This is a genomic window from Photobacterium rosenbergii, from assembly GCF_033022775.1.
GTDB classification, from domain to species: Bacteria; Pseudomonadota; Gammaproteobacteria; order Enterobacterales; family Vibrionaceae; genus Photobacterium; species Photobacterium rosenbergii_A.
Genome location: NZ_JAWJZI010000002.1, coordinates 425,104 through 482,774 on the forward strand (window position 1 = coordinate 425,104; position 57,671 = coordinate 482,774).

Here is a 57,671-nt window from a genome sequence, read left to right on the forward strand (position 1 = left end):
CTGTCATCACCCGGGGCGGTCAGGGTGACAACCGGCGGCAGCGAAATGTCACTGTCGACAATGATCACAGAGACCTGGCTCGACTCCGTCATGTTATCAATATTGGTTGCTTTTACAGTGACCACGGATTGTCCGAGTTGGCCTGGGGTCCATTCTGTCGAAAACGGTGCTTGCGGGATAATTGCTACGGAATCGCCATTAACCAAAAACTCGACTTCTTTAATCTCCGAATTTTGGCTGCTTGCTTGGGCTGCCAACAAAATGGGTTTATCGAGAACAAACTGGCCGCCGTCTTGAGGGGAGGTGATGGTGATCTTAGGCGGCTGTGGCTCGCCTGTTTCGCACTGGCCAAGAAGTGTCCATTCTTGCCATTGGCCAGAAAATTGGTCGGGTGCACTGCCTTTTGACCACCAGTTTGCTTCATAGGCGTGGTCAAGGTGCTGAACAGTATCATTCTCATTATAAACTGCTCCGCTATTCCATATTGCTAGCCCGGAACAGTCAATGCCGCCGGCAAAAGCATGAGGTGATAACAAGGTAGTGATTATGCCCACTAAGGGTATTTTTTTCATAAGTATTCCTTTATTAAGGTAGGGGTGCTGTTTTCTTTTTAAATTGTTAGTTCATAGATAATATTAATATGCATTTTTACATATTTTATGATGTAAATTATCTAATGAAAGTATTTTTTATATTTAATTTAATGTATTTTTATAGTTGTGATCTGCTCCCAAAAATTTCAAGCTGTTATTCGAGTGAATTTTTATAAAAATTGAAATGGAATAGTAACCATTTTTAGTGTAAATGAATTTATGGCTTTCGATAATATATTATTATTTTTACTAATTTACCGATAGGGAGGCGAAAGCCCCCCAAGTATAATAGCGTATGATAAATACGCTGCATTTTAATTGAATGTGAGTTGCATGCTGTCAGTATAAATCAGAAATACATTTTCGATATTTCTATGAGTGAGTTGACCCCTAATTTGTCAAAAATTCGAGATTTATATGTGCTGACCGTTTTTTCACTGAGTGAAAGGGTATTCGCGATACTTTTATTGGAGTGACCCGACATCAGGCTATCCAACACCTCATGTTCTCTTTTTGATAGTGACTGCATGGAACTTCTCTTCTTTTGTGATGGTGCCACGGTGGGATCCACAGATTGAGTGTGACTTGTCGCTAACTGAATGACTTGTTGTACCAGACAATTCACATCAACGCCTTTATCTATGAAACCAATACCGCCCTTTTCTAGCGATAAAAATGGATAGTTTGGTTTATCACCCGAAGACATAAATATCACTTTACCCTGGAAGCCTTTCTCTCTTGCTTGACTAATCAATTCGAAGCCGCTTTCTCCCCGAAGGTTAATATCAATTAGCAATAAGTTACACTGGTTATCACGAATATAATTTAATGCTTGCAGGATGTTCTTAGCGCTGGCAACGCTTTGCACCTGGTTATGTAATTTAAATGATTGACATAAAGCTGCACCAATAATTGGATGATCATCAACGATCAGGCAGTGTATAGGAGCAGGGGCATCCGTAACAAATTGCCTGGAAATCATAGCAGTAATATCGTTTATCGGTAATGGTTTACCGATCAAGTATCCCTGGAAAATTGAAATTCCCAGTGATTTCAAGTAGTGCAAGGTTTCGGATTTTTCAATACCCTCAGCAACACAGGTTAATTGCATTTTCTGCGCAAGGTTAAAAATCAACTGTACGATTGTTGATTTTTGAAAATCGGTTTCAACATTTTGTATCAGGTTCCTGTTGATCTTGATTTCATCGATTGGGATCTGGGTCAATTTAATCAGCGATGAGTAGCCTAAACCCAGATCGTCAATGGAGAGTTTCACTCCGATAAGTTTGAGCCTCGATAGAGTCAGCAATGAAAAAACATCGGCTTGATACAGATGATTCTCAGAAAGTTCAAGTTTGAGCCGGTTAGGGGCAAAGTTGTGCAGCGCGCAAGTCTGGTATATTGAGTCGTACAGACCGCTCCATTGTATATCCCTATCAGTGATATTAATGGATAGCTGCATGGATTCAGGTAAAGCCTGTAGCGCTACCAGTGACTTTTCAAGGATGGTCTGAAACAAGCGAACATGAGTCTGGCCCTCGCACAGAGCATTGACAAACTGGTTGGCGGTTACAACGCCATAATCCGGATGATCCCATCTTGCAAGAGCTTCTAACCCCACGATAGACCCCGTATTGATGTCAATCTGGGGCTGGTAGTGTACAAAGATATGTTTGTTTTCTATGGCTTCCAGGATTTCGCGTTCGGTAAATTCAAGTTGCTGATTGTAAGAACACTTATCCTTCTTGCGCTTTGCTTTACAGGTGGTGTTTTTGATGAGTGAATTCAGTGCATTAATATCATAAGGTTTATCAATACGAGTGACTTGCTTGAAGGCAAGCAGGCTGCCAATTCTCTCAATGTGCGACAGTAGGCGGGAATTGCCAGCGCTGATAATGACAACATGGGATTTATAGCATTTATCTGCAATTTTGCTGAGCAGATAAATACCATCATGATCAGGAAGCTGAATGTCACAAAAAATTAAATTGAAATTGTATTGGTCGCACAATTTCATCGCTGACAAACAGTTGGCAGCGATAAGTACTTCTTCGGCGCCTAAGCTCATCAGGTCTAGCTTTAATTTTGAAGCTTGAATGCGGTCATCCTCAACAATCAGTACTTTCATTTACTCTACCCCGCAAACTGTTGTGTTATCGCACAGCGTGATCACTTGTTCCAACATGCTGATCACGACCTCCGTATCGTCTACGTCAATTTCTTTTTTCGCCTGTAATGTTGATAGATATGATGCGAACTCATGCATACCAAGCAGGCTAGCAGAGCCTTTTATACGATGAATGATATCGCCAGTATCCTGAACATCTCGTCTAAGGCTATCGATATCTTCTCTGTATGTTTCTATTACAATGGGCAGTATTTCTTTATGTTTTCTTGGTTCGAACCCCTTAATCAGATCGAGCTCTTTAGTGTGGCTGAATTTCTTCCTCGGTTTGAGGTAATTAGCTAAAGCTTCGAAGAGTTCATTCAGCTCATAAGGTTTAAATAGGATTTCGTTCATACCTGATTCGAACGCTAAATTTTTAGCTTCATCCGTGACTTCAGCTGTGCACCCAATGATGGGTAAGTTTTCTCCGGTGTTTAGTTCACGGATTTTTTTTACAAGTTCATATCCTGATAAATTAGGCATACGACAGTCAGTCAGAACCAAATCAAATTTTATTTCTGACTTTTTAATATACCTTAGGGCTTCAGCTCCACTAGAGGCTGTTTGAACGTTGAGGCCAAATAGCTCAACTTGCTTTTCTAATAGCAGTCGGTTAATTGGACTATCATCAACAACAAGTATATGACCGTCCATTACCTGTTGTTCAGTTGACTTTGGCGAATGTTCACAACATGCATTTACCATACAGAATATCTCGCTGGGATAGGTGAGAAGCGATTGTATTTGATCGTCATGTAACACTGTGACAGGAATGCTCTCATCATAGGCATTGAAGCAATTTAACCAATCATTTATGGCATTAAAATTGGTCTTCATTTTTCTGATTTGCGAGCAATTAACGACAGAGGTTTCCATCGGCACTTCAATGTCTATTTGGGTACCACGTTCAACTTCTGATTCTATCGTAATAGTCCCATTTAACATATCGATAATATTTTTAACGATCGTCATGCCAAGCCCGGTTCCGTTATACTTTCTGGAAATAGACGAATCTGCTTGGGTGTATGGCTGATAGATATTCAAAATATCCGCTTGTGACATCCCAATTCCCGAATCAACAATTGAAACTTTTAATTGGTTTTGATTGATGTTAACCCATACATTAATGCCGCCAGTATCTGTAAATTTCACCGCGTTTGACAGGAGATTCGAAATAATTTGAATGACACGTCTACAATCTGTGTAAGCATATATCCATTTTGTTGGGTGCCAGTAGATGTTAAAACATAGATTGTTTTCCTTGCAAACCGTCTCATATTGTTGAAACAACATGTCTATTTCTTTTAATAAATTACAATTCTCAAAATATAGTTTTAATTGTTCTGATTCACTTTTTGATAAATCAAGGATTTCGTTTACATGTTGATTCAAATTGACCGCAGAGTCATGAAGCGAATCCAACAATGTCAGCGATTCTTTGCAGTCTTTATGCTGATTTTTTAGCAGGCCAACAAAACCTAGAATGCCTGATATTGGCGTTCTTAGCTCATGAGTAATCATAGCTGTGAATTGCTTGCGCATTTCAAGTGCACGCTCAGCCATAATTCTGGATTCTGTCAGCTCTTTTTTCTGCTCTTCTAACTCAGTAATTTCATTCCACACCATTAAATAGCCGGGAGCATTGGAGACCGGATGATTAAATGGAATTCGACAATATTGGAATGCTAGCCCTTCTTTTTCGTCTTTGATGACGCCATGTTTATCTTCCAAGTCCGTATGGATAGTATGTAAATTGATGTAACCATCACGGTATAGCCGGTTACTAATGAGTGCTTTACCGTTTTCATCGGTTAATAATAAACCAACAGGAAGATCTTCCAGCAAAGACCTAAACCATTGTAAAGCTTGATCTGTTTTTTCATTCTGCGCGCGCTCAATGACGAGATCGTTTCGCAATCGTGAGCTGTTTTTTTTGTACAACCACCAGATGCAGAGAGATAAAAGTATGCTAGCCAAAATCGATGAGTAAGTTATTTTTTCATCATAGCCGAAGACGAAGTGTGAACCAGCATATCGGTTTTTGAATTCATTGATTTTGAATCGAGTAATAGTCGATAAAAAAGCATCCACTAAGTAAAAATCATCAATTACGTTATTATCAAATACCATACTGATTGGAAATGACTGTACTTCCTCAACACTGTTCATAATTAAGTATTCATTAGCCGTGATAATGAAGTCCTGATTGAACACATCACGACTTAGAAACACTTTATTCACCATACCTGATGTGATTGCGATAGATAGTTCGTCTAAGCTTGAAAATATAATGGCATTTTCATCTGTTGGGAGGAGTTTTGATAAGTGGCGTTCAGCGATCTTTGTACGTGCCAATATGCCAGTTGTATCTGACAGAGAGTGTTTAACATCTATCATTAGAAAGTTTGCATGATAGTACGGTTTTGTCAGGTGACTATTTTTGAAATAGTACTTGGCCTTATCTGCAGATTGATAAGGACTAAAATCTATTAATCCTTCTTCCAATAAATCTGCATCACTTCTTCCATTTGGATTCGGCACATATTCAAAAGATATGGATGTGCGTTCTTCTATGTAGTCTAATAGATCAATGACATAACCTCTAGGTGTGTTTGTCGTCGTATCTAAATAAATAGCGGGGTAGACATCGCTTTCCACAGTATAGCGTAGCGTTTTTTTTAATACAGAGTTGCTTCTAATATTCTCTGAAAACTGAGTGAACAAAAATGCTTTATTGTCTGTCCATCTAATGTTATTTTTCTTGAAATGTGCTATAGCATCATTAATAGCTGCTAGTTCTGATTGTTTTTTTCTTGAGGCTATCAAATAGCCATTTTTATACACTTCATCTTCAATTAAATTAATATTATCATATATATTACTCTCGAAGGTGCGATCCAGCAAAGTTGTGTATGTGCTAACGATGCCAGAAACAAATCCATCATCAACTAATTTAAGACTATTATGGTGATCAATACCTGTTATTACATTTTTGATATTTTTACAGTAGAACTCAGTTGTAATACAGGCATAACGCATATCACCATGTAGGTGATTATTTACCAGAACCGCTATACGGTCTTTATATATTAATTCGGATTTTGGAAAATCGCCGTCAAGATTTCTGGGATCCTGAAGTACGAAATCAACGCGGCCTGTCTCAAGGGCCTTTGAAAGATCCCGGAGACTTTTATAGGGTAAATACTCTATTTTAGAGCCAAGATGATCTGCAATGGCATTAACGATATCAAAATCGACCCCTACCGTTTTACCCGATAGAGAGTTCATATATGGAGGGTTATAGGCATTAATAAAGCCAAACACCCAAGTCGATTGCTGGTGATTAAGCCGAGTTTCTTCTTTTTTGTTGAAGTTATCGTTAGCTTGTAACTTATTGCATATTAAAAAAGAAATAATTATAGTCAGTATAAATGTTATTGTTTTCATTAATGAGCTGAATGATTGCCGAAAATGAGCAAAATCATCATACCAGTAGCGAATAAATACGTATAGTCAGATAATTCTTACATATACACCCAGTGTCCATAAGCAGCGACTTACCTATCCTCTAAGTCATTCTCGTTGAATGAATTAGTCAAAATTTTTCTGGAATATAGTTATCCGGGCCGAAAGAATGTCCTTCTTGAATTAAATTCTTTATGAATTGATATGCGCTTTAGGTAAGTGGTTATCTATTCTTCGTGTTGCTGCTTAATCCCTCTTTCCGCCTGCTTAATAGTTAGTTTTACCAAGCAATAAAGTTTCTAAATAAATAATGGTTTACTAATAAAACGTGCAGATTTGTGATTTTTGTTCCGGATAATCAAGGTTAATCCACTGTTTTGTAGGAATATTCTTAAAGGCAGTCCCGTCTTTTTTAGCGGACAATAATAACATCTCATAGCGCATTGTATTGAACAAATGTCATATAAAATCAATAAATTACATTAGGAGTGTTAGATTATGAGGATAAGGAAAACGCCCTTAGCCCTGCTTGTCGGTGGACTTATTTCGGGTTCTGCGTTGGCCGCTGCACCAGGTGTTCCTGTCATTGGCTGGGGGGATCACAAATACGCAATGGTTGAAGTGTCACAAACGGCAATTGCATACAATGAACTGGTTGGAGAACGAAAAGAGGCGGTGGATGTCACAGTCACTTGGGATGTCTGGTCAGGCGATCCAGCCACCTCTGCACATGTGTATTTAGATGGCGAGGAAGTGTGGAGTGGTGCGGGTACGGCAAAAGAAGCGACCTTCCAGATTAAAAAGGGCGGCATTTACGAGATGTATGTCGAACTCTGCAACGATGATGGTTGCACGCGTAGTACCGAGACCAAAGAAATTGTGGTTGCCGACACTGATGGCTCGCACATGGAGCCGCTTGAAGCGAAATTCTATGAAAAGAACAAGCCGTACGAGAACAAGTCGAACAGTGTCGTATCAACCTACTACGTTGAATGGTCTGATTACGAACGCAGCTACCCAATTGATCGTGTTCCACACACTAACTTGACTCACTTTATTTATGCTTTCATTCCTATTTGTGGTGGGGAAGGTATCAACGACAGTGTGAAGGAAATTCCTGGCAGTTTCGAAGCATTGCAGCGCGCCTGTAAGGGAACACCGGATTTCTCGGTTGCGGTGCATGACGCATGGGCTGCATTGCAAATGCCTAAGGAAGGGGCTTCGGAGTGGAGCGACCCGTACAAAGGTAACTTTGCTCAGATGATGGCCATGAAGCAGGCCAACCCAGATATAAAAATTGTCCCATCCATCGGCGGCTGGACGCTGTCTGATCCGTTTTACTTCATGCACGATGAGGTTAAACGTCATACCTTTGTCGAGTCTGTACGTAAGTTTTTGTTAACTTGGAAGTTCTTCGACGGTGTGGATATTGACTGGGAATACCCTGGTGGTGGTGGTGCCCATCCTACCTTGGGATCGCCGGAAGATGGTGAGCTATACGTCACCTTGATGAGAGAATTGCGCCAGATGATGGATGAGCTGGAAGCAGAAACGGGGAGAGAGTTCGAGCTTTCTTCTGCCGTCCATACCTCGTCGGTCAAACTCAGTGTGGTTGACTTCAAGGAAGCCCAGCAATACATGGACTACATCTATGTGATGAGTTATGACATGTATGGCGCATTTGACTTGGAAAACCTTGGCCACCAGTCGGGTATCTACCAGCCTGAGCACGAAGTGCCGAATGACTTCAACCTGAACGAAGGTGTGCAGCATTTGATCAGCACGGGTGTTGATCGTAACCGCATTATTGCTGGTGTGCCTAAGTACGGTCGTGGTTGGACTGGTGTACATGACTTTACCAACGACAACCCAATGTCCGGGCGGGCAACGGGCGTGATTCAGGGGACTTGGGAATCCGGTGTTGTTGATTACCGTGATATCCGGGCCAACCGCAGCGGCGGAAGCTGGGAAGAACGCTGGGATGACGCGGCCAAAGCCTCCTATATGTGGAACCCTGAGACAAAAGAGCTGATCACCTTTGACAATGAACGCGCGGTGATGGAGAAGGGCAAGTACGTCAAAGAAAATGGCCTAGGCGGTTTGATGTCCTGGGAAATTGATGGTGATGACGGTGATATTCTCAATGCAATGCATGAGTCGTTGGGCCACGGTGACGATAGCCAGCCACCTGCAGACAAACCGCCGGTCGCCAATGCCGGTAAGGATCAGCAAGTCTATGGCCCTGTTGAAGTGATGCTAGACGGTTCTGCCTCTTACGATCCTGAAGGTGAAGCCATCACTTACCGGTGGACACAAGTTGGCGGCGAATCAGTTGAAATCATTGATGCAGATCGCGCGAAAGCGACTATTTTTGTGCCTGCCGTCGAGGAAGACACGAGTTACACCTTCTCGCTGACTGTTACGGATCCTGATGGTTTAACAGGCACTGATAGTACTCAAGTGACTAACCTAGCGGAGGAACCTGAGAACCTGCCGCCTGAAGTCACGTTACCGGAAACGCTGTCGGTTGATTCTGATACAGAATTCTCATTGACGGCACAGGCGATTGATCCGGAAGGTGCGCCTTTGACCTATTCGTGGGATTATCCGGCCAGCTTTACCTTGGTAGGCGGGCAAAATAGCAGCCGCTTGACCCTAAAAACCCCAAAAACTGAAGTGGATCTCACTGAAGTGATCACTGTTTTGGTTTCTGATGGCCAGCTCGATACCAGCGCGTCAACTCAAGTAACGGTAATCGGTAAGGATGAGACCCCAACACCCCCGCCAAGTTGTGAGGATAACTGGTCTTCAACTGCAACCTACGTGAAAGGTGATGAGGTTGTTCACAACGGTAAGGTATGGGAAGCACAGTGGTGGACGGAAGGTGAAGAACCCGGAACAACTGGTGAATGGGGCGTATGGCGTTTGGTCACAGATGGTGAATGTGGTGGCGAAGAGCCAGGTACAGAGCCCGGTCCAAGCCCAGAGCCGGGTGATGTTGTCGAATGGGTGGCGGGTCAGACTGCTGTAGAAAACGGTGATATCGTGAAATATCAAAACCAGTGCTTTGCAGCCCAAAATAATCCAGGCGTGTGGGAGACTCCAACAACATCAAGCTGGTTCTGGGAACCGGTCAATTGTCCTGAATAAAACACACTTGTTGGCTAAATAACTAAATTAGGTCCTGGATATTCTAGGGCCTAATTTAACACGTCATGTATTTGAATATTTAATATGGAAGTAATAAATACAAAGGTAAATTTATGCGTAAGATAAATTTAATAACTGCTGCGATAGTAGGTGCTGCTTTTAGCGGGCAGCTATTTGCGGCGACTGCAATCCCTTTTGTACCGGGTGAAACGCAAGTAAGTAATGGCGACAAGGTTTCTTATAATGGGGAATGCTATATCGCTAAAAATAACCCAGGAGTTTGGGAAACCCCAACGGCATCTTCATGGTTTTGGGATGTGACTGAATGTTCAGATGATGGTGAAAACCCAGGAGAAAATCCTGGTGAGAACCCGGGAGAAAACCCAGGTAACGTTATTCCTTTTGTGCCGGGTCAAACTCAAGTGAATAACGGCGATATGGTTTCCTACAATGGTGAATGCTTTATTGCCAAAAATAGCCCGGGTGTGTGGGAGACGCCGAGCGCAGGTTCATGGTTCTGGGATATTACAGACTGCCCAGATGAGCCAGGAGAGCCCGGCGAACCAGAACTGTCAATTCTATCCCCAACGGATGGACAGCGACTGAATGTCAATGAAGCAACAGTTATCCAAGCCCATGTCGAAGGCGAGCTAGCAACCAAAGTTGAATTTTGGGCTAACGGCAATAAACTGGGCGAACAGCCAATTGATCACAGTGAGACGGTTTACTCACAGGCTTGGACGCCAAATGAGCTGGGTGATGCCAAAGTTAATGTTATTGTCTTTGATCAAGATAATCAGAAGGTAGTACAGCAATCCGTTACGGTTTCCATTGCAGCTGACGAGGACTATGCAGCGCCTGAGGTTAGGTTTATTACCCCGGCAAATGGTTCAGAATTTGAAAAAGATGACACAGTTGCCATTTCAGTTCATGCAACAGATGCAGACGATGATCTATCACGGGTTGTCGTGAAAGCCAACAATAAACAAATCTGCCAGTTCGATGCGACAACAACAGAACAGTTCGACTGTAACTGGAATGCCTCGCAAGTGGGCAGCGTGACACTGGAAACTATCGCGACTGATGCACAGAGCCTTTCCTCGAGAGCGAGTGTACAAATAACGGTTACCGATTCAAGTGAGCCGCCGCCCGTAGAGCCACCTGGTGATCTTTGTGAAGACTTCAATGTTTATCCTGACTGGACGCGTGGTGACCATGCAACCGGCGGTGACATCATGGTTCACAAAAATATCGCATATTCTGCGATTTACTGGACGCAATCGGTTCCCGGCAGTGATGGTTCATGGGAACATCACCTTAACTGTGATGGTACCGATCCCGGTACGGCGCCGCTTCTCTCGCTACCGAACCCAATGGATCCTGTAAGGCTTGAGGTGAAGGGTTGGCCGAATACGTTTGTGGCAGCGAGCCCATCTTCAGCTGCACCGGCGACATTGACTGTCAATACCATCAACAGCGACGATCTGTCTGATTTCGGAAAACTAACCACTGCATTCGTCACTATGATCGGGGCAGCAGAGCATGCAGGTGCTTCATCAATTATTATCAGCAGTGATGTATTGGATAACATCGCCGCGGATAAAAGCGCATTGTTAAATACCATTGCCGTTAAAGCAGCTTTGACCGAAGCTGTTGATATTACAGGTAGCCGAATTGACATTGACGATATCAATGCGCTTAGCAATGATGCGAAAGGCTGGGCACAAGCTCATAACCTAATTGTTTCTACGCTGGCTACGGAAGCGACATTCGGTTGGTCCCTAACAATCGGCGATTTTGCCTATGAAACCCATTCAGGACGCCAGTCGGTATGGGATGCTGCATCGAGTAACACCGCCGAACTTTTGTATAACTTCGAGCTCTATGACGCGCAAGCAGAGACGAAAGCGGATTTTGTTGTTTTCACCAAGCCAAGTACCACGCCTGCTTTAACCAGCGAACAGTGGCACAATGCGCTGGAATATGTAAAACAAGTGACTGACTATGTTCAGACACCGGCGTTATTAGCGTCAATGCCAACCGATCAGACAGCAACGTATTTTATGGGGGATAAAATTGGCGAGAGCCACATCCGTAAAGCGGCATATAGCAACGTATTCGCTATTATGTTTGACACGGATACTGCCGACTTAAGCGCCAAAATTGAGCGTTACCAAGCTGCTAAAGTGCCACTTTACTACAATGGCGATGATGTTCACGAAGGCCCGCTAACACGTATCGAAGCCTTGAATCGTGAGTTGGCAGATGCAGAATACGTGATGGATAATGAAGCTTTCCTTTTCGAAACGCCTCAATCCGAATGGATCCCTTCGACTGTCTACAAGTGGGCTGACTTCCTCGATGGCCTGAATGCCATGCACAACATTGGTGTCGCGGGCAACACGTTCTGGCTGCTTGATGATACTGCCGATGATGAAACAAACATTAAGTATGCCAAAGTCGCGATTGCCGCCTTCCTAGCGCAGAGTATGCAGGAGACCATTCGCTATAATGCTTGTGACGAAAACAACTGGTCTGAAACAAGGTGGGGCGCACCGACCGATTACCCGATGTCAGCCAGTTGTGGTCAGTTAGATCAGAAATACGCCGATTACGGTGTTAATCCAGTTACTGGCCGGGATCATGCTTACTCTTGTCCTCGTGACAGCAAGATGGAAGTCAGTGCACTGACCCATGCCAAATGGTATGGCGCGCCGGCACCGGTGTTTGCCGCTCCGGATGCAGTACTTGAAGATCGTGGGCTACTTGTCAACGGCCATGCGGGCCGCTGGACGAACAATGGCCACTGTAACGAAGAACCTGAATCTATCGATACGTCCAAGCAGGTTTGGGAGCGTGACGAATGTAAGGTCTACGTAGGCCAAAAAGCAGGTAAGTTTATCTGGGATGGTAGCAGCCAGGAAAGTGTTGAAGGCTGTGGCTGGTGGGGGCGTGGCGTTATCCAAACCACTGGCCGCCAAAACTTCGGTACGCTGAACCACTACATGGGGCGCTCGCATGTTGATCCGGATACGATTGGTAAGACAATTGACGGGGTAACCGTTGAAGCGCCACCAGCCAACCCGCTCTACGCAGAGCTTGATTTCTGTTCAAATCCAGGGCTGATTTGTAGCTCTGAGGAAAACAGGGAAATTAAGTGGATTGCAGGCCTGTTCTACTGGGTGACTTCAGTACAGGGTTACCCTGACGAGAGTGGTAACTACCCGGGCTGGAACTACCACACTGAGCTGAAAAAGTACGTAGAAGGTGGCATGACAGGTACCCAGTTTATCGATGACGTGTCTGGTATCGTTAACCGTGGCTGTCCTGATTTGACGTGTGATACCGGCCCTGTTCACAACGTTGAGGAACGACGTGCCAACTTCCAGCTAGTGTTGGAAAAATTAGGTCTAAATCCGCAATAAACAGCGCCACTAACAAACCTTTGGAAAAAGCCAGTCAATAATAAGTTGACTGGCTTTTATTATTTCCTTTATGGAAAGGGTAAACAAGATATAGTGAGTGTTTATCAGCTTGCCACATCGGCAATACCTCAATTAACTCCCCAGATTTCAGCTCACCTTTAACAAATAAATCCGGCAGCAATGCAATCCCATGGCCTGAGCACGGTGACTGTTTAAGCGCCAGTTCCTTAAACTCTTCGGTGTGCTTGATACGTGTTTTAGTGTTTGTCATTGTTTACCTCGTTAAGTGATTTCAATCGCTTAACTCGGTGTCTAAAACGGCTGGTTCAGATCATCATACTAACAATCCAATCATTAAACACAATGCTGGTCTTCTCTATCTCACGGAAGAAATCGGTAATGTATCAAAGGACTGTAAGGTCATTTGTGTCTCAAGAGATACTTTCTATCATTATAGGAGTTGGTTAAAGCTGGTGTTATCGATGAAGATGCAAAAAGACAACTCGAGGTTTCCTTCATTGTTAACTTTTACCGTTCCCTGCTTCAGTGATCTTACGGCAAAATTCAATACCGTCTTTAACTCTTTTAGAATCGCGAGCAACAGTGTTAATGGGAAGGCCATACTCCCTCTCTGCTACCGATGGTCTGACCCCATGTAAAAGAACATCTCGGATCGCCTCAAATTTTGCCTTTGTGCCAACTTTCCAAAGCTTATCAAACATAAGTGATATTTGTTTTTCAGTCATCATTCACCTCTCAATCGCCCAGCGATTATCCACAATGCTAAACCTTTAACAAGGTAGATTTTGATTCATTCACTTATCTAAAGTTCACATTTGAAACTACAATGTCGGGAAATGACACTCTCAAGCTGGATTTGGCTTGATAATATAAGTGCTTCAAAATGGCAATCTTCATAAAATACAATGATTAATAAAAAAATTCCGATATTTATAGTAGCTTCAAGCTTGGTTTCTGTATCTGTTTTTGCAGATACAAATGAACAAGATATCAACCCTGCCGATGTCACCCGCGCTTACACCCAGCTCAATATGGGCGTATCCAATCAAGGTGACGTTCGCTTACTGGGCTCCTTGTCTTACAACCACAAAGGCGGTACGGCCTCAATGGCATCTCTTGAGGGGGTAATGGATGAAGACGGCTCCTACAAGAGCAGCCGATTACAATATTTTCACGTCTGGAACCGTGACAGCGCCTTTATGCCACGAATCGCAGCTTCTCTTGATGTTATTGATAACGAAATGTTCACGACTGCGGCACTTGGTACAGCAGCAATTTTCCCGACTAGTATTGACGGTTTCAATGTATTTGGCCGCGTAGCAGCTCTTGCGGGTAAGTATGATGATGATTTTGCTAGTCACTACGGCGGAACCGGTACTAGTACTGATATTGCTGGTGGCATGGGTGCGATCTACTTTGTTTACACAGCAGATAGCGGATCATTCATTGCGTATTACCCAGAATATAGCAGTCTTTCTGGGGATATTGATGTTGAAACAACACTGCACACAATTACTGCTGGCGTTCCTCTCAGTGAAAGTAAAGATAAATGGATTCAATTTAAGTTCGAAGACAGTACCACAGATATCACAGCTTCTAGAATGAATGAACAACTGGATAACCGCATTCTTTGGACTCAATTTAAACTTTTCTTCTAAGGTATCAATATGAAAAAAATCATCTCAATTGCCGTTGCGTCTGCCCTGTTGTCTAGTACAGCCTTTGCAAATAATATTATCAATGATGTTACCCCAGCTGATGTTTACCGAGTGCATGATTTCTTCCTGCAAGATGGCAACCGTGTGAAGCTTCAGTTCCCAATCGAGGAGTCTGCGTTTGCTTGGCAAAACATGAGTCGTTTTTATCCTACGGCGCAAATCGAGCGTGATGGGGCGGTTTATCAATTCCCTTATGCAATTGACAAGAACATTGGCGAGCTTAAAGCAACTGTTCATGGTGAGGAAAGAAGTCTAAATGAGCATTTGGATAAGTACCCTGTCGATGCTTATCTTGTTGTTAAGAATGGTGAGATCGTCTTTGAGCGTTACAACACAATGCGCAAAACGGATAAACACAATTGGTTCTCTAACTCCAAAATTGTATCTGGTATTGAGCTCGCCAAACTTGTTGAAGAAGGAAAAGTGAAAGAAGACGATCCTGTTTCGAAGTATATTCCAGAACTGAAGGGCTCTGTGTGGGACACTGTTTCGGTGATCAATACTGCAAATATGGCCACAGGCCTAAACAGTAGCGAGCACGATGAACCAAGCGGCGATTCGCGTACAAACCCGGAGCAACCTTTTTTCAAATGGATCGTTTCGCTAGGCGTGTTTGATGGTGAAATTGATCAAACGCCACTTGAAGTTCTCTCTGAAATGGAACGTCGTATCCCAGGCAATCAAAGTTTCGAATACAATTCGATTAATACCTTCATTGTTTCTCGAATCGTTGAGAACGTTCGGGGTTTGCCAATGAATGAAATCGCTAGTCGTGACCTATGGCAAAAAATGGGGGCAAATAACGATGCATTTTCTATCGTATCGCCCAAAGGCGGTTATCCGATGATGTTCTTCTCAATGAACAGTACAATAGAAGATATGGCTAAGTTTGGCATGTTGATGACACCTTCTGCCGCTAAGCTAGGTGAGGGTGCGGTTTCTAAGGAAGTAATCCAACGAATCCAAGCTTCGGGCAACGCTGAAATCTATAACAACGGTTATGTTGGCAAGTTCTTGACACCGCACTTCCCGAATGACGAAGTGATTAAAAACGGCTATCAGTTCGATGCAATTTTTAAAGACGGCGATTTGTACAAAGCAGGCGTTGGCGGTCAAGGGATTTACATTTCACCGAGCAAAGACCTCGTTGTTGCCTTCTTCTCTACAGGTGACGGTAAGAACCAAGAAGAAACTTATGCTCGAGAAATTGCTAAGTATTTTTCTAAATAGTAACTTTTCTGAAGCATTACTATTTGCTTGCCCCGCTGATCATCGCGGGGTTTTTTCGTAAATATTGTCAAATCTATCTTAACTCGACGTTGCCATCTATTTCACTTAACTGGGGATGAGTTCCCCGAATTCGATGCCACTGAGCTAAATACTGGCATCTGTAATTACCGGTGAGCATGTAGATGCTCACCGGCGTGCAAACTACGTTAGCCTAAACACGTCTAGAAATAGAACCGGGTACCAAAGAAAAAGCGAGTAAAGCTGTCTTCCAAGCCATCTCGGGTAACGCTAATATCGTCTGTTGCAATGTTGTAGTTGACTTCTGCACTGATGGCGACGTGTGGGTTGATGAAGTATTTTATCCCGCCCGCGAGCTTGATGTTGAGCGCAGTGATATCTTCTGAATCCAGATCAATACCGTCAAAATCACCACCTTCGAAACTTAATGTCGCAAGCTGTGCTGCAGCACCTAAGTATGGTACCCAGTTTGATTCATTTGTGAAGTTATATTCTGTGAAAACACCAATATTGAAGCTTTTGTTATTCTCACTCATACTTCCGTCAAGGACACCCCCTAACTCCCAGTCATCGTAAATAAAATAACCATAGGAAGTATTGATGACGAAAAGATAATCATCGACATAGTCGAAGTCGAGGCTACCTTGCAGGCCAAATTCCTGAGTCCCTTTTTTAAGTTCAACTGCTTGGGATATAGATGGAAGAAGGCTGGAAGCAATGAGCAATGCCACTATGTTCTTTTTCATATATTACCATCCATGTTATTAACGACATATTAATAGTAGCCAAAACTTATAGGATAGCTAGAAAGCCCCTATTTTTTTTTAGTTTCCATTGAGTTGTTCAGCACCATGTCACATGGCGGGTGTTGTAGAAGAGCGTCGAGTGTACTGCTGAGCCATAAAAGTGAAGGGGCACTGCGTTTGCAGGCACCCAATAGTATTATTGAAGCTTTTGACCGCTCGACGTACATAGGAAGGCCTTTTGGGGTTCCCTCAGGGATTATCAATAGATGTGCAATATTATTGCTTCTCATAAACTGATCAATACCAGCCTTCAGGTTGGGAGAGTAGTATACTCACATAGGAAGATAATGGGTTACGTAGCTTTTCTGCTTAAGACGTGTGAGAAAAAAACAGTAATATTATTAGTATACTATGCTGATGAATGTGGGATAATTTAGCGTGAAATAACTTGGTAGAACCATATTATTTCTTTAATGACAGAAGGTGTTTCACTTTACGCTTTTTTATTAGATGGTTGTGGATATGGTAGATAGTCAGACATTGAGTACGCAAGATAGGGTTCCTGTATTAATCTCGGATTTAATACGCGCCGTAGAATCAACTGAAAGTATCGATTATTTAAGTGAATACCCTGAAAACGAACTGGCAAGCCTTATCGAGTCAGTTAACATCAATTACAGGAAAAAAATCATTGATGTTATACCTCCTGTCAAATACTGGTCGATAATCAATCTATTGCAATACGAAACCGCAAAGCATGTTCACAAAACGCTTACAGGTAGCCAAAGGGAAGAGAGGCTAGAGTGTATTACAGAACCTGATGTGATCATGTTTGCTGAATTTTTGCCTGATGGTTTTGTTGATGATTATCTTTTACGTATCAGTACAGATGATGCTGTATTTATTCAGCAAGCATTGTCGTATGATGAAAACTTGGTAGGCAGATATGCTGAACCAAGCTTTCTTATTGCATCGACAAATAACAGTGTGGGAGGAATAAGAAAAGAAATTGCAAAAAGAAAAGAAGAGACAATCAAGGTGGTTATTATAAGGGATAATTCTGAAATAATGGGCATCGTGAATATAGAGAGTATTCTCAAGTTTGAATCTATTGTGAAGTTGAAAGATATTGTAATTTCGAGTTCTGTTATCGACGCAAATGAAGATATCTATGAAGTAGGAAATCAAATACCTCATGATGGCTCGACAAACTACTTTCCTGTAGTGGCTGGCAAGAAAATTGTTGGTGTTTTACCCATATCGGTTGTACTGATGCATTTGAAAGAAGTGGGCCTCAAGGCTGTAGTCGCAGAAAATGTAAAGAGTGAGGAAGATTTATTCACGCCCCTTTTATTGGCAACCAGATTACGGGCGTTATGGTTATTCATTAATCTGTTTACAGCATTCGCTGCATCAGCAATCATTGGTTTATTTGATAATGTTGTAGAGCAGGTCGTTGCCCTCGCAGTGTTGATGCCTGTGGTGGCGAGTATGGGAGGCATCGCTGGAAGCCAAACCCTAGCAGTTTCAATCAGGGGAATTGCATTAAACCACCTGCATCAGAGCAATATCAAGTTACTGGTCAATAAAGAGCTGAAGATTGCCGCCATTAATGGTTTCGTCATGGGAGCGTTGATATCTTCTATTGTATATTTTATCTTTGATTCTATGGGGTTAGCTTTAATTATTTTTTGTGCAATACTTGTGAACAATTTGGCTGCGGCAGTTTCCGGCACTCTCATCCCTTTTAAGCTCAAACAAAAAAATATCGATCCTGCAGTTGCAGGGTCGGTGATATTGACAACAGTTACAGATGTCATCGGGTTTTTTGTATTCCTGGGGCTTGGTGCGATTTTTCTTATTTAATGATTGATTACAATGGTGCATGTGATTTTCAGAGTAGCAAATTGCATGCTTCGTTTATCCAAACAACTTACCATTTCCGTATTGTTCTATAAGTGTTTATCAAGTTAGATTTAAATTACAAACTAAAGTTACATTATGGGCAGGACAATATCTCCTGTACAACTTTAGCCGCCCCTATGTGGTTAAGTGTCAATAATCATATTAGCGTTTTTTAGCGACCTGCGGGCTATTGATAAAACTTTGAATACCTGTTGTTATTAGCGTTCTATAATTATGAGTTACTAGGTAACAATGAAACGAATTTTAATCTTTCTTAGCTTTAGTGCACTGGCATTTGTTACTTTTGAATCTAGCAGCAGTTCCCTCCTAGAATGCCCTGTGTATGATAGTAAAACAGACAACAATCATCACCGAGATAGTGATTTTTCGGACTTATTAGGGTGGGGGTTGCACTTTGGTTATACTCACTCTGCACAAACTGTGAACGACCCGAAGAACATTTCAAATCATGTGTTACGCGTTGAACTCAGAGAAAACGATCTGTTTCGTACGCGCACTGGTGATTTCTATCGTGCAGAAATTTATGAAAATTACAGAGCGCAGTTTGGGGTAGGAATACAATATAAGTTCAAAGTACTCATTCCTAATGAATGGGAATTTGATGATGTTAGAGCTTTAATTGCGCAATGGCATGCCACTCCAGATCGTCATCTCGGTGAGATCAGTCGAAGCCCGAACTTAGGCATTGAATTACGAAATGACCGTTTTTTGATACGAACCCAAACGAGCCAATTACCGATCAATCTTGATAACAAAAATGGAATGACTAGGCGACAGCTTTACTTAAGTGAGCCAATAAAACAAAACCACTGGTATGAGTTTGATATCAAGGCCAAGTGGGTGCCTTCAGAGTTAGGGTATATTCACATCAAGATTGATGGTGAGACGGTTGTCGATTACCAAGGGCCAACCAGTTACTATGATTGTCGCGGGCCGTATTTTAAAGCGGGAATATATCGTGATTACACTCCTAATACATTTGTGATCTACTTTGATGCGTTTTCTCGACAGCGACTAGATAATTAGCAGTAACTAACTGCTTTACATGCGTATTTTGAATAGTCTGATAACGTATAATGGCAAACTGTGTCTGTAAAACAAAAGGGAGCCAGAGCATATCGACTGAGATCCCACATATTTATGTAGTACATAAGATCTTAAATTATTTACATGGAAAAAAAGCTGCCATCAGTCCAAACAAGGCAACCCTGTTTTAAATATAATTTAAGTAACAAAGTCGCCTAACCCACCCAAACCTATTTGCTTTCAGAGATGTGTTTAATTCGCCTTTCTTCCATCTCTTGAGAGTAGGTATTAGCCTTTACTCCATAAATAATCTGTACGTGATGTTCATCAAGAATCACAACACCATGTGCCCCGTGATTTTTGAGTGCTTTTTGGTCGACAACTGAGGTGTTTTTAAGAGTTAACCGGAGTCTGGTAGCACATGCACCAGTTTCTACTAGGTTGTGTAGTCCACCAATCGCCTCCATGACCGTGTCAACATCCTGTTCAAGATGGGGGTTAACTTGCGTTAGCGCTTTCACTAATCGCTTGATGGCTTTAAGCATCGGTAATAGCTCGAAAAGTAAATGGTCAGAGATTGTACTCCTGTTCGGGTCATGACTCAAACCAGTGGTTTCGTGTTAATATTGTCACCCCCCGAATTTCTGATTACTTTTAACTCATGGCTACTATCCAAGTTCAAGGTCGTTTCTGCAATAAAACTGACCCCCGTTCGTATACATGGAAAAGGGCATTTAGGCTTTCCTCGCTTTAGATGTCTCGAATGTAGAAAAAGCTTCCAACTCGATTACGTCTATGGAGCGCGTAAGCCAGATGTAAAAGAAAAAATTGTAGATATGGCAATGAATAGCTCGGGCGTTAGGGAGATAGCCAGAGTGTTGAATGTGGCGTACAACACAGTATTGAGCACTTTAAAAAACTTTCGCCAAAGCAATTGACCTCAATCCCTTTCAATAGAGCAAACATCACATTAATCTGTGAAGTTGATGAACAATGGTCATTCGTAGGAAGTAAAAAGAATCGCCGCTGGCTTTGGTATGCATGGGAGCCACGTTATAAGCGCAACATTGCTTACGCATTTGGTAAACGTAATACGGATGCATTCCGAGTGCTTCTGGTTTTACTCAAGCCTTTCGACATTAGCTTTTTTGCACAGATGACTTCAGTGTCTACACGAAAGAGTTACCAAGAGAAAAACATATCGTAGGGAAAAGGTTTACTCAACGAATTGAGCGAGAGTTCTATTGGTAATTCAACCGATTTGAGTCATGACCGAAAAAAAGCTGCCATCAGGCAGCTTTTGAAAGTTTCAATACTTCTTGTTATGCGTTAACCGCACTTAGAATCGCCACAGTTCAAGCAGGTCTGGCAGCCGTCTTTGACAATTACCGACTTGTTGTGGCACTTGTAGCAAAGTGTCGCGCTAGGCGGGAAGCTGCTTGATTCTTCCTCGGTTTCTTCTTTCTTGCCTTCAAGCTCAGCTTTTTTGGCATCAAGAAATGCTTGCTGGTGCTCGTCGACGTCTGGTTTGCCCAGCATGCCGATTTCAGTCAGGTGCTGCTCGATCACGTTGCCAATTTCAGCGATCAAAGAAGGTACGTACTTGCCTTTGTTCCAGTAGCCACCACGCGGATCAAACACAGAGCGTAGCTCTTCAACCAAGAAAGTGCAGTCGCCCCCTTTGCGGAATACCGCAGACATGATGCGGGTTAGGGCAACAATCCACTGGAAGTGCTCAAGGCTTTTCGAGTTAATGAACACTTCAAATGGGCGGCGCACCTCGTGCTCGGTACCTTCATTTAGCACAACATCATTAATCGTGATGAATAGCGAGTGCTCCGAGATATGTTCAGGTGTTTTGAGCTTGTAGGTAGTACCAAGTAGCTTTTCTGGGCGCTGCATGTCTTCATGCATATGCTGCACTTCATATTCTGGTACAGCGGGTGCAGGTGCGGCCTGTGGCGCTTCTTGCTCTTGGCTCTTTACTTTGAAGGCAACAATCTTGCCGTCGATTTTCTTTGTCATGTCTTTCTAACCTGTACCTTAAAATTTACCGTAGTAGCCTTCTTTCAAGGCATCATAAAGGTTTGCAGCGGTATGTGTTTCGCCATCGTATTCGATTTCTTCATTACCCTTGGCTTCAAAGGTAGAGCCGTCTTCTAGGGTGAAAACGTAGGTAGTGTTTTCGAGATCTTTCTCTTTCACCAACACGCCCTGGAACACTTCTGGGTTGAAACGGAAAGTTGTACAACCTTTCAAGCCCTTGTCGTAAGCATCCATGTAGATGTCTTTGAAGTCCTCGAATGGGAAGTCGGTCGGTACGTTGGCCGTCTTCGAAATCGATGAGTCAATCCAGCGTTGGGCTGCAGCTTGTACTTCTACGTGCTGGCTCGGCGTGATGTCATCCGCAGTAATGAAGTACTCCGGTAGCTGGCACTCTTCATCAGTGGTGTAAGGCATCGCTTTTTTGTTAATTAGCTTGCGGTAGGCTAGCAATTCGAAGCTGTAAACATCCACGCTTTCTTTGGATTTCTTGCCCGGTACGATAACGTTACGGGTGTAGTGGTGCGCAAAACTAGGTTCGATACCATTACTTGCATTGTTTGCCAGAGACAGTGAAATGGTGCCTGTTGGCGCAATTGAGCTGTGGTGCGTAAAGCGACAGCCGTGTTTCGCAAGCTCGTCAACCAACTTAGGCTCAATTTCGCCAACCTGCTGCATGTAGCGGCTGTACTTGGCGTGAAGGACCTTACCTTTGACTTTGTCACCGACTTTAATGCCGTCTTGGGCCATCTCTGGGCGCAGACGCAGCATCTTGGCTGTGATTTCGAACTCTTCGTCCATCACAGGGGCAACGCCTTTTTCTTTGGCTAGCTTCAGGCCTTCTTTCCAACCAGTGATCGCCATTTCCTGAGCCACTTGCTCGGTAAAGGCTACAGAAGCAGCGCTGCCGTATTTGTGCTTCAACATGGTAGTCGTTGAGCCAAGACCCAAGAAACCCATACCATGACGACGCTTGCTGATGATTTCGTGGCGTTGCTTTTCAAGCGGAAGCTGGTTGATTTCTACCACGTTATCCAGCATGCGGGTAAAGATAGCGACGACCTTGCGGTAGGCATCCCAGTCGAAGTGGGCATTGTCGGTGAAAGGTTCGCGGACAAATTTTGTCAGGTTAACCGAACCCAGCAAACAAGCACCGTAAGGTGGTAGTGGTTGCTCACCACATGGGTTGGTCGCGCGGATCTCTTCACAGAACCAGTTGTTGTTCATCTGGTTCACTTTATCGATCAGGATAAAGCCCGGCTCGGCGTAATCGTAGGTCGATGTCATGATGACATTCCACAGATTGCGAGCAGGAAGGGTACGGTAGATTTTACATGCTACACGGCCTTCAGCATCCTCAACCAGATTTTCTTTGGTTGGCCAGTCAGCCCAAACAATGCTGTCGTCATTGTCCAGATCCAGTTTGTCCTGCTTCGATTCTTTGGCTGTGATCGGGAAAATAAGCTGCCAAGAATTATCGTTCTTAACCGCCTCGATGAAGTCTTCAGTGATCAGCAGTGACAGGTTGAACTGGCGAAGGCGTCCGTCTTCACGCTTGGCACGAATGAAATCGATGATATCCGGATGGCGGATATCCATGGTACCCATCTGCGCACCGCGTCGACCACCGGCAGAAGAGACGGTAAAACACATCTTGTCGTAGATATCCATGAAAGAAAGTGGGCCAGATGTGTATGCGCCTGCGCCGGATACAAAGGCTCCGCGAGGGCGCAGGGTCGAGAAGTCGTAACCGATACCACAACCGGCTTTTAGTGTCAGACCCGCTTCATGAACTTTGCCGAGGATATCGTCCATTGAATCTTCAATGGTGCCAGATACTGTACAGTTAATGGTGGAGGTCGCAGGTTTGTGTTCGAAGGCACCTGCGTTTGAGGTGATGCGGCCAGCTGGAATTGCCCCGTTACGGAGTGCCCATAGGAACTCGTTATACCAATGATCTTTAGTGTCATCGTTCTCTAGATCTGCCAACGCACGGGCAACGCGTTTGAAAGTATCATCAAGCGTGACATCAATAGCTTCTCCGTGCTTTGATTTCAAACGATACTTGCTGTCCCAAATTTCCATTGAAGTGGATTGGTACTCGATATCGACGGCTTGAGAGACTTCCGAAGCGGTTGGGGATTTCGCCATTATGAATGCACCTTACTGTTATCATGTTGTGTTGCTGTTAGCTAGAAACAGGGTTATCCAACTCTAATTTATAGCTTACTCACCCTGTTGAGCATGGAGGGTGAAAACCAGCAAGGCGCAGATCAAACCACTAACCCAGCAGATCTTCAAGTCTTGACAAGACGATAATACGCCTTTGTAACCAATCGGTAATACTAGCGATCTTTATAGATGGATTGGTTGTAAACGAGCTTGGTGAAATGTGATCACATCGCTCGACAATGGCAGAAAAGGTCACGAGCGTAATATTGCTAGTGTGTTGATTTTAAAATAACTTATCACTTCAATTTGCATATTGATCTGACTTTGATTGATCATGCCTGTGGCGAAGAGTCAGATATGGGGCGGGTGGGATTACTTCGGAAAAGCCTCGTGGCCTAGCTCACCGAATAGTACAGCCCAGAAAAGGACAAACAGGATGTTGCTGCAAAGTGCCGTGCTCAAAAATAGGGGCACCGAGAGGCACCCCAAAAGTGTCAATTAGATTCGACAAAATGAACACAATTTAGCGAGTTAATACCTTAGAAGTTGTAACGCACTAGCAAGCCTAGCTCGTTATCTAGCTTGGCATCTGAACCTGTAGCTGTTTTGCTGCTGGTATCGATTTTGTATTCTGCAGCAAGGATGATTGGACCGGTGAAGTATGCCGCACCCACTGTCGCGTAAGCATATTTTGCTTTGGAATTATCATCTTCAAGCTGGTTGTAACCACCTAGGATCTGGAACTGGTTGATATCGTAAGAACCGAATACTTCAACACCCGTTGCAGACTTGATCAAGCCATCATTGGTAACACTGCTGTTGGTGAAGTTAGATTTCTTGAACGCGTCATTTGATGTTTCGCTCTGGTGGTTACGGAACTCACCATAGTTAGCAGCAAGGTTTAGGCCATTGTGCTGGTAAGAAATAACGGCGTTAGCTACTTTTGCATCTTCACGATCATCAAACTTAGTTTCACCGTATACACCGCTTAGGCCGATGATACCCATACCGGTATCGAAGTCATAACCGGCCATTGCTTGGTAGCCATAGTCACGGTCGTAACCGATTTTGTTACCATCATCATCTTCGCCGATGTTTGAGTCCTGGAACTGGTACTGAAGGCCAACCTGAACACCGTAGAAGTTATTGCGGTATTGAATCACGTCATCCGCACGGCCTGTGCCATGTACGCCACCGTCGCCAGAAATACCGTCGTAGTTACCTGCGGTGTCACCACCGTAAATCCAGAACAGGTCAGTTTTGCCTGTTACATCGTAGTGAACAGACCAGGCTTTACCTATGGTGAAGTTACCGAAATCTTCGTTGTCAGCCGTGATGTAGCCCAAACGGTTTGAAAGATGGCTGCCTTCAGAGCTGTTTGAAAGCGCGTTATACGCCCACTCAGCACGAGTACCGATATCCCAGCCACTTTCCAGTGCATGGGTGTAGCCGAAGTTAATACGTGATGATTGGTTATTAAGGCTCGAGTCACCATCAGAGAATTTCGCGCTTACTGCCAAACGGCCACCAACAGAGAAAGTGTTAGTGCCATCGTTATAAACTTCCAATGCATGTACAGACGATGATGCTGCCGCAGCTGCCACTGCTAGGGCAATGAGCTTTTTATTCATTTCTTATATCCTAATATTTAATGCTGTGTCACACCTTGTAAGTGCTTGTTTTACTTTTTATTACTAAGTTCCCTGTAGTAATAGTGAAATGATCTTAACGCGATGGGATTAAAGAAGATTTTATGGTTAAGTTGTTGTATTTACTTGGCTTTATTTTTTCTTTGTTACGTTTGTTACAGTCTTTTTTACGCTCTGATGGCAAGAGAGTATTAATGGTAACGTCATAAAAAAAGTTATTTTTTCATCTGTTGAGCTTTAGAATTTTTTGCTATTGATTACGCTAATAAATAGATCAAGAAATACTTAATCTTGTTATCAGAGCGTAGTTGATTTTAATGATTTGTTGATTTGAGTGAGGGGAGAGAACAGAAACTTCTGCCAAGAAATGAGGCGTTTACTAGAGGTAATGACAAAATAGAGCTAAATGTCCAGTTTTAATGAGCTATAAAGCTATAAAGCTATAAAGCTATAAAGCTATAAAGCTATAAAGCTATAAAGCTATGAGCTAAAGCGGGGATATGCAGGGACGTTAACAGTGTCTGAGCTGACATTTGTCAGCCCAGACAGCATCGTTTATTGCTTCTCAGAAAGGAAGCGAATGGTATTAGCTAAATCTTCCAAACTGTCGTGAGCGCCATTTTGTACAAGGTATTTACCTTTGACCAAGAAAGAAGGTACCGAGGTAATTTGTGCATTTTGCTCTAGCTGATTAGCGCTAGTCATCTGCTGATAGACTTGCTCTTTTTGTTCATCATTTAGCTCGAACGGGCTGACTAGATCATATTGGCTAAAGATCTCGTCTAGCTTATTTTTCCGGCCTTCTTCATCCAGATCGGCTGCTTGCTCTTGAACAAAGCCAAACAAAGACTCTTTCAGCTCTGGCGAAGGTTTACCGTTACTCTGAACTGCTGCAGTGTAGTAAAGGTATGCCGCATACTGTGCGCTTTCATTGAAAGTGACATGCACTTGGTCAATTTCTACTTCAGCCAGCTTTTTGATTTCCGGTAGCATCAGTTCCATATTACGACAGTGGCCACAACCAAGGGAGAACACTTCAACCACATCGGCAACGCCTTCCGTTGGTGTCGCAACGACCGTGTATTTGACCCCTTCCTTAGGCATCTCATTTTCACTACATCCTGTAAGTGCCACTAAAAGGAATAGGGTAGAGGCAAAGATTTTAGTTAGTGTATTCATACTCATATTTGTATTGGGTATTAAAACAGTAAGTATGGATGAAAATGACAGCGAGATCGCTAACAAGAATCAATTTACTTGTATCTCGTGTAAGTAAATCCTTTCATCACAGTAGGTAAGGCTTGATTTGTTATCGTGAACTAGTGTATTGATATGAGGCCTGTTGCTTAGCAGGTTAGTGTTACCAAAGGCAACGAGTCTTCACAGGAGTGGTCATGATCGTCATTTATGGAATAAAAAATAGGCTCAATCCAATAAAGGCAAGGCTATCTGATGTTATACAGCATTGTATGAATCAAGCTCTAGGACTGCCAGAAGATAAGCGTTCACACCGATTTATTCCCATGGATAAAGAAGACTTATATTTTCCAGGAGGTCGGAGTGAGGCGTACACAGTCATTGAAATCAACATGATGAAAGGACGTAAGGAAGAGACAAAAAAGCAGTTAATCAAAGCGCTGTTTAGAGAAATTGAAACAGAAATTGGTATTTCGCCAATTGATATTGAAATAATCATTAAGGAACAACCTGCACATTGTTGGGGTTTTCGAGGTATGACAGGTGATGAGGTGAAAGACCTCAAGTATAAAGTAAGCGTATAACGCGTATTGAGTGGTAAAGGAAAATTTTGACAAGGAGGTAAAATGTTCCCGTTTGATATTTTTGTGGCATACACCTTGGCGTGTGTTTTACTGGTTATCTCTCCTGGCCCTGATAACTTGCTTGCGATTGGTCGTGGATTAAGCCAAGGGAAGCGTGCAGCCGTTGTCTCCGGTTGCTCTTCTGGGGTGGGTATCTTATTTCATGTGCTAGCTGCTACATTTGGTTTAACATTGCTTATTCAAACCTCTGAAGTCGCTTTCTATATTGTTAAAACTATTGGTGCTGGATATTTAATTTGGTTGGGTATCAAAGTGCTCCGCTCCAGAAGTCTATTTTCTTTGAAACCGGCCAAAAAGCAGTCATTAGCATCGATATTTTCAACTGGCTTTCTTTCGGCAGCCCTAAACCCGAAGCCTGGTATGTTTGTGTTGGCCTTCATACCTCAATTTATTAATCCAGCCCTTGGGTCAGTGACGTTACAGATGATTATTTATGGTGTGTGGTTTGCTATATTAACCGCAATAGGCTTCAGCTTGATGGGATTGTTCTCTTCGCAGTTGAGTCGTTGGTTTAGTAACAAGCCAAAGCTAGTGTCCGGTTTGAATATAGGCGCTGGCGTCACGTTTGTTACTTCTGGGCTAGCTATCGCTTTGATGAAGCAGCGGTGATATATGTTATGAACAAAGTACAGAAGGAATATCTCGAACAGTATTTAGCCACATTAACGCCAATAGAGCGAGATGCCATACCTGAGGCTATCGCGGAGTATTTTTGCGCTGATGAATACAATGCTAATGAGTGTGCGAGGTTAATCAACGCTGGTATCAAGCGAGCATCTTGCAGCTTGAAAGCGGGGTATGATGCCGAGGATGAGCCCTTGCCAAAAATTGGACGACTATCTGTTGTGCTCAATTGGGCACAGGAGCCGGTTTGTATTATCAAACTTAAAGACATTTCAATTTGCCCTTTCAATGAAGTCACGCCGGAGTTTGCAGCTCTCGAAGGAGAGGGTGATCTGTCGTATCAGTGGTGGCGAGATGCCCATATTGCATTCTTTACTAAGTATGCGGCCAGTCTTGGTATGGAGTTTACTGAGACGTCTGATTTAGTGTTAGAGCGTTTTGAGAAGGTATATCCACTTTAGAGCACGTGGTCTGTCATAAACTCGTTATTGAACAATTGGCTAATTTCAGTATGATGGCCGGCTTTTCTTGGTGCGGAGGATAGCATGTTTATCGGTTTTGATTATGGAACAGCCAATTGCTCGGTAGCAGTGATGGAGCAAGGGCAGCCACGCATGCTGGCGCTGGAAGGCGAAAACAGTTTTATCCCTTCGACACTCTGTGCCCCGACGCGAGAGGCGGTGAGTGAATATCTTTACCGTCATATGGGTGTACAGCCAGTTGATGAACTGGGTGAACAAGTTCTACGTCGAGCAATAGCCTTTAACCGTGAAGAAGACATCATTGTCGAAAAAGGCGATCTGCTGTTTGGCCAGGCGGCGTTAGATCTCTACCTTGAAGATCCTGAAGAAGTCTATTACGTAAAATCACCCAAATCCTTCTTGGGTGCCAATGGGTTGCGAGATGTGCAGATCCGATTCTTTGAAGATCTAGTCTGTGCCATGATGCGCAATATCAAGCAAAAAGCAGAGACCCAGCTTGATAAGGCGATCACCAGCACCATGATTGGTCGTCCGGTCAACTTCCAGGGTACCGGCGGTGAAAAAGCCAACCAGCAGGCAGAGGCGATTCTGCGCCAGGCCGCGAAGCGTGCAGGATTTGAGCACATTGAATTTCAGTTTGAACCTGTCGCTGCGGGTCTTGAGTATGAAAGTACCTTAACTGAAGATAAAATCGTATTGGTAGTTGATATCGGTGGTGGTACTACCGACTGTTCGATGATCCAAATGGGACCAAGCTGGGCAGGCAAAGCCGACAGAACGGATAGTTTGCTGGCTCATACTGGTTTACGCGTAGGTGGTAATGATCTTGATATCTATTTGGCGTTCCGTCAGATAATGCCGCTACTAGGGCTGGGGACCAAAACCCAGAAAGGCATCGATATGCCAATTGGTCAGTTCTGGAATCCGATTGCCATCAATAATGTTGTTGCCCAAACTGACTTCTACGGTTCTGCCAACCTTGCAGTCTTGAAGCAATTACAGCGTGATGCAGCTGAGCCTGAAAAACTAATGCACTTGCTTAAGGTTTACCGTGAGACCTTGGGCTACCAGCTCGTTCGTAAGGCTGAAGAGTGCAAAATTGCATTGTCGGACACTACATCGCATCGATTGGCTCTATCACACCTATCTGATTTGCTGGAAGTTGAGGTGAGCCAAGATCAAATGGCCCATGCAATTGAAGCGCCGCGCGTTCACATCAGCCAGCTGGTGACAGATGCCATCGAACAAAGCGGTATTAAACCTGATGTGGTGTATATGACAGGCGGCACGGCTCGCTCGCCAATTCTGCGTGCTTGTATTGAGCAACAATTGCCATCAACACCAGTTGTTAGCGGTAGTTACTTTGGTTCGGTAACTGCAGGTCTTGCCCGTTGGGCTGAGCAGTGTTTCAGATAAGAGTTTATCGTTCACTTAAATAACCAGTTAAAAAAGCCTGACTATCAGTATCCATTGTGGTTGGATACATTGATAGTAGGCTTTTTCTTTAAGTATTAGCTTTGAAGGAAAAGCTAATCTTAAGGCTTCTTCACCCAGGCACTGCACCAACCATTAGCGTTGACGGCTTTGCCCGGAAAGATCCCGCATGGACGCCATTCATCGCCATCATTACCTTGGATCAAGGCACAGTTAGCGCAGTGCTTTTCACTATCAGGTGATTCATGGACGTATTGAAGGGCTTTCGCTTGGGGATCGTCTTCTGTAAGTTGAGGCAAATCTGCTGCATGAGCAGGCTTAACCAACAAATCCTTACCGACAGTCATACCAATGACACTGGCAAGCCCTAGCTTGAGGAAATTCCTTCTATTCGCTGTTTTCTTCATATTACGACCTTCTTATTGCTCACAGGTTTACGACATTGTTTTTATTTTTTGGTACTGCATCAAAAGGATAATACGGATCGAGGCACTATGTTGGGTCAAAAATGTGATGATGTTAATGAGTTTGTTATATTTCGTGATTACACTTTGCGCAACTGTTTAATGAGTCACAGATGTTTGGGATGACTGATAAGTGAACAATTAGTGGGGCAGTGCTTGAATTGTATACTAAGATGCTGACAAATAGGGCTTGATCTGAAACAAGCTTTTACAGATTAAGCTTGTTCAAGGGTTGCAACATTTTCTTTACAAGCGCATTATCTTGCGTCGAGTACAGCGAGTCATAAGGATAAAAAATGGCAAATTTGTTTTTATTAGATATTGATGGGGCGCTGGTGGATTCCAAAAACCTAGAGTTGGATTGCTATGTTATAGCAGTCAAAGACGTGCTAGGGATTGAAATGGACACAGATCTTTCCCATTACTCCAATCTTACCGATGCCGGTGTGTTAGATGAACTCATCGCCAGGCATGGTATTTCTGAAAGCCGTTCACTTATCCATCGTAAAGTAGAACACCGTTATTCTGAGTTGGTTCAACAAGCCATTAAAGAAAGCCCAGAGACAGTCAGTGAAGTGATGGGAGCCAAGGCGTTTTTGGACCAGATGCAAGATCAGCAAGACACTCATATTGCCATTGCTACAAGCAGTTGGGCATCGACGGCAAAAATGATGCTTCGTGCAGCAGGTATAGATATCAGCAATGTGACGTTTGCTTCATCTTCTGATGTGTTGAGCCGCACAGAAATCATGGCATTGGCTGCATTTCGCGCCAAACAAGATTCTGGTGTTGTGTTTGACCGCCGTGTCGTTTTCGCCAATGGTGAGCGCAACAAGAATGCCTCGCAAGAGCTAGGCTATGACTATGTGGAAGTTGGTAATGTATCGGGCAATCATCCCCATATTCCGAACCTGACACATTACCAGGCAGCGTTTTCACGACTAGCATTATCCGCATAGATTGCGGAAATTAAGCGTGATGTGAGAATCATTCCAGATTCTTAACTCTTTGGGCGTAGTGCGGAAAATTCCGCATATAGTATAAGCAGTTATTTTCTTTTGTTTGCATTCAAATTGCTATGCTAATTTTACGCCCAATGGGTCTCTTATCTCTTTCTCTATTTATTACACCTATGTTTCTATCTCCTTTGCCATCCCATGCAGCACAGGAGGAAATCCCTTATTGCCACCGCTATGCAGATTTTGATTTCCCTGACTATATGGCGCTTTGGAATGAAGATGATCCTGATTTAACCGCATCAACTTACTTTTCTATGTTGAATATGGCGGCAAGTAGTGCCGATAAAACATTTCTCAGTGAGCTCCTCAGCCAAATAGGGCATACTTTTGTGATTCGTGGAGATTTCGAACAAGCCAAATACTATTTGGATCAAGCTGAAGTGTATTTGGATGATGCCAAGCCTCGGGCAAAAGCTTATTACTTGAAGGAAAAAGCTCGCTATTTTTCGTATACCCAGCAACAAGAGCTGGCGAAATATTTACTATTGGAATCATGGAAAATCTCTGATGAAGAGCAGTATGAGCAATTGGCTATAGAGACGGCGCTCGATCTTAGTGAAAACAACATAGCACTACTGAATCAAGAGGATAGAGAACACTGGCGTCAAATTGCTGAAAAGCTAGCAGAATCGGTGCAAGATGAGCGGGCTAAAATCTGGGTATTGCAGAATCAATCACGTTTCATCTAAGTGTTTTATTAACTCTCTCTCATCGTAAGATGATTAGATAGAAGTCTCTATAAGTTCTATGCTAAATGGGAGTAGACAGCGAACTTGGAGTAATATCACATGGATGAGAAGTGGGTTCTGCAATGGTTTAACGATGTATGGTCAAACGCTAACAGTACAAAGCTACAGGAGTTAGCCACTGATCCTTTTCATTTCCACGTACCGGGTGGAAAAAGCTATCTCCTCAGTCATACCGAATACCTTAATTTTATAACGGTATGGGGTCAGCGCTTTAGAGAGGTCACTTTCCGTATTATTGATACGATTAAAGATGAGAATAAAACGGTTGTCGTTTATCAGTGTCATGCGTTGTATTGTGGCGGATGGGCGAAAATCCCGGCAAAAAAACAAAAAGTGATGATGACTGGCATGGCTTATTTCAAACATCAAGGCGATAAAATTGTCGATTGCCGACTAGAAGACAGCAGCTTTGATTTATATCAGCAGTTAACCCGCCGCTTAGAATAACAACACCCCGTGTGATTACCTCAACACGGGGTGTTTTTACGGCTGACGAAAGCCAGTGAAAAGATTAAGCTGTTTGTAGGTTAGCTGGTGGTGGTGTCAGTTTTTGGAAGAACTCACGCGTCTCTGTCACAATCACTTCGCGTAGCAAGATCAAACCGATTAGGTTAGGGATTGCCATCAAACCGTTCACGATATCGGCAATCAGCCAGATCATATCCAGTTTCATGAACGCCCCCGCCGCAATCAAGACCAAGAAGAAAATCTTGTATGGCAAGATAGCTTTCACACCGAATAGGTATGTGATGCAGCGTTCACCGTAGTAGTTCCAGCCAAGAATAGTGGTAAAGGCGAAGAACATCAGACCGATAGTCACCATCATGGGACCGATAAAGCTCGAGTCGAGACCGCTTGCAAATGCGTAGCTAGTCATTGCCGCGCCGGCGTAATCACTTTGCCATGCACCAGTTACCACGAGGGTAAGGCCGGTCATAGTACAGATGATGATGGTGTCGAAGAAAGTACCTGTCATCGAGATCAGGCCTTGCTCAACACAAGAGTCGGTTTTCGCCGCTGCAGCTGCCATAGGCGCGCTACCTAGGCCTGACTCGTTCGAGAACACACCACGGGCAATACCCGATTGGATAGCAAGCATAATACCTGCACCGACAAAACCACCGGTTGCAGCATGGCCGGTAAATGCCGACTGAATAACAAGCTGAATAGCTTCAGGGATAGCACTGTACTGAGAGCCAAGCACAATCACACAGGCAATAATGTAGAACACTGCCATGAAAGGAACGACTTTACTTGCTACCTTGGCAATGGATTGCACACCGCCAAGTGTCACAACAGCGACAAGGATAGTGAGTACAACCACAGTGATTTCCCGTGGGATTTCAAAGGATAGGTAGGCAGCATCGACAATCGCATTGGCTTGAGGGAACGTACCGATACCGAAGCAGGCAACGCCCAAAGCGAATACAGCAAACATGCGAGCTAGCCATTTTTGACCCGTCCCTTTTTCGATGTAATACATCGGGCCACCTAGCATTTGGCCGTTAGCATCGACTTCGCGGTATTTAACTGCCAGCAGGCATTCTGCATATTTGGTTGCCATACCGAATAAAGCGGCAAGCCACATCCAGAACAAAGCACCAGGACCACCGAGTTTAATCGCGGTGGCAACACCGACAATATTACCGGTACCAATAGTGGCGGAAAGAGCCGTACATAGCGCGGCAAAGCTTGAGACGTCGCCGTCAGCCTTGCTGTTCTTATTTCCCTTAAACAGGTAGCCCAAAGCGAGGGGTAGGTAGCGGATTTGGATCAGTCCAAGGCGAATTGTCAGGTAAACGCCTGTACCTACTAGCAAAAGAAGTAGTGGTGGGCCCCAAACGAGGTTATCGATAGTCTGTAAGAAGTTATATAGTGGGTTCATTTTCTCTTTACCTTTAAACATCAAAGGAAGAGATAAAGAACAACAGTTATACCGTTGTATGGTGTCTCAGAATGTTGGTGTTACTTTCTGTGCTGTTGATCTTATCTCCTCTGTCCTTTTGCCTGAGAGTTTCACCTGAAATCAGGTTTGCTCCTTCGGCGTCCGATTTAACGGATCTCTCCAGAGGCTCCTCCAACAACAGTCCATACCTTACTTAGCAATTGACTAAGAAGGTGCCTGAAAGATTTACTGACCATTGTTTGCAGTGGCTGCAAACAGGATAGTGAGCTTACTTCTTCGGCGGGCTCGATACTTCGTCGTTTAGACGGCGTACTTGCCACTCTCCTGCTGTCTTCATCGGAACTCAAATTTGCCAAGACATACTAATAGATAAAAATGCGATTGTCTTCAAAAAATTCGACAAAATTTAAGAAGATGAATTGACGTGCTAGATAATTATGCGTCCTTTTTCATTTGAGTCGGGAATATCAACCATCTTTATTGAGGTTTGTTATCCAGCCCGCTAACGATAGCATCAAGCAGCTGGTTCTGGTGATCAGAGGTTGCTTCCCATAGGAAAATGCCTCCCAGTTGATGATTGCGGACATATTGCGCTTTGGCTTTTGCTGAGCGTGGCGATTCGAACGAAATGTAATTCTTGGATGTCGGATGATAGAGTACGGCTGCTTCCGCCTGTTGATCGTAATAATACACATATCCCAGCTTGTCGCTTTCAAGGAAGTGGCGCGATAAGTCTTTGAAGCTGATTGAGCCCGATTCGGTAAGCGATGCAGGCAGGCCATTTTTCTGAATGGCCTTTAGTGCCTCTAAACTATCTTTATCGGCATTCGCCACACCTTTCCAGCCTCGCCCATATGAAGGGCTACCAACAATGATTTTCTCTTTAGGCACAGATTGCTGGACAAGATATTTAACTTGGCTGTCTACGGAAAACCCTTTCGGAGTGAGTGGGGTTTCAAATACGTTGGTGTGATGGCCAACACTTGAACTCCAAGGTCCAAGAAAGTCATAACTCATCAGATAGACAAAATCTAACTGTGGGGCAGTGGCTTGCCAATCGATACTTCCTTGATGCCTTGGGCTAGCATTGAAGGAAATAGACAGCTCAAAATGCTGACGCTTTTCATTACCTAACCGATCAAGTTCCGTTTTTATGCGTTGCAGTAGTTGTGTGTAGCCTTGTTTTTCAGTTTCTCGTTCTGATAGCCCGTTGCCCGATAAACCATAACCTCCAGGGTATTCCCAGTTAACCTGTACCCCTCCGAGGAATGAGTAGGTTTCAAGTAGAGTACGGATACTCTTTGCCATAGTGGCTTGATACTGCGGCTTGGTTATTACGGTGTGAAAAGGCTCAGACAGGGTCCAGCCGCCAATACTGGCAATAATGGTTAAGTCAGGTTGTTGTTCCTTCAGGTATTTGAGTTGGCCAAAGTTGCCCCGGTAATACACCTGGTGCGAGGTGTTACCTTTTAATTTGGCTTTGAGAGCGGCATGCTCATCTAACACAACAACATGACCTGGCGGCTTTCCTTCACAGCGCTTTTGCATGAGTTGTTGAACGTTTTCTGGTGAGTGGGTGACAGGCCCGCAGACCGCAAGAAAAGCATAAATGATGTGGGTTACATCATTTGTCGTTAGCTCACTAAGTTGAGGGGAGGTTGAGTTATAGATTTTCCAATCGGGATAGTACAAGGCTAGTTGCTGTGAAGAAGCCAAACTATGCGCTGATTGGACAAAGAGAGCTAGAGCGGCAAAATAGTAGTAGATTTCCTTGTTAAAATACCCGTGTTTCATCTCTCGCCCCTCGTAACACATTTAATCAATTGCTATCAGAATAAAATGTCAGAATTAGTGCTGATAATGCTATCGACTTTAAAAAGTTGTGATGCAGTTTGTATATGTTGATAGTGCGTTCACTGCAAATGTGTTGATATGGTCTTTTTCTTGCTTATGAGGATAAGCGCTATAATTTTGTGGTGTGCGTGGTGAAAAAAGGCAAAAGGTGAATTTAATAAAATACGGTACGGATTAATTTGTTAGATTTAATTTTCATATAAAGAGTATTTTAATTCATTTTTGCTATATATTTTGAGATTTTAGAGGCAGATATGCGCTTTAAGCTGTTGAAGTCATCGCACTAGCAGAATATTTTGAGAAAACCGCGTTAATGTTGCTACAAATTTGCCTTCTGGAATTTTTTGGGTTTATAGACGTTAATTATCTATGTGCCGTCACTTTTTTGACGGGCATAAAACTATAAAAAGATCGACGAAGATTTATGACAGGGAGAGTTCAGACAGACAAAGCGTTTGTAACTTTCTTAATAGATTAAGGTGAAGCTGTGATATGGGTTAGTTGTAGCCACTTCGATAAAGTGGCAGAAGCGAAAGAAAACCTAAAGATGTCACATGATGTGGTGGACGTCTCACCTTTTGAGCTGTTATCAACCATGACAGGTCAGGAGTTGATCTTCCTCGAGGTCATAGACTCAACGTCGAATGGTTTTGAATTGCTACAGTCGGTGAAAAGCCGTTTTCCGCAAACCAAAGTCGTGGTGGTATACCATAACCTAGATGCCGACCTTGCACTCAATGTGCTTCGTGCTGGTGGTGAGGATGTGATTGCTGCTAATGCGACCAAACAAGAAATCGATGCTTGCTTCAGTAGGCTTCATACCCACAATGTCGTTGCCGAGCCTGTGCAGGGGTTTGAGCAGCGTGAACTTTCTATCAGACCGGCACTAAAGATAATCGATGAGAACATTAGTTCCCCGCTGAGGGAAGAAGACCTCGCCAATGCATGCCATTACTCGCCAACCTATTTCTCTCGGTTGTTTCATAATGTCATGGGTGTCACATTGAAGCAGTACATTATCAAGAAACGGTTGGATTTAGCGTGTGGCCTTTTGAGCTCTGACAGGGAAAAGATTTCCCAGATCGCTCACTCAGCAGGCTTCAAAGATGTTTCCTATTTTTCTAGGGTATTTAAAAAGCATATGGGCTGCTCACCCGGTGAGTTCAGAATGCGAAAACATAATCTACATACCTGAGTAATCAACCTAAAATGATTAAAGAACAACCTATTACGTATATTAGTAGGTTGTTTTTGCTTTTATTGAGTACGAGCCCTCAACTTCTCTCGCCAAAAGCCGATAACATTCCCTGCTTTTATGAATCGACATTGCTTATAGCTTTTTGGTATGGGTTATTTTTAAAGGCAGTAAAATGCATTTAGCAATATATGTGTTTGTCTGCATATAATGAAAGTGGGATGTTCGTTCAAAAATGATGCTTGCGGTAAGAATGGAATGACGACGTATTTCGATATTCTAGGAATTAATAAGAATACGCCTCTGGCTGACGTAAAGCGACGTTATAAGTTGCTTTCGAGTCGGTGCCACCCTGACAAGGGAGGCTCAAAGTCAATCATGCAGTTGATAGGCCAAGCCTATGAAAAGGTTTTATCTGGGCATGGTCATGAAGAAGCGGTTCAAGTTGTTTACTTGAAGTCTAATAAGCAGGCTGAGGTCTGGAAGAAAAAGTGTCAGCATCTCGAAGAGATAAATCAAAGTCTTCAACGCCAAAATGACGAACTTGAGAGAAAACTAAAAACGGCACAAGAGAAACAGAAAGAACAAGAAAAAGCTTCACCATCTGATGACGATAACAATTACAAACAGATGATGGAGGAGGAAATGCAAACCTTGCGGCGAGAAAATCGCCGTTTGCAGTCGAAAGTGGATAGTCTACGCCGTGAAAAGCGCAGTGACAGTAAAGAGGTTATGAAGCCAGAGCTTTCAGGCCAGCTTGTCGTGGCCTCTCAGAAGCTCACGCCTGCTGTGGCAAATCAAATCAAAGCGATTGGAAGAAGCCGTATATGGGGGCGCTTGGCGATGCTGGGTGTGCCTGTCGGGCTGGTATGGCTGGCGATGGGGCCAGGCAAAGAGCCATTGGTGAGTGTTTGGAACAACATAAATCCGCCTCCGCAAACAATGAGTAAACCAACGATGCGCTTACTTCACCATGATCCAGCCGTGAGTGAAGAAGAAGCAAACAAGCAAGTTGTTTCGACGGATAATACTCAATCGGCTGAAAAGAAAATTATCCCTGTCATCCAACTCAGTGGTGAAGTGGGTATTTGGCAGCTGAAGAAATTTGTTAATACGCCTAGCTATTACATCAGCGTACGCAGTGAAAAGGGCTCTTATGTGATAAAGAGCTGTAACAGTGACTTCCAGTACTACAAGAATACTTTACAGCGCTCGGGCAGGATGGCTGCCAATCTCATTTATACCCGAGATGAAAGGCATTTCGAAATTTACGATATCCCTTATGGCAACGGCTCTTTTGCCCATAATTGGGCCAAGAGCAAGAGCTTGCTGATCAACAACGAATACTTCCCAAACAAGAATTTCGCCGCGTCTTACAGCAACCTGCAGCAACATTGCCAATAACATAAAGCCAGCCCAACAGATGAGCCTGTTGGGCTGGCTTTTGCCTTTACATCATTAAGTGGTTAACTTGCCGTGGCACTACTTAAATCGACACTGCGAACAGCGAGAGGTTTGTACTTAACCGCCAACTTGAATGCGGCAGGGACAAAGTAAAACGAGACTAGGGTAGTGAGCAGGGTACCGCCTGCGATAGCCACAGCAAAGGGGGGCCAGAAGCCTCCGCCTGCGAGGATCAATGGCATGAAGCCACCTATAGTGGTAATCGTCGTCGACGTAATATGACGGGTACAACTCATGACGGCGACAACAATGGCATCAAGGTTACCTTTGCTCGCGTCGGGACTACTCTTTAGCTCAGCCAGAATTACGATAGCAGCATTTATAGCCAGGCCGACAAGGCCCAGCAGGCCAATGATAACGGTAAAACCAAATGGATAGCCAAAGGCTGCCACCGACAATAGCCCCAATCCAGCCGAAAGAATACCGACAAAGAAAATCACCAAGCTCAACCGGAAAGAGTTGAAAGACAACACAACGACCATGACCAACAAGGTAATGACCATTGTCAGGTTAGCCATCAGGTTGCCGACGGATTCATTGCGCTCTGCGGACTCACCGCCAAACTCAATACTGTAACCACTTGGTATGCTTGCGCGATATTTCTCGAGCTCTGCCTGGAAATGTATCAAAGCGGTTTGTGGCAGCACGCCTGCCCGGATATAGCCTTCAATCACGTTCACACGCTGGCCATTACGGCGAGGTATGGCACCTCTGCTTGGTGTTAGTGATAAATCAGCGATCGCAAATACCGGCAAGCCCATCAAATCACTCTCGGATTTCACCGGAAGCGGTAGGCTGCTCAACTGACTCATGTGCTCTCGGCTTTCATCGCTGACCCTAACGCGTACAGGGATGGACTCCGTCGCCTCGATAATGCTGCCACTCAAACGTCCGGTGAAAGTCGCTTGGAGTAGATCAGCAAAATCTTTAAGACTTAAACCACTAAGCTGACTGGCCTCTTCGTTGACATTAAGCCATACCTTAGGCGTACCAGGTTGTAGGGTTTCCCGGGTATGGGTGACGTTAGGTGTGCTTGCCATGATTAGACGAATGTCTTCACCAATGGCTTTGAGCCTGTCTAAGTTAGGGCCGTATAAACGCACTTCCAGCGGAGCATTGAAAGGAGGACCTTGTTCGAGCTTACGTACCAGGATCTGTGCATTGGACATTTGCTTATCAAGATCAGCCTGTAGGGTCGGGATCATGGTGTTGGCTATCTTGAAGTCACGCACTTTGACCATAGCTTGGGCAAAGTAGGGCGCACCTTGTTGGCGGCTGACCAGATTGTAATAGAACGAAGGGAAGTTACCGCCGACAATCCAGCTTACCCGCTCTACGCCCTCATAGTCTGCCATGATTTTATCAACCTGCTTGGTCGCTTCCGATGTTGCAAAGATACTGGCCTGAGGGGGTAAGAACAGTTGGATTTCAAACATATCTCTATCAGATGGTGGGAAGAACTGCTCAGTTAAGGTGGTTGCCGCCCAAAAACCGGTAAATGGCAGAATACAAACTAACCCAGCAGTGAGTAGAGGGTGTTTGATTGCATATCTAATTGAGCCTTCAAAACGCTTGCTCACCGTCGGAATAACAATCCCCGTATGGTACCAGCGTTGCCCCTGACTGATAGAAGGCAATAATCGGGAAGCGAAACCGGCAACCAGCGTATGGGAAATTAAGTACGAGCCAACGAGGGAGAAACACACGGTGATCGCAATAGCGCCAACGAACTCACCGGCAGGGCCAGGCATCAGAAATATCGGCGCAAACGCCAATACTGTAGTCAGCGTCGAACCGAGCAGTGGGATCCACAAATGGCGGATAGCCTGCATAGCGGCTTCAATTTTGGCTTTGCCTTGCTGGCGGTAATGTTGAATGGTGTCGACCATCACGATGGCATTGTCGACCATAATTCCAAGGGCAACAATCAAGCCGGTTACCGACATTTGATTAATTGGCAGCCCAGTGAATTTCATCATCGACAACGTTACTAAGCTAGTTAGTGGCAATGAGATAGCAACGATGATCGCCGAACGGATCCCCAAGGTCAGCAACAGTACGAATAGAATGATCGAAAAACCAAGCAGCAAGCTTTGGTTAAGATCGGAAAGACGAGTTTCCGTGTAGCTTTGCTGCTCAAAAATGACCTCAACGTATACATTGGAAGGTAACTGCTGCTGGTATTGATCAAGCAGCCGATTCATCCGATCAGTCCACTGATCAACACGAAGCGTTGGTTGCATCCGAGCGGCAACAATAATCGCAGGCTTACCGTTTACTACGCCAATTTCAGACGGAGGAGAGGCGGCTTTTCGTTCAACCTCGGCAATATCTTCAACGCGAATTAAGAACCCGTTGTCATCCATAGCGATAGGAACACGACGAACCCTGTCTAGGGAATCCAACGAGTCTGAAACTTCCAAGGCAAAGCGATTATTGCCATTAACCAACTCACCGGCGGAGTTTTTGGCATCTGCTTGATCTATCGCTTGTGATAAAGAAATGGCTGAGCGCCCGAGAGCACTGGTAGCGGCAGGGTCTAACGTGACTTGAATCTCTTCATCGGGCAGGCCATAGACATCAACAAACTCAACCCCGCTCATGATCCGCATGCGGTTACCTAGCTCGATAGCATAACGGCGCAAGGTGAGTAGATCTGGCTGGCTATCTCCTTGCCAGGTCAGCGCGGTGATCATGGTAAAGGCATAACCATGCTCGTTTTGCAGATCGGGTACGGAAGCGCCTGTAGGCAGTGAAGGCGTCACATCAGAAAGCTTGTCACGGGTTCTCGACCATACCGGCTCTGAATCGGTGATTTCGTCGTTGAGCTCAACTCGGATAACCGATATACCCGGCCTGGATACCGACGAGAGCTCTTTGATCTCTTCCAACTGACGCAGTTCGGTTTCGATCTTCTCGGTGATCAATGCCTCGACCCGTTCTGCAGTCGCTCCCGGGAAGTGGGTGATGATGCTGGCATGACGGTTGTGAATGACCGGATCTTCGGCTCTTGGTAAGGTGGTAAGTGCAGAGAAGCCTGCAACAACCAAGAGTGCTATCGCCAATACCAATAGGCGGGTATTACTGATTATGGCTTCCATCTTCATAGCGCGGCCTCATCGCGGTTATTCAATGGAAGTGGTAACTTTTTTACTGGTTGAACTGCCTGACCGGGGACGAGGCGATGCAGCCCGTCTGAAATCAATCGTTCACCAGAAGTTAGAGCACCAGTGACATAGGCATACTCAGCATTAGCGTGTAACACTTGGATGGAACGGCGTTCAACAATATGCTGGTTATCTTCATCGCTCATCACAAATACGTTCCACACTCCGCGAAGGCCATCGGTCATCGCAGAAAGCGGGATCCAATATCCAGGTTTATCATGCACATCACTGAACTGTAGATAGGCCAGCTGCCCGTCTATGACCTCAGCAGATTCGGGAAGGGCGAAGCGTAACTTCACGGTACGGGAACCACTGTCGACGCGAGCTCCTGGATTCAACAGGGTGACCGGGTAACTGTCAGGTCCGACTCGCAGTTGCCAATCACTGTGGCTGATTAATTTACCGAGTTGTTTGGCGGGTATACCGATATGGGCTTCTTTGCTGGTGGAAGCGAGAAGGGTAAGTGTCGGTGAGCCAGTATTGATCACGTCACCTTTGGAAACATGGCGTGCGCTGACAGTGCCATCATAAGGCGCATAGACTGTAGATTTGTCTTGCCTTAACTGATTAGCAGCTAGAGAGGCGGTTAGCTGACGGTAGTTGGCTCGCAGTGCATTGCGCTGACTGTTGAGGGCATCAATTTCTGAGTCGGCACTAAAGCCTTTTTTCTTCAGTGATTGCTGGCGCTTCAGGTTCGCTTCAACCAAATCCAGTTGTGCAGTGATTTGAGATTGCTGAGCACGAAGTTCGTCAGCTTGGGTGATCAAAAGTTGAGTATCTAAAATAAGAAGAGGCTCACCCGCTTTAACATTGTCACCAACATCGACCAATATACGGGCGACTTTACCGCCTAGCTCGACACCTAAATTTGCTTGTTGTCCTGCTTGTACCATCCCCACGTACTCACGTTCAACACTGTAGTGATCGGAAGGGGCTAATGTGATCGTATTTACACTCAGCAACTGGTTGAATCGCTGATCTTGAGGTGATGTGCTTGAGGTATTACAGCCTACTAGCAATGCGGAACCAATCACGATACCGACTATTGTTGTCCTTTTCATCTTGCCCTGCCTTAAGTTGTAATATCCAATAGGTTTGGATATTGAACTAGACTGTCCAGTCCATATGTATAAAAAATATACCATCAGAACTAGACTGTCCAGTTTGATTGTATTAAAACTAATATAGAGTTGTTAATTAGGGGTGAGCGTGTGTTAACTGCCAGAAGTGCCCAGAAAAGGGAACAAATATTAAAGGCCGCAACGGATCTGTTTTGTGAGCAAGGATATGGGATAAGCATGGAGGCCATCGCTGTCAGGGCGCAGGTGTCAAAGCAAACCGTGTATTCGCATTTCAAAACCAAAGATGATCTGTTTGATACCTGCATTCGTGCCAAATGCACGGCTAATCAGCTTGATATCAGCCTATTAGATGATCCGCGAGAGCCAGAACTTGTACTCGAAGAGTTCGCGTGGCGTTTTCAGAATATGCTGCTAAGCGAAGAAGCACTGAATACCTACAAAACAGCGGTACGGCAAAGTGATACCCATCCTGATTTGGCAAAGGTATATCTCAATGCCGGTCCGAGAAATACCACTGAAATGGTGGCGGGCTATCTAGGTCAGTTGATAGCAAAAGGAGTATTAAGGTCGGATCTGAACTGCGCCGATGCTGCATTGCAATTTTTGCTCATGTGCCACGGGAAGGTGGTGTACTGGGCTTACCTTGGTCAGGAGAGCCAGGAAACAGAGCAGGAACGTCGTGAGTACCTAAGAACATGTGTCTCAATGTTTTTACAAGGCTATAAAAGTTCCAACGCTTAAATTTGCCAAAACAAATTACTGCTATCTTTATAGATAACTTTGTTATTAGGTATCAGAGGCATCTATGAAAGCATGGTACATCAAAAGTGGAGCGGTAATTGTTTGTATTTTGATGTCATTGCTCTCAGGGATGACCCATGCAGCAAAAAGTCGGCTGACAGAAATTATCGACCGAGGCACACTTCGGGTAGGAACGACAGGGGACTGGAGCCCGATGACTATACGGGATCCTGCCACAAATTTTTACCGTGGCTTCGACATTGATATCACCACTGAGCTTGCCAAGGATTTAGGTGTCACGGTGGAATACGTGCCGACGACTTGGAAGAAGCTGGTTAACGGTGTCGTTACTGATAAATACGATATGACCGGCAGCGCCTCCTTGAATATGCACCGAGCAAGATTAGCTGGCTACAGTGATACCTACTACCACCTGGCATTTGTGCCAGTGGTTACGAAAGCAAATGCTAAGCGGTTCAGGAAGTGGAGTGATTTCAATGCGTCTTCGGTGATCTTGACGACGACTGCGGGTACGGTGCAGCAAAGTCTTGTTGAGGAACTGCTGCCAAATGCGAGAAAACATGCCAGCGAGAATGCCAAGCTTACCCACCAATACCTGCTTGATAACAAAACCACAGCGATTGTTACTTCGAACATCGAAGCGGCGACTTTGGTCAAACGTTACCCACAGCTAAGTGTTGCCAACGTTGATGGGATGCGCTTACCGACACCGATAGCGATGCTGCTGCCCAAAGAAGATCAGGTTTGGATCAATTACGTGAACCATTGGATCGAGCTCAAGCAAACACAAGGCTTCTTTGATCGTGTCGCGAAGAAATGGGGTTTGGTAAAGTTAGATATGAAATAGGCACTTCGATATCAACGGCTGATCTGAATAGATTCACTTAACTTTTCTCTTTACCTGACTAAGCGCGCTAAGAATAACGGCCTTCAGCCCGCCTGGTTGTAATGCTATTTCGGTAAAAGAAATGTGGTTCAGTCATCGTTTAGTACTATTTCAAAGTGTGACATCATATTTGTGTGAAAATCAGAAACAGAAACCCAAACAGCCAGCGAGTGATGCTGGCTGTTTGCACTGTTATTTCTGTGGTTATCGCCTTTATGTAAAAGAGCTGAGCTACCTAGCTTATACTGACTTGAACCGTTTCCTGGTTGCGGTGCCACTTTGATAGTAGGTAAACCAAGCAAGCCTGAGCAATAAGGGCTACAGCCAGTACGGCAGGACTTTGCAATAATCCTGCAGCGATAAAGCTGACCAAGGCGATTGACCCATTAAGCAGCGCATAAGGCAGCTGCGTTCTGAAGTGTTCGAATTGATCACAACCCGAACCAGTCGATGACAAAATGGTTGTCTCTGAAATGGGTGAACAGTGATCACCAAATAACCCGCCTGATAGCACTGCACCAATACAAGCATACAGCGGCGCCTCAACGGCAATGGCTGTTGGGATAACCAGTGGCATCATAATGGCAAAGGTGCCCCATGACGATCCTGTCGCGAAAGAAATAATTGCTGCTAACAAGAAGGCGACAGCAGGGACCAACCAATAAGGAAAGCCTGCCTGAGCTTGCTCGGCAATGTAGGCCGCAGTGCCTAATTCTTTGCCTACGCTGCTAAGTGTCCATGCCAGAATAAGTACGATTGCTACTTGCATCATGTTACCCATGCCTTTGAGGTATACACTGATGCTGTCACTGAGCTTGCGTACTCCATAAAACGCCATTAATGAAATTAAGGTAATGGCTGCAAAGAAGTAGGCACTAGAAAGGGCAGCCCGAAAGACAGAGCCTGACACTTGCTTAAACGGGAAGCCCAACGGTGCCAGCATCATGATCAATACCAATGCCATAACGAGCAATGGCGCGAATACAAAAGAGGCTTTTGCATTTTTATGCGTAAAGGTGTTCAGGGTTTCGCTGCTAGCTCCGGTAATAATACCTTGCTGCGCTTTTTGCTCGGCAATGGCCATTGGGCCGAAATCCAGCTTTTTGAATGCTACCAAAGGTACGATGAATATGGCTAAAAATGCATAGAACTGGAAAGGAATGGCCTTGACGAAAGCTTCCCAATCAGTAATGGCGACATCCATAGCCGTGAACTCTTTTTGCAGTAAGCCCATGATATACACACCCCAACCAATAAAAGGGATCAATATCGCGACCGGGGAAGAAGTGGAATCAATAATAAAAGCCAGTTTTTGGCGCGACAACTTTAGCTTATCAAACAGTGGACGGAAAACTGGGCCGACAATTAGCGGTGTGCCTAAGTCTGAGAAGAAAATAAAAATACCACCAAACCATGAAGATAGCTGCGCACGGCATTTAGTACTCACCCAATGAGTAACCTTTGCAGCAAATGCCTGACCACCACCGGATTGCTCCATCAAAGCAACAAATCCACCAATGAAGACAAGTAGAACGATGACGCCTGCATTGTAGCTGTCGGTCAGTTGAGGTACCAAGTAGTCTTTAACGAGAGTGCCGAAAGTATCAAGCGGTGAGATACCGTTTAGCATTACAACGCCACTGAAAACACCGCCAAACAAGCCGATAACAACGTTTCGTGTTGTGAGGGATAAAGCGAGAGTAATAATTATTGGGATAAGAGAGGTTATGTCTGGTTGAGCCATGTAGCGTTCCTTAGCTGTACGTCCAATATCAAAAAAGGTACGGTGAATATCAATGTTTATTGTTTGAATATATATACAAAAAAATTGAATGTATACCGGGCTGGGGAAGGTTTTACTATTTTTTATGCTTATTGGAGATGATTTTGCTTAAAAACCAACCAAGCCATTTCAGAATCAACAGGCATTAAGGTTTACATCAACAGCTTATTGCAATATAAGTGACATATAGTGTCGTTAGGATGCACGGGTGTCTTGGAGGTTACCAATACTTAAAAGACAAGCTAAATAAACAAGGAGAAACATGGATTTATCAAGCTACAATGGTATCATTTTCGATATGGACGGTACGTTGGTTGATTCAATGCCAGCACACCTGGAAGCATGGGAAAAGACCTGTGCGATTCATGAGATACCTTTTGATCGTGATTGGTTTTACAACTTAGGCGGCATGCCTAGCATTCGAATTGCCAATGAGATCAACCGAAGCTTTCGCCAGAATTTCGATACAGAGCGCTTAGCGAATACTAAATACAAGTTTTACGATGAGATCGCCCATAAGGGCGAAGTGATAGAACCGGTATATCAAGTATTGCTTGATAACAAAGGCACTAAGAAAGTCGCAGTGGGGACGGGCAGTCGCATGTTCAATGCCGAGCCACTGTTGGATCAAACCGGTATTCTACCAATGTTAGACGCACTGGTTACTGCCGATGATGTAGTTAACCACAAACCGAATCCTGATACCTTCCTTGAAGCAGCCAAGCGTATTGGTGTTGCACCGCAAGATTGCGTGGTATTTGAAGATACAGAGCTGGGTGTGAAAGCGGCACTGGCTGCAGGTATGGACTGCTATATGGTTGTTGATGGTGAAATTACCACACTGACCAAGGCTCACCGTTAAGTGGCAAAAGCCCCTAGTTAATTACGGCTATTAAGGGTATTCTTCACCGCATTGTTTGAATACCCTGTAAATGCCATGAACCAACCTTCGAAATCCCCTTCTGATAGCACCTCAACATCAGCCAAAACATCGCCGTCACAAGAGTCTTCAGGCTCAAAACAGGGCAAGCATGCTCAGCAAGAGCAGTTTGGTATGTCAGAAACTCGATTTTGGATCCAACGCTTGAGTAAAACTGCAATCAGGGCGATGCATATCCTGGGTATTGCAGGCAGTGCCGCTGGATTTCTGTATGGTGTTGAGAAGTCACTGTGGTTGCATTGGTGGATAATGGCGATGGTGACTGGTGTGATCATGACAGGGTTGGAAATTCGACAATCGCGCTTATGGCTGATCCAACTCAAAGGTGTTCTCACCTTTGTAAAACTGGGTTTGCTAAGTAGCTTTTTTATTATTCCGCAACACAAGCCTGAACTGTTTATTGTCATCTTGGTGATGTCAGTGGTTATCGCTCATGGCCCAGCAGGACTGCGTCACTATTCAATCTGGCACCGCCGCCGTATCGATGAACCGAAAGGCAAAAAAAGACAAATGAACGGATAATTTTGTTATTCGACTGCGTAAAAAAGTCTTTTATACAAGAATTGAGACACAGTAAGTAGAATCTCGCACTACACTGATTATTGGGCATTTACTAATAAGTGTGTAGGAGACCGGTTGTGAAAAAATTACTCATTGTGACTTTTTTACCCCTGGTAATAGCAGGATGTACCAAATCTGTTGATGAGCGTGCTGATGAATTTGTCGAAGCCAGCTTTACCCTATGTGGCTCTAATGTACAGTCATACGCTCAGGGTGATGACGGTAAGATCCGTGTCGTCTGTGAAAACAACAGCTACTTTTCAGTCAAAGATCAAGAAACCTTGGCCTATATGCACGAGCTAAACGGTGCTTACTGCCGGGGTAAAGGGTTCTCTTCTTTCCATGAACGCAGCCGCTATTTCACGTTTACCTGTATGGGTGAGAAATCGTTCAATATTCCGAAATAGCCAGTTTAAAATAACCAGAGTAATTAACCGTTATTAGCCTAACAGTTGGTAGAGCCGCTGAGGCCTGCCTCCTGTTTTGTAATTCAGCACTAGCTTTATCATCCCTTCCGTTTCCAAAAATTCAAGGTAACGGCGGGCGGTGACCCGACTGACATTCATCTTCTTGCCGATGTCTTCGGCTGAGAAATCCTGCAACTGCTCTGTAATCAATAATCTTTTCAAGTTGGCCAAGGTTGTCGCATCAATGCCTTTGGGCGTATTACGAACAGGGGCAGCAGTTGATTTGCGAAAGAGTTGGTCGATATCGTTTTGATCGACAGTGGCAGCTGTCGTCAGGGTTTGGCGGTATTTGAGGTAATCTTCCAATGCCTGATTGACCCGCGACATGCGGATTGGCTTGACCAAATAATCCATCACACCAAGCTGCACGGCTTGTTCAACCGTTGCGGCCTCTCGCTCGGCCGTCGTCATAATAAAGCTACTAGCAACATTTTGGCTGCGAAGTTGGCGGATGAAGGCGAGCCCATTACCATCAGGCAGGGTGATATCCACAAACACCAAATCAGGCTTGAACGCCTCGAACTGCATGATGGCTTCAGCATAGCTTTCACTAACCGCTACCACCGAAAACTGTGGGTGCTGGTTAATGGTGGATTCAAGGGTATAGCTGGCGCGAATGTCGTCTTCTAGCACCATTACCGTCGTTTTTGTCATAAACGTGTCGTTATCTGTTTGTCTAAGTACAGGCTGAACAAGGTGGTATTTTGTTCTGTCCGCTCCCAATCGATACTACCATGGAAGTAATCAACCAGTTGGTTTACAAGGTATAGTCCAACCCCATTTTGTTGGTCATCGTGCTTGCTGCTGACCCCGAACTCAAGAATCGAGTCGCAGATCTCGTCTGGGACACCAACACCAGTATCCTGCACCTCGATAATAATATGCTGGTTACGATCACTGAGGTAGAGCTGGATCTCAGCAGGTTTGTGGTTACGGTTTTGCCAGGCTGCAAGCAGGGCATTGTCGATAAGGTTACCGATGATGGTCACCAGCTTTTCAGATACCGCCTTTTCATAACTCGACAGACAGGTATCTTCATCAAGGGTGAAAGTCACTCCGAGATCCGAGGCTTTGTTGAACTTGGCCATTAATAGCCCGGCGATGGCACTGTCATTCACCGAGGTCACAATACTGCGGATAATCGACTGATAGCTATCGGTTTCTTGCTGGATAAAATCGACAGCTTTATCAAAGTTACCAAGCTGTAGCATGCCGGACAAAACATTGAGTTTGTTGGAATACTCGTGGGTTTTACTGCGCAATAGCTCAGCATAGTTTTTTAGGTATACAATTTCGCGTTCGAGCTCATCCTGGTTGAGGTTGGCGTAGAACACAATCACATGGCCGCGGATCCCTTTGTTGTGCTTGATAGGGTAGATATCCGCACGGTAGGTATGTTTGCCTATGTTGAAGTGCCCTTGGTGAAAACTGTCACTTTCAGATAGCACCAGATGACTCAAAGTCGCAGAAAACGAGGATAACTGTTGATTGATGTAATCATGCGGTCCCAGTTTTCCCATTGAGATCATCTTGCTGGCACTGTGATTCATGGTGGTAATACAGTGGTTGTTATTAATGGCAATGATCCCATCTCGAATACTGTTGAGGATCATTTCGCGCTCGCGGAACTTATGTACGATGATCTCTGGCTCGTAATCGAGAAAAGTCCGCTTCATCTTGAACACGAAGGTACCTGTGATAGTGACGCCAAGTAGGTAAACAATCGCTATCAGTCCGCCAATCTTGCCAAATTGCTCCATCAAAATGCCAATACTGCGATCGTACATATAGCCGATATTCACCACGCCGATGATCTGGCCGTTATCGGTAATGGGGGAAAAGTTACGAATGGCCTTGCCCAAGGTGCCTGAAGCGACATTGGTATGATCAACTCCCTGATCAAGAGAAGGATAGATATCATCACCGTTAAAGTGCAGGCCGATCTTGTTGGTGTCTGGATGGGTAAGTCTTAGGGCTTGCTGATCCGTCACCACAATAAACGAGGCATCCGTTTTGCCCCGAATATCTTCGATATACTGCTGTAGTTCGAACGGCTGGTGGTTGTTTTTGGCTTTGACGGCTTCAATCACTACTGGATCATGGGCAAGTACCCGTGCCAACTCCAAACCTCTTTCTTCAATGCCGTTTATATGTGCGTTCTGTAGCAGGTAGAAGATGAAGGTTGTCACGACCACTACGATGGAAGATGTTGTCGCAAGTGTGGTGAGGGCAAGGTAGCTCTTTAGTTTCATTGAACGAGTAGTTTGACTAAGCACGGGATTTGGCACGGATTATAACTGCATTGGCGGAGAGAATACTGTGCTAGATATCTTTTATCTAACCAGACTATGAACAAATAGCTCAAAACAAATATTGAAGAAATGGAAAATGCCGGGGAGTATTACTCACCCGGCATCGATTTTCGATGATTAGGTACTACTTCAGTAACTCTATAATCATGGTGGCTAATATCAGCATAAACGCACCACCAATTCGCGATGAGATCTGTGCAAACGGCATCAGCTCCATTCGCTTACTGGCTGCCAGTACTGCCACATCACCCGTACCGCCCATGTTCGCCATACAAAGACCCGCGGTAATAGACGCTTCGATTGGGTTGAAACCCATCAGACGGCCAATGATCGCGGTACCAACAATAGCACCTAGAACCGTGGCGAAAACCATAAGAAAATACACCAGGCTCAGAGACTCGATGATTTGGTTGAGATCGGTATATGCCACACCGATACCAACAAGCAGGGCAGGGGTTAGGTTATCGACCACGAACTTGTACCAACCGTGTGCCGCACGTTCAAGTTCGCGAGGCATGAAACCAGCCACTTTTACCAGTGCAACGAAGATAATCATTAGCGCGTAGGTGTGCATGCTGATCACGCTGCTCAGCATCGAGCCAACAAAGTACATGGTGATCGCCAATAGCGCACCGACACCCAGTACATTGATAGAAATTGGCTGCTCTTCTGTCTCTTCTTGTTTTTCTTCGGCTTTGCCGCGCATCAGCTGACCGTTACCTGTAAGAGACGGGAATAACTTGCCAACTTTATCCAAAAGCCCCGCCATCACAATGGCAATCGCGTTACCGATAGCCAATGCCGGTACCATTTTAGACAGCAGAACTTCTGCAGACATACCGGTATTACCCGACATAATCTCAACCAAAGGTACTGCGCCCGCGCCCATGCCGCCGCCCATAATTGGCAGGGCAATCAGCATCACAGATTCCATAAAGCCATGGCCTAGTGCTGCACCGACAACACCGGCGAACAAGAACGCACAGGCTACACCACCCAAAATAACCGGGATGTACTTAAGCGCAGCTTTCTTCAATACATTGGTATCCATACCCAAGATAGAGCCGGTCACCAAACTGGCAATGAAGAAAGACAGGAAGCCACCGCCTTTTACAAAGGTGGTAATGGTCTCGGTGGTTTCTTGGGGAAGTAGGCCACTGTGGAAAATGTAGGAAGAGCCAAAAATGATAACAATGGCACCGCCACCGAAGAACTGGTTAACGATAGGAGTTTTATCACCCGCGACATTCAAGATATACCCGATGACAGCCATTACGCCGATCGCGCCGATGATGCCGGTTGGCATATGGTTCTGCGCGGTGGCCAGCAAGATCACTGCTGCAGATAGCGCAAAAATCACATTCATCATGCGCTTGTCGCTTTGAGTCATGGTGTTATTGGAAAACATATTTCACCTGTTGTACGTGTTGTTGTGGTTTGGGCGTAGTCTAGCAACATGTACAAGCAGGAAAATTGAAGAGGGTGTTTGTGTAACTATCTAATGCTTTTGTAACTTTTGTTCACGGGCCAAGGCTAGCCTGGCCATCACCTATCGTTTTGACGAGCTGCCTGCTGCTATTTCCACTTGATTGATATTGCTTAAATTCACTCCCTCCGCTAGTGCGATAAGTTTCGTATATTTAAGTTGATAAAAATGAAACGTTGTTTTACAGATCACAGTTTCAAAATGACAAGCTTTTGAATTAACACTTTTGATGTATATTGGAATTGCATTCTACATAAATCAAAACGGTATTTTAAAATGAAGCTTAAGCTGTTGTCCCTCTCTCTTGTCGCTGTCCTGTCATCGACTTCGGCGTTCGCAACAACGATTAATTTAAGGCATGAATATATGCCGGATCGCGACGGGGATAAGCACCGTGACCGTATTACGATCTCACATCGGTTCGATAACGGTGTTGGCGTTTCTGTGGAAGCTAAATGGCGCCATGAAGACGATGAATTCGTTAAGCAAATGAAAAGTGGCGGCCATGAGGTTGGCGTAAGCTATAACTACAAAGTTTCAGACAACTTCACCCTACAGCCTTCTTACGCTGCAGACGTATCCAGTACCAAGACGGTACACAAATTTAACATTCGCGGTATTACGAAACTAACTGATAACTGGGGAGCGTCACTTCGATACCGTTACGGTTGGGATCGTCCATCTGACGGCTCGGCAGATAAAGGCTACCACCAGTGGAACCTGGTGACAGACTACAAACTTCCATGGGGTAAAGTCGGTGTGGATTTTGAGTACAAGGATCTTGAAAGTGGTCAAAACGGCTGGAAAGGGCGCAGCGAAGACCATCTAGTGAACTTCTTTGCTGAGTACGATCAGTTTGAAAGTGGTTGGATTCCGTTCATCGAGTTGGGTGCATTAACTTTCGACAAAGATGGTGACAACTACAAAGACGACTACGCAATTCGTTATCGTTTTGGCATGAAATACAACTTCTAATTTCAGGTTCTTGTTATGAAAAAACACACTTTAGCACTCTGCATGGCAGCGGCATTAGCACCGACTGCGTACGCTGTGGATATCAACGTTGAAGATTTGACGTGGAAAGCGGTGACTTTTGGCCAGTCGACAGACATGAATTTCGGTTCGACTATCCTGCCTGAGAAAGTCGGTACGAATCAGGTAACCGCGAATGGCGAGCCGGTTCAGCCTGGCAAGATCCAGCAGGAATTTACCATTGAAAGCCGCGGTGGCAAATTGGCCAACTCCCATGAGGGACTGACGTTCTATTACACAGAGCTGCCGACAGACGTTAACTTTACCTTGAGCGCAGATGTGGTGCTCGAGCAGCTTGGCCCGGAAACCGGGGCAACACCTAACCGCCAGGAAGGCGCGGGCTTGATGGTGCGTGATATTCTGGGGGCGGAGCGTTTGGTTCCTCAGCCTGCGGGCCATGAAGAGTTCCCATCCTCCTCCAATATGGTCATGAACCTGCTGCGCTCGCACAGCCGCAGTAATGACGGGATGGCGAACATCAATGCCTCTTTCCGCGAGGGCGTATACCAACCGTGGGGCACGGCCGGTAACCGTCTAAGCCGCGTTGACTATGTAAAAGGCGTAAAATACGGCGAGCCTGAAAACTATCATATGACGTTGACGCGCACCGACGAAGGCTACACGGTTAGCTACCGCAACGGTGATGAGACCGTCACCCAGGAAGTGAAAGGCGCAAATGCAAATATCGTAGAAGTACAGGAGCCTGATACCCAATACATCGGCTTCTTCGCTTCCCGCAACGCCAAAGTAAAAGTCAGCAATGTGTCGCTTGACGTTTCTGAAGCTGAGACCGCTGATGCGCCCTTGTACCAAGCGAAACAGGAAGGCCTGATTGTCCAGAAGGCTTCGTCTGAGCGTTCTCTGGTAAAGGCGTACCCGGTTCAGGCAAGAGCGAACTATGGCGGCACGTTTGAGCTGAAACAAAACGGAACTACTGTGGTTAAACAATCGGTCACAGCCGGTGATCTTTTCCACCACCAGGTCGAACTGGATGAGGCGAAAAACGAACTGGAGTTGGTCTTTACGGCCATTGAAGGCCCGGAGCTGGATAGCAAGGTTCTGACTTATAATATTGAGTTCTCGCCTGCAGCCAACCCGATGGAGCTGTATGTCGCGGCAAATGGCAAGGCTGATGGTCATGGCACTGCCGATAGCCCTATGGATCTCGCCACGGCAATTGAATTGCTGCCGGCCGGTGGCACTATCTTGCTCCAGGACGGCGATTACCAAGGGATCACTATTCCTGTTACCGCAAGCGGTACGTCGGAAAAAGTGAAAACATTACGTGCCATGGGCGACAAGGTACGCTTTGTTTCTGAATTCAAGCATGAGGCTAATTACTGGCATTATCACAATATTGAGGTCGCGAAAGCGCAGTTTATTGTTCACGGTAGCCATAATACCTTCGAAAAAATGGTCGCACACAGTGCACCAGATACTGGTTTTGTAATTACGTCGCCAGAAAACATCGGCCGTGCGTTGTGGGCCAGCCACAATACGGTGATCGACAGCGAAAGTTACAACAATATGGACCCGTCTCAGATCAATGCCGATGGTTTTGCCGCTAAGATGCGGATCGGTGATGGCAACACCTTTATTCGCTGCCTGTCTCACCACAATATTGATGATGGTTGGGATCTCTTCAACAAAGTTGAAGATGGCGCTAACGGTGCCGTTACCATTATTGACTCTATTGCGTTTAACAACGGGCGTACATTGGAGGTCGCGAATAAAGGTGGAACCATAGGTAATGGCTTCAAACTGGGCGGCGAGGGCATTCCTGTCCCGCATGTTGTGAAAAACAGCTTGTCATTCAATAACAATATGGATGGGTTTACTGATAACTTTAACCCAGGAGCGCTGACGCTGAGCAACAACGTCGCTATCGACAATCGCCGCTTTAACTTCTTGTTCCGTAAGAGTCCTTACACGGGTGAGATTAAGCAAGGAACGTTTACCGATAATGTTTCATACCGTTTCAACATCAGTAGTAAATACGATGATGTCATTAATAGTGAATATTCATCAGGTAACGCGCTAGTTGAAAATGGTGTGACCACGCTAAATGGTGACACCGTTGATAAGCACTCTCTTCAAGAACTGAAGAAGGCATCAACAATCGACGAGAGCTTACCAATGCCAGGTAAGAAAGAAGCGCTTCAGCTTAAGCAACTTATCAACTAATGAGTAACAAGGGCTCTTAGGAGCCCTTATTATCGGGATCTCTAATATGGAATTTGATTACATAGTAATAGCAGGTTACTTTGCCCTGATGGTGGCAATCAGCTTGTTGTTCAAGAAGATGGCAAGTAACAGTACCAGCGATTACTTTCGTGGGGGCGGTAAAATGCTCTGGTGGATGGTAGGCGCGACGGCCTTTATGACACAATTCTCAGCTTGGACATTTACTGGTGCCGCTGGTAAAGCGTTCAACGATGGCTTTGCTGTTCTTGCGGTATTCGTAGGTAACATGGTTGCTTACGTATTTGCCTACTTCTATTTCGCTCGTCGTTTCCGCCAAATGCGCGTAGATACACCTACTGAAGGTGTTAAGCGTCGTTTCGGCTCCACCAATGAGCAGTTCTTCACGTGGGTAATTATTCCACTAAGTGTGATTAATGCCGGTGTATGGCTAAACGGCCTTGGCGTATTCGCTTCTGCGGTATTTAACGCTGATATCATTACCACTATCTATGTCACGGGTGCTGCAGTTCTTGTTATCTCATTGCTATCTGGTGCATGGGGTGTGGTTGCGTCTGACTTTATTCAAACTCTGATTGTTGCGGTCATTTCCATTGCCTGTGCAATCGTTGCTTTGATTTTCGTTGGCGGCCCTGGTGAAATCGTTAGTAAGTTTGATAACGGTAATGGGTTCTTCGTTGGCCCAGATATGAACTACCCGCTACTGCTAGTTGGTTCGTTCTTCTTCTTCATCGTTAAGCAGCTACAATCTATCAACAACATGCAAGAGTCTTACCGTTTCCTTAACGCGAAAGATTCAAACAACGCGAGCAAAGCGGCACTACTTGCGCTTGGTATGATGGTTGTTGGTGCAGTTATCTGGTTCATCCCACCATGGGCAACCAACATCATGGTTCCTGATGCAGCTCAAGCTTACCCTGCACTTGGTGCTAAAGCTGGCGACGCAGTTTATCTAGTGTTTGCTCGTGAGTTCATGCCTGTTGGTACTGTTGGTCTACTCATGGCGGGTCTGTTTGCTGCGACTATGTCTTCTATGGACTCAGCACTAAACCGTAACTCTGGTATCTTTGTTCGCAGCTTCTACGCACCTATCATGCGAAAAGGTCAAGCGTCTGACAAAGAACAGCTACGCGCTGGTCAAATTGCCTGTATCGTTAACGGTATCCTAGTCATCTTGATGGCACAGTTCTTCAACTCATTGAAGCACCTAAGCTTGTTTGATCTAATGATGCAAGTTGCGACGCTACTGCAATCGCCAATCCTAGTTCCACTATTCCTAGGTATCCTTATTCGTCGTACACCGAAATGGGCGCCATGGGCAACAGTCGTTGTTGGTATGGGTGTATCTTGGTCTGTAGTAAACATCTTTACTCCTGCAACGGTAGGTAGCTGGTTCGGTATGGAAAACCTAACAGGTCGTGAAACGGGTGAAATGCGTACTATGATTACTATCGCAGCACACCTCATCTTCACTGCTGGTTTCTTCTGCCTGACGACTCTGTTCTACAAAGAAGAGAACGACCCATACATTGAAGGAACAAAAGAGTTCTTCAAAGATGTCGACACTGAGTGCGTGTCTGAAGAAGGCCAAGACATTGTCGACCGTATGCAACGCAACAAACTAGGTACACTAGTAATGCTAATGGCTGGTGGTTTGACCCTGATGGTACTGATTCCAAACCCGCTGTGGGGACGTGCATTGTTCCTAGGCTGTGCCGCGACAATATTTGCTGTCGGCTACGCGCTTAAGAAGAGTTCAAAATTAGAAAAGGTTGAGAAACCGGTTTCGCTGACTCAGGGCTCGTAACGTCGGTATTGCGTAAATAAGGTATGAAACCGCCCGACTGGGCGGTTTTTTTGCGGTAAGTTATAGTTAGTCGATGCTTGGTTGGTACCCTGGAGCAAGCGTTGCACTGTTAACTTGATATAACGCCTGCGGGTTAGCCAGTGCTAACTGGTAACCGACATATTCGTGCAAACGACCATCTTCACTGCAATCAACTTCCCATTTTCTTAGTAGGTAACCCGCAAGCGCAGCACGCACTTCAATCACTAGCTTGCCGTCTTCCATTTCGTAGTCCAGCTCAATAGCTTCTGGATTACCTTGATGCGGGTGGGGGATCAACTCCACCTCGATGTATTTCTGCCATTGGCGGTCAGCTTCAACGCGCTCATCGGCGGTTGGCTCTTCATCCAATATTGTTACTGAAGTAACGCGGTTACATACCACATCCATAAACTGCTCGTTCTTACGATCAAATGAGCGGACATGCCAACGATTACCAGAGTCAACAAGGCTGTGTGGCGCAATCACGCGTGTACTTTTACCGCTAGAGGTTGAGATGTATTCAATCTGCAGCAGCTTATTTCGATAAATACCTTCACACAGCGCTGCCATGATAGGCGTGCGCGGAACGGTTAGCGAGGTCGGGGATTCACACTGGATAGGGAAATCCTGATGACCGGAGAAGCCATCACCATAACCGAGAGAAATGGTGGCCAGCGTTTTCTTCAAGTCCAGATTAAACATCGGCTCGAACCCAGGCTGCTTGTAGTATTTCTTCGAGCGCATATCCAGCTTGAGATTATCCGGCAGGATCTCTTTATAGA

General features: G+C 44.8%; 44 protein-coding genes, 1 pseudogene and 1 riboswitch (2 of these 46 only partly in view). Of the genes and pseudogenes, 24 read left to right on the forward strand and 21 right to left on the reverse strand.

Annotation, left to right across the window (positions count from 1 at the left end; genetic code table 11):
- From R2X38_RS06110 to R2X38_RS06120, 3 genes are all read right to left on the reverse strand, one after another.
- A protein-coding gene (locus R2X38_RS06110; RefSeq protein ID WP_317521291.1) for an Ig-like domain-containing protein crosses the window boundary here: on the reverse strand, window positions 1-572 show its start. It extends 1,978 nt beyond the left edge of the window; the window shows 572 of its 2,550 coding nt (coding positions 1-572); its start codon is at window positions 570-572; the stop codon falls past the left edge of the window.
- Window positions 573-942: 370 nt separating this feature from the next.
- A complete protein-coding gene (locus R2X38_RS06115; protein WP_317521292.1) occupies window positions 943-2,721 on the reverse strand; it encodes an EAL domain-containing protein in 1,779 nt (592 codons plus the stop codon).
- Window positions 2,722-6,207 (reverse strand): ATP-binding protein, encoded by a 3,486-nt coding sequence (locus tag R2X38_RS06120; RefSeq protein WP_317521293.1) that lies wholly within the window; start codon window positions 6,205-6,207, stop codon window positions 2,722-2,724.
- Between the two features lie 516 nt (window positions 6,208-6,723).
- Here R2X38_RS06120 and R2X38_RS06125 point away from each other — a divergent pair.
- Entirely contained in the window at window positions 6,724-9,375 is a 2,652-nt protein-coding gene (locus R2X38_RS06125) for a glycosyl hydrolase family 18 protein (RefSeq protein WP_317521294.1), read from the forward strand.
- 113 nt (window positions 9,376-9,488) lie between these two features.
- Window positions 9,489-12,800, forward strand: a complete 3,312-nt coding sequence (locus R2X38_RS06130) for an Ig-like domain-containing protein (protein WP_317521295.1) — start codon at window positions 9,489-9,491, stop codon at window positions 12,798-12,800.
- A gap of 34 nt (window positions 12,801-12,834) precedes the next feature.
- Here the strand turns inward: R2X38_RS06130 and R2X38_RS06135 are convergent, their stop codons facing one another.
- Entirely contained in the window at window positions 12,835-13,071 is a 237-nt protein-coding gene (locus tag R2X38_RS06135) for a hypothetical protein (RefSeq protein ID WP_317521296.1), read from the reverse strand.
- A 250-nt stretch (window positions 13,072-13,321) separates the two neighbouring features.
- Complete coding sequence (locus tag R2X38_RS06140) at window positions 13,322-13,546, reverse strand: hypothetical protein (protein WP_317521704.1); 225 nt, start codon at window positions 13,544-13,546, stop codon at window positions 13,322-13,324.
- Window positions 13,547-13,726: 180 nt separating this feature from the next.
- On the opposite strand from R2X38_RS06140, the gene R2X38_RS06145 reads away from it, so the two are divergent.
- The gene (locus R2X38_RS06145) at window positions 13,727-14,479 is read left to right on the forward strand and encodes a hypothetical protein (RefSeq protein ID WP_317521297.1); all 753 of its coding nucleotides are present in this window, start codon (window positions 13,727-13,729) and stop codon (window positions 14,477-14,479) included.
- Window positions 14,480-14,488: 9 nt separating this feature from the next.
- Window positions 14,489-15,769, forward strand: a complete 1,281-nt coding sequence (locus tag R2X38_RS06150; RefSeq protein ID WP_317521298.1) for a serine hydrolase — start codon at window positions 14,489-14,491, stop codon at window positions 15,767-15,769.
- Between the two features lie 221 nt (window positions 15,770-15,990).
- Here R2X38_RS06150 and R2X38_RS06155 read toward each other — a convergent pair whose 3' ends face one another.
- Complete coding sequence (locus tag R2X38_RS06155) at window positions 15,991-16,533, reverse strand: outer membrane beta-barrel protein (protein WP_317521299.1); 543 nt, start codon at window positions 16,531-16,533, stop codon at window positions 15,991-15,993.
- Window positions 16,534-17,055: 522 nt separating this feature from the next.
- Here R2X38_RS06155 and R2X38_RS06160 point away from each other — a divergent pair.
- A complete protein-coding gene (locus R2X38_RS06160) occupies window positions 17,056-18,399 on the forward strand; it encodes a magnesium transporter (protein WP_317521300.1) in 1,344 nt (447 codons plus the stop codon).
- Between the two features lie 291 nt (window positions 18,400-18,690).
- On the forward strand, window positions 18,691-19,485 hold the full coding sequence (locus R2X38_RS06165; RefSeq protein WP_317521301.1) for a polysaccharide lyase: 795 nt from the start codon (window positions 18,691-18,693) through the stop codon (window positions 19,483-19,485).
- A gap of 230 nt (window positions 19,486-19,715) precedes the next feature.
- Here R2X38_RS06165 and R2X38_RS06170 read toward each other — a convergent pair whose 3' ends face one another.
- Window positions 19,716-20,030 (reverse strand): glucose PTS transporter subunit EIIB, encoded by a 315-nt coding sequence (locus tag R2X38_RS06170; protein WP_317521302.1) that lies wholly within the window; start codon window positions 20,028-20,030, stop codon window positions 19,716-19,718.
- A 116-nt stretch (window positions 20,031-20,146) separates the two neighbouring features.
- Here R2X38_RS06170 and R2X38_RS06175 point away from each other — a divergent pair.
- Window positions 20,147-20,721, forward strand: a pseudogene (locus tag R2X38_RS06175) (IS1 family transposase); the annotation flags it as partial.
- Window positions 20,722-20,814: 93 nt separating this feature from the next.
- Here the strand turns inward: R2X38_RS06175 and R2X38_RS06180 are convergent.
- The 4 genes from R2X38_RS06180 to R2X38_RS06195 form a co-directional block, all read right to left on the reverse strand.
- Entirely contained in the window at window positions 20,815-21,510 is a 696-nt protein-coding gene (locus tag R2X38_RS06180; RefSeq protein ID WP_317521303.1) for an NrdJb, read from the reverse strand.
- Between the two features lie 18 nt (window positions 21,511-21,528).
- Complete coding sequence (locus R2X38_RS06185; protein ID WP_317521304.1) at window positions 21,529-23,679, reverse strand: adenosylcobalamin-dependent ribonucleoside-diphosphate reductase; 2,151 nt, start codon at window positions 23,677-23,679, stop codon at window positions 21,529-21,531.
- A gap of 560 nt (window positions 23,680-24,239) precedes the next feature.
- A complete protein-coding gene (locus R2X38_RS06190; RefSeq protein WP_317521305.1) occupies window positions 24,240-25,331 on the reverse strand; it encodes a porin in 1,092 nt (363 codons plus the stop codon).
- Between the two features lie 573 nt (window positions 25,332-25,904).
- On the reverse strand, window positions 25,905-26,528 hold the full coding sequence (locus tag R2X38_RS06195; RefSeq protein WP_317521306.1) for a thioredoxin domain-containing protein: 624 nt from the start codon (window positions 26,526-26,528) through the stop codon (window positions 25,905-25,907).
- Between the two features lie 215 nt (window positions 26,529-26,743).
- On the opposite strand from R2X38_RS06195, the gene R2X38_RS06200 reads away from it, so the two are divergent.
- From R2X38_RS06200 to yegD, 4 genes are all read left to right on the forward strand, one after another.
- Entirely contained in the window at window positions 26,744-27,130 is a 387-nt protein-coding gene (locus R2X38_RS06200; protein WP_317521307.1) for a tautomerase family protein, read from the forward strand.
- A 42-nt stretch (window positions 27,131-27,172) separates the two neighbouring features.
- The gene (locus R2X38_RS06205; RefSeq protein ID WP_317521308.1) at window positions 27,173-27,799 is read left to right on the forward strand and encodes a LysE family translocator; all 627 of its coding nucleotides are present in this window, start codon (window positions 27,173-27,175) and stop codon (window positions 27,797-27,799) included.
- Between the two features lie 8 nt (window positions 27,800-27,807).
- Window positions 27,808-28,275, forward strand: a complete 468-nt coding sequence (locus R2X38_RS06210) for an ASCH domain-containing protein (RefSeq protein WP_317521309.1) — start codon at window positions 27,808-27,810, stop codon at window positions 28,273-28,275.
- Window positions 28,276-28,359: 84 nt separating this feature from the next.
- The gene (gene yegD / locus R2X38_RS06215; RefSeq protein ID WP_317521310.1) at window positions 28,360-29,712 is read left to right on the forward strand and encodes a molecular chaperone; all 1,353 of its coding nucleotides are present in this window, start codon (window positions 28,360-28,362) and stop codon (window positions 29,710-29,712) included.
- A gap of 119 nt (window positions 29,713-29,831) precedes the next feature.
- Here the strand turns inward: yegD and R2X38_RS06220 are convergent, their stop codons facing one another.
- A complete protein-coding gene (locus R2X38_RS06220) occupies window positions 29,832-30,137 on the reverse strand; it encodes a high-potential iron-sulfur protein (protein WP_317521311.1) in 306 nt (101 codons plus the stop codon).
- Window positions 30,138-30,490: 353 nt separating this feature from the next.
- Between R2X38_RS06220 and R2X38_RS06225 the strand changes: the two genes are divergently transcribed.
- From R2X38_RS06225 to R2X38_RS06235, 3 genes are all read left to right on the forward strand, one after another.
- Window positions 30,491-31,153, forward strand: a complete 663-nt coding sequence (locus tag R2X38_RS06225; protein ID WP_317521312.1) for an HAD hydrolase-like protein — start codon at window positions 30,491-30,493, stop codon at window positions 31,151-31,153.
- Window positions 31,154-31,272: 119 nt separating this feature from the next.
- Entirely contained in the window at window positions 31,273-31,902 is a 630-nt protein-coding gene (locus tag R2X38_RS06230) for a hypothetical protein (protein ID WP_317521313.1), read from the forward strand.
- Window positions 31,903-32,001: 99 nt separating this feature from the next.
- Window positions 32,002-32,409, forward strand: coding sequence for a nuclear transport factor 2 family protein (locus R2X38_RS06235; protein ID WP_317521314.1), 408 nt, complete (start codon window positions 32,002-32,004; stop codon window positions 32,407-32,409).
- Window positions 32,410-32,473: 64 nt separating this feature from the next.
- Here R2X38_RS06235 and R2X38_RS06240 read toward each other — a convergent pair whose 3' ends face one another.
- Together R2X38_RS06240 and R2X38_RS06245 are read right to left on the reverse strand one after the other, a co-directional pair.
- Window positions 32,474-33,847, reverse strand: coding sequence for a sodium:alanine symporter family protein (locus R2X38_RS06240; RefSeq protein WP_317521315.1), 1,374 nt, complete (start codon window positions 33,845-33,847; stop codon window positions 32,474-32,476).
- Window positions 33,848-33,947: 100 nt separating this feature from the next.
- Window positions 33,948-34,041: riboswitch (glycine riboswitch) on the reverse strand.
- Between the two features lie 304 nt (window positions 34,042-34,345).
- The gene (locus tag R2X38_RS06245; RefSeq protein ID WP_317521316.1) at window positions 34,346-35,662 is read right to left on the reverse strand and encodes a glycoside hydrolase family 18 protein; all 1,317 of its coding nucleotides are present in this window, start codon (window positions 35,660-35,662) and stop codon (window positions 34,346-34,348) included.
- 547 nt (window positions 35,663-36,209) lie between these two features.
- On the opposite strand from R2X38_RS06245, the gene R2X38_RS06250 reads away from it, so the two are divergent.
- Together R2X38_RS06250 and R2X38_RS06255 are read left to right on the forward strand one after the other, a co-directional pair.
- A complete protein-coding gene (locus R2X38_RS06250) occupies window positions 36,210-36,917 on the forward strand; it encodes a DNA-binding response regulator (RefSeq protein WP_317521317.1) in 708 nt (235 codons plus the stop codon).
- A 258-nt stretch (window positions 36,918-37,175) separates the two neighbouring features.
- Window positions 37,176-38,321: a DnaJ domain-containing protein gene (locus R2X38_RS06255; protein WP_317521318.1), complete on the forward strand. Its 1,146-nt coding sequence runs from the start codon at window positions 37,176-37,178 to the stop codon at window positions 38,319-38,321.
- A gap of 62 nt (window positions 38,322-38,383) precedes the next feature.
- On the opposite strand, the gene R2X38_RS06260 is transcribed toward R2X38_RS06255, so the two are convergent.
- Window positions 38,384-41,482: an efflux RND transporter permease subunit gene (locus R2X38_RS06260; RefSeq protein WP_317521685.1), complete on the reverse strand. Its 3,099-nt coding sequence runs from the start codon at window positions 41,480-41,482 to the stop codon at window positions 38,384-38,386.
- Between the two features lie 2 nt (window positions 41,483-41,484).
- Window positions 41,485-42,609 carry an efflux RND transporter periplasmic adaptor subunit gene (locus tag R2X38_RS06265; RefSeq protein WP_317521319.1) on the reverse strand — a complete coding sequence of 375 codons (1,125 nt, stop codon included), beginning with the start codon at window positions 42,607-42,609 and terminating at the stop codon, window positions 41,485-41,487.
- A 150-nt stretch (window positions 42,610-42,759) separates the two neighbouring features.
- On the opposite strand from R2X38_RS06265, the gene R2X38_RS06270 reads away from it, so the two are divergent.
- Both R2X38_RS06270 and R2X38_RS06275 read left to right on the forward strand, forming a co-directional pair.
- A complete protein-coding gene (locus R2X38_RS06270) occupies window positions 42,760-43,371 on the forward strand; it encodes a TetR/AcrR family transcriptional regulator (protein ID WP_317521320.1) in 612 nt (203 codons plus the stop codon).
- A gap of 64 nt (window positions 43,372-43,435) precedes the next feature.
- Window positions 43,436-44,239 carry a transporter substrate-binding domain-containing protein gene (locus R2X38_RS06275; protein ID WP_411184720.1) on the forward strand — a complete coding sequence of 268 codons (804 nt, stop codon included), beginning with the start codon at window positions 43,436-43,438 and terminating at the stop codon, window positions 44,237-44,239.
- Window positions 44,240-44,513: 274 nt separating this feature from the next.
- On the opposite strand, the gene R2X38_RS06280 is transcribed toward R2X38_RS06275, so the two are convergent.
- Window positions 44,514-46,022: a Na+/H+ antiporter NhaC family protein gene (locus R2X38_RS06280; RefSeq protein WP_317521321.1), complete on the reverse strand. Its 1,509-nt coding sequence runs from the start codon at window positions 46,020-46,022 to the stop codon at window positions 44,514-44,516.
- Window positions 46,023-46,323: 301 nt separating this feature from the next.
- Between R2X38_RS06280 and R2X38_RS06285 the strand changes: the two genes are divergently transcribed.
- The 3 genes from R2X38_RS06285 to R2X38_RS06295 all read left to right on the forward strand — a co-directional run bounded on the left by R2X38_RS06285 (window position 46,324) and on the right by R2X38_RS06295 (window position 47,969).
- Window positions 46,324-46,923 (forward strand): beta-phosphoglucomutase family hydrolase, encoded by a 600-nt coding sequence (locus tag R2X38_RS06285; protein WP_317521322.1) that lies wholly within the window; start codon window positions 46,324-46,326, stop codon window positions 46,921-46,923.
- Between the two features lie 75 nt (window positions 46,924-46,998).
- Window positions 46,999-47,523, forward strand: a complete 525-nt coding sequence (locus R2X38_RS06290; RefSeq protein WP_317521323.1) for a hypothetical protein — start codon at window positions 46,999-47,001, stop codon at window positions 47,521-47,523.
- Window positions 47,524-47,639: 116 nt separating this feature from the next.
- Window positions 47,640-47,969: a hypothetical protein gene (locus R2X38_RS06295; protein ID WP_317521324.1), complete on the forward strand. Its 330-nt coding sequence runs from the start codon at window positions 47,640-47,642 to the stop codon at window positions 47,967-47,969.
- A 33-nt stretch (window positions 47,970-48,002) separates the two neighbouring features.
- Here the strand turns inward: R2X38_RS06295 and R2X38_RS06300 are convergent, their stop codons facing one another.
- The 3 genes from R2X38_RS06300 to R2X38_RS06310 all read right to left on the reverse strand — a co-directional run bounded on the left by R2X38_RS06300 (window position 48,003) and on the right by R2X38_RS06310 (window position 51,749).
- Window positions 48,003-48,683, reverse strand: a complete 681-nt coding sequence (locus tag R2X38_RS06300; RefSeq protein WP_317521325.1) for a response regulator — start codon at window positions 48,681-48,683, stop codon at window positions 48,003-48,005.
- Window positions 48,680-50,281 carry a sensor histidine kinase gene (locus R2X38_RS06305; protein WP_317521326.1) on the reverse strand — a complete coding sequence of 534 codons (1,602 nt, stop codon included), beginning with the start codon at window positions 50,279-50,281 and terminating at the stop codon, window positions 48,680-48,682. Before R2X38_RS06305 ends, R2X38_RS06300 begins: the two co-directional genes overlap by 4 nt.
- A gap of 184 nt (window positions 50,282-50,465) precedes the next feature.
- The gene (locus R2X38_RS06310; protein ID WP_317521327.1) at window positions 50,466-51,749 is read right to left on the reverse strand and encodes a 2-hydroxycarboxylate transporter family protein; all 1,284 of its coding nucleotides are present in this window, start codon (window positions 51,747-51,749) and stop codon (window positions 50,466-50,468) included.
- Window positions 51,750-52,103: 354 nt separating this feature from the next.
- Between R2X38_RS06310 and R2X38_RS06315 the strand changes: the two genes are divergently transcribed.
- The 3 genes from R2X38_RS06315 to R2X38_RS06325 are packed head-to-tail and all read left to right on the forward strand — an operon-like array spanning window position 52,104 to window position 56,868.
- Window positions 52,104-52,802, forward strand: coding sequence for an oligogalacturonate-specific porin KdgM family protein (locus tag R2X38_RS06315; protein WP_317521328.1), 699 nt, complete (start codon window positions 52,104-52,106; stop codon window positions 52,800-52,802).
- Window positions 52,803-52,817: 15 nt separating this feature from the next.
- Window positions 52,818-55,043: a right-handed parallel beta-helix repeat-containing protein gene (locus tag R2X38_RS06320; RefSeq protein ID WP_317521329.1), complete on the forward strand. Its 2,226-nt coding sequence runs from the start codon at window positions 52,818-52,820 to the stop codon at window positions 55,041-55,043.
- A gap of 46 nt (window positions 55,044-55,089) precedes the next feature.
- Complete coding sequence (locus R2X38_RS06325; protein WP_317521330.1) at window positions 55,090-56,868, forward strand: sodium:solute symporter family protein; 1,779 nt, start codon at window positions 55,090-55,092, stop codon at window positions 56,866-56,868.
- A gap of 66 nt (window positions 56,869-56,934) precedes the next feature.
- Here R2X38_RS06325 and R2X38_RS06330 read toward each other — a convergent pair whose 3' ends face one another.
- Window positions 56,935-57,671: the 3' portion of a WYL domain-containing protein gene (locus R2X38_RS06330; protein WP_317521331.1), read on the reverse strand. Its footprint extends 190 nt past the window's final position; the window shows 737 of its 927 coding nt (coding positions 191-927); its start codon lies beyond the right edge, outside the window; its stop codon occupies window positions 56,935-56,937.

What these genes read in the sequence shown, in the direction of transcription:
- R2X38_RS06115 (WP_317521292.1), bottom strand. Translation starts at nt 2,721, where the DNA reads ATGAAAGTACTGATTGTTGAGGATGACCGCATTCAAGCTTCAAAATTA.
- R2X38_RS06120 (WP_317521293.1), bottom strand. Translation starts at nt 6,207, where the DNA reads ATGAAAACAATAACATTTATACTGACTATAATTATTTCTTTTTTAATA.
- R2X38_RS06125 (WP_317521294.1), top strand. Translation starts at nt 6,724, where the DNA reads ATGAGGATAAGGAAAACGCCCTTAGCCCTGCTTGTCGGTGGACTTATT.
- R2X38_RS06130 (WP_317521295.1), top strand. Translation starts at nt 9,489, where the DNA reads ATGCGTAAGATAAATTTAATAACTGCTGCGATAGTAGGTGCTGCTTTT.
- R2X38_RS06135 (WP_317521296.1), bottom strand. Translation starts at nt 13,071, where the DNA reads ATGACAAACACTAAAACACGTATCAAGCACACCGAAGAGTTTAAGGAA.
- R2X38_RS06140 (WP_317521704.1), bottom strand. Translation starts at nt 13,546, where the DNA reads ATGACTGAAAAACAAATATCACTTATGTTTGATAAGCTTTGGAAAGTT.
- R2X38_RS06145 (WP_317521297.1), top strand. Translation starts at nt 13,727, where the DNA reads ATGATTAATAAAAAAATTCCGATATTTATAGTAGCTTCAAGCTTGGTT.
- R2X38_RS06150 (WP_317521298.1), top strand. Translation starts at nt 14,489, where the DNA reads ATGAAAAAAATCATCTCAATTGCCGTTGCGTCTGCCCTGTTGTCTAGT.
- R2X38_RS06155 (WP_317521299.1), bottom strand. Translation starts at nt 16,533, where the DNA reads ATGAAAAAGAACATAGTGGCATTGCTCATTGCTTCCAGCCTTCTTCCA.
- R2X38_RS06160 (WP_317521300.1), top strand. Translation starts at nt 17,056, where the DNA reads ATGGTAGATAGTCAGACATTGAGTACGCAAGATAGGGTTCCTGTATTA.
- R2X38_RS06165 (WP_317521301.1), top strand. Translation starts at nt 18,691, where the DNA reads ATGAAACGAATTTTAATCTTTCTTAGCTTTAGTGCACTGGCATTTGTT.
- R2X38_RS06170 (WP_317521302.1), bottom strand. Translation starts at nt 20,030, where the DNA reads ATGCTTAAAGCCATCAAGCGATTAGTGAAAGCGCTAACGCAAGTTAAC.
- R2X38_RS06180 (WP_317521303.1), bottom strand. Translation starts at nt 21,510, where the DNA reads ATGACAAAGAAAATCGACGGCAAGATTGTTGCCTTCAAAGTAAAGAGC.
- R2X38_RS06185 (WP_317521304.1), bottom strand. Translation starts at nt 23,679, where the DNA reads ATGGCGAAATCCCCAACCGCTTCGGAAGTCTCTCAAGCCGTCGATATC.
- R2X38_RS06190 (WP_317521305.1), bottom strand. Translation starts at nt 25,331, where the DNA reads ATGAATAAAAAGCTCATTGCCCTAGCAGTGGCAGCTGCGGCAGCATCA.
- R2X38_RS06195 (WP_317521306.1), bottom strand. Translation starts at nt 26,528, where the DNA reads ATGAATACACTAACTAAAATCTTTGCCTCTACCCTATTCCTTTTAGTG.
- R2X38_RS06200 (WP_317521307.1), top strand. Translation starts at nt 26,744, where the DNA reads ATGATCGTCATTTATGGAATAAAAAATAGGCTCAATCCAATAAAGGCA.
- R2X38_RS06205 (WP_317521308.1), top strand. Translation starts at nt 27,173, where the DNA reads ATGTTCCCGTTTGATATTTTTGTGGCATACACCTTGGCGTGTGTTTTA.
- R2X38_RS06210 (WP_317521309.1), top strand. Translation starts at nt 27,808, where the DNA reads ATGAACAAAGTACAGAAGGAATATCTCGAACAGTATTTAGCCACATTA.
- yegD (WP_317521310.1), top strand. Translation starts at nt 28,360, where the DNA reads ATGTTTATCGGTTTTGATTATGGAACAGCCAATTGCTCGGTAGCAGTG.
- R2X38_RS06220 (WP_317521311.1), bottom strand. Translation starts at nt 30,137, where the DNA reads ATGAAGAAAACAGCGAATAGAAGGAATTTCCTCAAGCTAGGGCTTGCC.
- R2X38_RS06225 (WP_317521312.1), top strand. Translation starts at nt 30,491, where the DNA reads ATGGCAAATTTGTTTTTATTAGATATTGATGGGGCGCTGGTGGATTCC.
- R2X38_RS06230 (WP_317521313.1), top strand. Translation starts at nt 31,273, where the DNA reads ATGCTAATTTTACGCCCAATGGGTCTCTTATCTCTTTCTCTATTTATT.
- R2X38_RS06235 (WP_317521314.1), top strand. Translation starts at nt 32,002, where the DNA reads ATGGATGAGAAGTGGGTTCTGCAATGGTTTAACGATGTATGGTCAAAC.
- R2X38_RS06240 (WP_317521315.1), bottom strand. Translation starts at nt 33,847, where the DNA reads ATGAACCCACTATATAACTTCTTACAGACTATCGATAACCTCGTTTGG.
- R2X38_RS06245 (WP_317521316.1), bottom strand. Translation starts at nt 35,662, where the DNA reads ATGAAACACGGGTATTTTAACAAGGAAATCTACTACTATTTTGCCGCT.
- R2X38_RS06255 (WP_317521318.1), top strand. Translation starts at nt 37,176, where the DNA reads ATGACGACGTATTTCGATATTCTAGGAATTAATAAGAATACGCCTCTG.
- R2X38_RS06260 (WP_317521685.1), bottom strand. Translation starts at nt 41,482, where the DNA reads ATGGAAGCCATAATCAGTAATACCCGCCTATTGGTATTGGCGATAGCA.
- R2X38_RS06265 (WP_317521319.1), bottom strand. Translation starts at nt 42,609, where the DNA reads ATGAAAAGGACAACAATAGTCGGTATCGTGATTGGTTCCGCATTGCTA.
- R2X38_RS06275 (WP_411184720.1), top strand. Translation starts at nt 43,436, where the DNA reads ATGAAAGCATGGTACATCAAAAGTGGAGCGGTAATTGTTTGTATTTTG.
- R2X38_RS06280 (WP_317521321.1), bottom strand. Translation starts at nt 46,022, where the DNA reads ATGGCTCAACCAGACATAACCTCTCTTATCCCAATAATTATTACTCTC.
- R2X38_RS06285 (WP_317521322.1), top strand. Translation starts at nt 46,324, where the DNA reads ATGGATTTATCAAGCTACAATGGTATCATTTTCGATATGGACGGTACG.
- R2X38_RS06290 (WP_317521323.1), top strand. Translation starts at nt 46,999, where the DNA reads ATGAACCAACCTTCGAAATCCCCTTCTGATAGCACCTCAACATCAGCC.
- R2X38_RS06300 (WP_317521325.1), bottom strand. Translation starts at nt 48,683, where the DNA reads ATGACAAAAACGACGGTAATGGTGCTAGAAGACGACATTCGCGCCAGC.
- R2X38_RS06305 (WP_317521326.1), bottom strand. Translation starts at nt 50,281, where the DNA reads ATGAAACTAAAGAGCTACCTTGCCCTCACCACACTTGCGACAACATCT.
- R2X38_RS06310 (WP_317521327.1), bottom strand. Translation starts at nt 51,749, where the DNA reads ATGTTTTCCAATAACACCATGACTCAAAGCGACAAGCGCATGATGAAT.
- R2X38_RS06315 (WP_317521328.1), top strand. Translation starts at nt 52,104, where the DNA reads ATGAAGCTTAAGCTGTTGTCCCTCTCTCTTGTCGCTGTCCTGTCATCG.
- R2X38_RS06320 (WP_317521329.1), top strand. Translation starts at nt 52,818, where the DNA reads ATGAAAAAACACACTTTAGCACTCTGCATGGCAGCGGCATTAGCACCG.
- R2X38_RS06325 (WP_317521330.1), top strand. Translation starts at nt 55,090, where the DNA reads ATGGAATTTGATTACATAGTAATAGCAGGTTACTTTGCCCTGATGGTG.